The sequence below is a fragment of the Streptomyces sp. NPDC057950 genome (genome assembly GCF_042887295.1).
Lineage (GTDB): Bacteria > Actinomycetota > Actinomycetes > Streptomycetales > Streptomycetaceae > Streptomyces > Streptomyces kaempferi.
In genome coordinates this window covers 1-56,786 of sequence record NZ_JBHVPP010000022.1, presented here as the reverse complement: position 1 = coordinate 56,786, position 56,786 = coordinate 1, and the positions used below count along the sequence as shown (strand labels likewise).

At 71.1% G+C, this 56,786-nt stretch carries 53 protein-coding genes (1 of these 53 running past the window's edge); 40 read left to right on the top strand and 13 right to left on the bottom strand.

Features of this window, described 5'->3' with window-relative positions; all coding sequences use genetic code 11:
• Window positions 1-20 carry the 5' portion of an aconitate hydratase AcnA gene (acnA, locus tag ACFVTC_RS31740; RefSeq protein ID WP_390131902.1) on the bottom strand. The gene continues 2,695 nt to the left of window position 1, outside the view, so the window shows 20 of its 2,715 coding nt (coding positions 1-20); the start codon lies at window positions 18-20; its stop codon lies beyond the left edge, outside the window.
• Window positions 21-448: 428 nt separating this feature from the next.
• Between acnA and ACFVTC_RS31735 the strand changes: the two genes are divergently transcribed.
• Complete coding sequence (locus ACFVTC_RS31735) at window positions 449-1,060, top strand: hypothetical protein (protein WP_390131901.1); 612 nt, start codon at window positions 449-451, stop codon at window positions 1,058-1,060.
• The gene (locus tag ACFVTC_RS31730; protein ID WP_390131900.1) at window positions 1,053-1,505 is read left to right on the top strand and encodes a nuclear transport factor 2 family protein; all 453 of its coding nucleotides are present in this window, start codon (window positions 1,053-1,055) and stop codon (window positions 1,503-1,505) included. Before ACFVTC_RS31735 ends, ACFVTC_RS31730 begins: the two co-directional genes overlap by 8 nt.
• Before the next feature lie 63 nt (window positions 1,506-1,568).
• Here the strand turns inward: ACFVTC_RS31730 and ACFVTC_RS31725 are convergent, their stop codons facing one another.
• Window positions 1,569-2,276 carry an SDR family oxidoreductase gene (locus ACFVTC_RS31725; protein ID WP_390131898.1) on the bottom strand — a complete coding sequence of 236 codons (708 nt, stop codon included), beginning with the start codon at window positions 2,274-2,276 and terminating at the stop codon, window positions 1,569-1,571.
• Window positions 2,277-2,377: 101 nt separating this feature from the next.
• Here ACFVTC_RS31725 and ACFVTC_RS31720 point away from each other — a divergent pair, with 101 nt between their 5' ends.
• From ACFVTC_RS31720 to ACFVTC_RS31710, 3 genes are all read left to right on the top strand, one after another.
• Entirely contained in the window at window positions 2,378-3,214 is an 837-nt protein-coding gene (locus ACFVTC_RS31720; protein WP_390131897.1) for a helix-turn-helix transcriptional regulator, read from the top strand.
• Window positions 3,215-3,359: 145 nt separating this feature from the next.
• On the top strand, window positions 3,360-3,557 hold the full coding sequence (locus ACFVTC_RS31715) for a DUF4236 domain-containing protein (RefSeq protein ID WP_168530643.1): 198 nt from the start codon (window positions 3,360-3,362) through the stop codon (window positions 3,555-3,557).
• A 308-nt stretch (window positions 3,558-3,865) separates the two neighbouring features.
• The gene (locus ACFVTC_RS31710) at window positions 3,866-5,395 is read left to right on the top strand and encodes a UDP-N-acetylglucosamine 1-carboxyvinyltransferase (protein WP_168530642.1); all 1,530 of its coding nucleotides are present in this window, start codon (window positions 3,866-3,868) and stop codon (window positions 5,393-5,395) included.
• A 70-nt stretch (window positions 5,396-5,465) separates the two neighbouring features.
• On the opposite strand, the gene ACFVTC_RS31705 is transcribed toward ACFVTC_RS31710, so the two are convergent.
• Window positions 5,466-5,909 carry a DUF6299 family protein gene (locus tag ACFVTC_RS31705; protein ID WP_390131896.1) on the bottom strand — a complete coding sequence of 148 codons (444 nt, stop codon included), beginning with the start codon at window positions 5,907-5,909 and terminating at the stop codon, window positions 5,466-5,468.
• Between the two features lie 243 nt (window positions 5,910-6,152).
• Here ACFVTC_RS31705 and ACFVTC_RS31700 point away from each other — a divergent pair, with 243 nt between their 5' ends.
• The gene (locus tag ACFVTC_RS31700) at window positions 6,153-6,347 is read left to right on the top strand and encodes a DUF5999 family protein (protein ID WP_356281498.1); all 195 of its coding nucleotides are present in this window, start codon (window positions 6,153-6,155) and stop codon (window positions 6,345-6,347) included.
• A gap of 57 nt (window positions 6,348-6,404) precedes the next feature.
• On the opposite strand, the gene ACFVTC_RS31695 is transcribed toward ACFVTC_RS31700, so the two are convergent.
• Entirely contained in the window at window positions 6,405-6,803 is a 399-nt protein-coding gene (locus ACFVTC_RS31695) for a RidA family protein (protein WP_390132033.1), read from the bottom strand.
• Complete coding sequence (locus tag ACFVTC_RS31690) at window positions 6,800-7,972, bottom strand: acyl-CoA dehydrogenase family protein (RefSeq protein ID WP_390131895.1); 1,173 nt, start codon at window positions 7,970-7,972, stop codon at window positions 6,800-6,802. Before ACFVTC_RS31690 ends, ACFVTC_RS31695 begins: the two co-directional genes overlap by 4 nt.
• 222 nt (window positions 7,973-8,194) lie before the next feature.
• On the opposite strand from ACFVTC_RS31690, the gene ACFVTC_RS31685 reads away from it, so the two are divergent.
• Together ACFVTC_RS31685 and ACFVTC_RS31680 are read left to right on the top strand one after the other, a co-directional pair.
• On the top strand, window positions 8,195-9,931 hold the full coding sequence (locus ACFVTC_RS31685) for an AMP-binding protein (RefSeq protein ID WP_390131894.1): 1,737 nt from the start codon (window positions 8,195-8,197) through the stop codon (window positions 9,929-9,931).
• A gap of 15 nt (window positions 9,932-9,946) precedes the next feature.
• On the top strand, window positions 9,947-10,765 hold the full coding sequence (locus ACFVTC_RS31680) for a PaaX family transcriptional regulator C-terminal domain-containing protein (protein ID WP_390131893.1): 819 nt from the start codon (window positions 9,947-9,949) through the stop codon (window positions 10,763-10,765).
• 38 nt (window positions 10,766-10,803) lie between these two features.
• Here the strand turns inward: ACFVTC_RS31680 and ACFVTC_RS31675 are convergent, their stop codons facing one another.
• Both ACFVTC_RS31675 and ACFVTC_RS31670 read right to left on the bottom strand, forming a co-directional pair.
• Complete coding sequence (locus tag ACFVTC_RS31675) at window positions 10,804-13,113, bottom strand: bifunctional salicylyl-CoA 5-hydroxylase/oxidoreductase (RefSeq protein ID WP_390132032.1); 2,310 nt, start codon at window positions 13,111-13,113, stop codon at window positions 10,804-10,806.
• A 68-nt stretch (window positions 13,114-13,181) separates the two neighbouring features.
• Entirely contained in the window at window positions 13,182-14,009 is an 828-nt protein-coding gene (locus ACFVTC_RS31670; RefSeq protein WP_390131892.1) for an enoyl-CoA hydratase family protein, read from the bottom strand.
• Between the two features lie 351 nt (window positions 14,010-14,360).
• Between ACFVTC_RS31670 and ACFVTC_RS31665 the strand changes: the two genes are divergently transcribed.
• Window positions 14,361-14,816: an ATP-binding protein gene (locus ACFVTC_RS31665; protein WP_390131891.1), complete on the top strand. Its 456-nt coding sequence runs from the start codon at window positions 14,361-14,363 to the stop codon at window positions 14,814-14,816.
• On the opposite strand, the gene ACFVTC_RS31660 is transcribed toward ACFVTC_RS31665, so the two are convergent.
• The 3 genes from ACFVTC_RS31660 to ACFVTC_RS31650 form a co-directional block, all read right to left on the bottom strand.
• Window positions 14,773-16,347: an amino acid permease gene (locus tag ACFVTC_RS31660; protein ID WP_390131890.1), complete on the bottom strand. Its 1,575-nt coding sequence runs from the start codon at window positions 16,345-16,347 to the stop codon at window positions 14,773-14,775. The two genes, ACFVTC_RS31665 and ACFVTC_RS31660, sit on opposite strands and share 44 nt — an antisense overlap.
• A gap of 148 nt (window positions 16,348-16,495) precedes the next feature.
• Window positions 16,496-17,503 carry an ornithine carbamoyltransferase gene (gene argF / locus ACFVTC_RS31655; protein ID WP_390131889.1) on the bottom strand — a complete coding sequence of 336 codons (1,008 nt, stop codon included), beginning with the start codon at window positions 17,501-17,503 and terminating at the stop codon, window positions 16,496-16,498.
• Between the two features lie 285 nt (window positions 17,504-17,788).
• Window positions 17,789-19,012, bottom strand: coding sequence for an arginine deiminase (locus tag ACFVTC_RS31650; protein ID WP_390131888.1), 1,224 nt, complete (start codon window positions 19,010-19,012; stop codon window positions 17,789-17,791).
• 163 nt (window positions 19,013-19,175) lie between these two features.
• Here ACFVTC_RS31650 and ACFVTC_RS31645 point away from each other — a divergent pair, with 163 nt between their 5' ends.
• The 13 genes from ACFVTC_RS31645 to ACFVTC_RS31585 all read left to right on the top strand — a co-directional run bounded on the left by ACFVTC_RS31645 (window position 19,176) and on the right by ACFVTC_RS31585 (window position 33,371).
• Complete coding sequence (locus tag ACFVTC_RS31645; protein WP_390131887.1) at window positions 19,176-20,219, top strand: SPFH domain-containing protein; 1,044 nt, start codon at window positions 19,176-19,178, stop codon at window positions 20,217-20,219.
• The gene (locus ACFVTC_RS31640; RefSeq protein ID WP_390131886.1) at window positions 20,216-21,109 is read left to right on the top strand and encodes a hypothetical protein; all 894 of its coding nucleotides are present in this window, start codon (window positions 20,216-20,218) and stop codon (window positions 21,107-21,109) included. The genes ACFVTC_RS31645 and ACFVTC_RS31640 overlap by 4 nt, the downstream gene beginning before the upstream one ends.
• Before the next feature lie 368 nt (window positions 21,110-21,477).
• Window positions 21,478-22,401, top strand: coding sequence for a pyridoxal 5'-phosphate synthase lyase subunit PdxS (gene pdxS, locus ACFVTC_RS31635; protein ID WP_390131885.1), 924 nt, complete (start codon window positions 21,478-21,480; stop codon window positions 22,399-22,401).
• A 12-nt stretch (window positions 22,402-22,413) separates the two neighbouring features.
• The gene (pdxT, locus tag ACFVTC_RS31630) at window positions 22,414-23,016 is read left to right on the top strand and encodes a pyridoxal 5'-phosphate synthase glutaminase subunit PdxT (protein ID WP_390131884.1); all 603 of its coding nucleotides are present in this window, start codon (window positions 22,414-22,416) and stop codon (window positions 23,014-23,016) included.
• Window positions 23,017-23,093: 77 nt separating this feature from the next.
• Window positions 23,094-23,846 carry a YebC/PmpR family DNA-binding transcriptional regulator gene (locus ACFVTC_RS31625; RefSeq protein ID WP_390131883.1) on the top strand — a complete coding sequence of 251 codons (753 nt, stop codon included), beginning with the start codon at window positions 23,094-23,096 and terminating at the stop codon, window positions 23,844-23,846.
• A 129-nt stretch (window positions 23,847-23,975) separates the two neighbouring features.
• The gene (gene ruvC / locus ACFVTC_RS31620; RefSeq protein ID WP_390131882.1) at window positions 23,976-24,596 is read left to right on the top strand and encodes a crossover junction endodeoxyribonuclease RuvC; all 621 of its coding nucleotides are present in this window, start codon (window positions 23,976-23,978) and stop codon (window positions 24,594-24,596) included.
• Window positions 24,593-25,201 (top strand): Holliday junction branch migration protein RuvA, encoded by a 609-nt coding sequence (gene ruvA, locus ACFVTC_RS31615; RefSeq protein WP_390131881.1) that lies wholly within the window; start codon window positions 24,593-24,595, stop codon window positions 25,199-25,201. Before ruvC ends, ruvA begins: the two co-directional genes overlap by 4 nt.
• Window positions 25,202-25,280: 79 nt before the next feature.
• The gene (ruvB, locus tag ACFVTC_RS31610; protein WP_168527191.1) at window positions 25,281-26,351 is read left to right on the top strand and encodes a Holliday junction branch migration DNA helicase RuvB; all 1,071 of its coding nucleotides are present in this window, start codon (window positions 25,281-25,283) and stop codon (window positions 26,349-26,351) included.
• Between the two features lie 163 nt (window positions 26,352-26,514).
• Window positions 26,515-27,015, top strand: a complete 501-nt coding sequence (gene yajC, locus ACFVTC_RS31605) for a preprotein translocase subunit YajC (protein WP_168527190.1) — start codon at window positions 26,515-26,517, stop codon at window positions 27,013-27,015.
• A gap of 142 nt (window positions 27,016-27,157) precedes the next feature.
• Window positions 27,158-28,927: a protein translocase subunit SecD gene (gene secD / locus ACFVTC_RS31600; RefSeq protein WP_390131880.1), complete on the top strand. Its 1,770-nt coding sequence runs from the start codon at window positions 27,158-27,160 to the stop codon at window positions 28,925-28,927.
• A 1-nt stretch (window position 28,928) separates the two neighbouring features.
• Entirely contained in the window at window positions 28,929-30,053 is a 1,125-nt protein-coding gene (gene secF / locus ACFVTC_RS31595) for a protein translocase subunit SecF (RefSeq protein WP_390131879.1), read from the top strand.
• Window positions 30,050-30,598, top strand: coding sequence for an adenine phosphoribosyltransferase (locus ACFVTC_RS31590; RefSeq protein WP_390131878.1), 549 nt, complete (start codon window positions 30,050-30,052; stop codon window positions 30,596-30,598). The genes secF and ACFVTC_RS31590 overlap by 4 nt, the downstream gene beginning before the upstream one ends.
• Window positions 30,599-30,851: 253 nt before the next feature.
• Complete coding sequence (locus ACFVTC_RS31585) at window positions 30,852-33,371, top strand: RelA/SpoT family protein (RefSeq protein ID WP_390131877.1); 2,520 nt, start codon at window positions 30,852-30,854, stop codon at window positions 33,369-33,371.
• 84 nt (window positions 33,372-33,455) lie between these two features.
• Here ACFVTC_RS31585 and ACFVTC_RS31580 read toward each other — a convergent pair whose 3' ends face one another.
• Together ACFVTC_RS31580 and ACFVTC_RS31575 are read right to left on the bottom strand one after the other, a co-directional pair.
• Window positions 33,456-34,685: a DUF349 domain-containing protein gene (locus ACFVTC_RS31580; RefSeq protein ID WP_390131876.1), complete on the bottom strand. Its 1,230-nt coding sequence runs from the start codon at window positions 34,683-34,685 to the stop codon at window positions 33,456-33,458.
• 135 nt (window positions 34,686-34,820) lie between these two features.
• On the bottom strand, window positions 34,821-35,642 hold the full coding sequence (locus tag ACFVTC_RS31575) for a peptidylprolyl isomerase (protein WP_390131875.1): 822 nt from the start codon (window positions 35,640-35,642) through the stop codon (window positions 34,821-34,823).
• Window positions 35,643-35,822: 180 nt separating this feature from the next.
• Between ACFVTC_RS31575 and ACFVTC_RS31570 the strand changes: the two genes are divergently transcribed.
• The 5 genes from ACFVTC_RS31570 (at window position 35,823) to rpsD (ending at window position 41,218) form a co-directional block, all read left to right on the top strand.
• A complete protein-coding gene (locus ACFVTC_RS31570) occupies window positions 35,823-36,539 on the top strand; it encodes an MBL fold metallo-hydrolase (RefSeq protein WP_390131874.1) in 717 nt (238 codons plus the stop codon).
• A 12-nt stretch (window positions 36,540-36,551) separates the two neighbouring features.
• A complete protein-coding gene (gene hisS / locus ACFVTC_RS31565; protein WP_390131873.1) occupies window positions 36,552-37,814 on the top strand; it encodes a histidine--tRNA ligase in 1,263 nt (420 codons plus the stop codon).
• 414 nt (window positions 37,815-38,228) lie between these two features.
• Entirely contained in the window at window positions 38,229-38,864 is a 636-nt protein-coding gene (locus ACFVTC_RS31560) for a vitamin K epoxide reductase family protein (RefSeq protein ID WP_390131872.1), read from the top strand.
• A 43-nt stretch (window positions 38,865-38,907) separates the two neighbouring features.
• On the top strand, window positions 38,908-40,263 hold the full coding sequence (locus ACFVTC_RS31555; RefSeq protein ID WP_390131871.1) for a replication-associated recombination protein A: 1,356 nt from the start codon (window positions 38,908-38,910) through the stop codon (window positions 40,261-40,263).
• A gap of 340 nt (window positions 40,264-40,603) precedes the next feature.
• Window positions 40,604-41,218, top strand: coding sequence for a 30S ribosomal protein S4 (rpsD, locus tag ACFVTC_RS31550; RefSeq protein WP_153291663.1), 615 nt, complete (start codon window positions 40,604-40,606; stop codon window positions 41,216-41,218).
• A 33-nt stretch (window positions 41,219-41,251) separates the two neighbouring features.
• Here the strand turns inward: rpsD and ACFVTC_RS31545 are convergent, their stop codons facing one another.
• The gene (locus tag ACFVTC_RS31545) at window positions 41,252-43,420 is read right to left on the bottom strand and encodes an ATP-binding protein (RefSeq protein WP_390131870.1); all 2,169 of its coding nucleotides are present in this window, start codon (window positions 43,418-43,420) and stop codon (window positions 41,252-41,254) included.
• Between the two features lie 160 nt (window positions 43,421-43,580).
• Between ACFVTC_RS31545 and ACFVTC_RS31540 the strand changes: the two genes are divergently transcribed.
• The 13 genes from ACFVTC_RS31540 to nusB all read left to right on the top strand — a co-directional run bounded on the left by ACFVTC_RS31540 (window position 43,581) and on the right by nusB (window position 56,640).
• Window positions 43,581-44,015 carry a DUF948 domain-containing protein gene (locus ACFVTC_RS31540; protein WP_356282836.1) on the top strand — a complete coding sequence of 145 codons (435 nt, stop codon included), beginning with the start codon at window positions 43,581-43,583 and terminating at the stop codon, window positions 44,013-44,015.
• A 7-nt stretch (window positions 44,016-44,022) separates the two neighbouring features.
• Window positions 44,023-44,361, top strand: a complete 339-nt coding sequence (locus ACFVTC_RS31535) for a DUF6167 family protein (protein WP_390131869.1) — start codon at window positions 44,023-44,025, stop codon at window positions 44,359-44,361.
• Window positions 44,361-47,033 (top strand): alanine--tRNA ligase, encoded by a 2,673-nt coding sequence (gene alaS / locus ACFVTC_RS31530; protein ID WP_390131868.1) that lies wholly within the window; start codon window positions 44,361-44,363, stop codon window positions 47,031-47,033. Before ACFVTC_RS31535 ends, alaS begins: the two co-directional genes overlap by 1 nt.
• A 53-nt stretch (window positions 47,034-47,086) precedes the next feature.
• Window positions 47,087-47,551 (top strand): Holliday junction resolvase RuvX, encoded by a 465-nt coding sequence (ruvX, locus tag ACFVTC_RS31525; protein ID WP_390132031.1) that lies wholly within the window; start codon window positions 47,087-47,089, stop codon window positions 47,549-47,551.
• A 122-nt stretch (window positions 47,552-47,673) separates the two neighbouring features.
• The gene (gene mltG / locus ACFVTC_RS31520; protein WP_390131867.1) at window positions 47,674-49,479 is read left to right on the top strand and encodes an endolytic transglycosylase MltG; all 1,806 of its coding nucleotides are present in this window, start codon (window positions 47,674-47,676) and stop codon (window positions 49,477-49,479) included.
• Window positions 49,460-50,299 carry a shikimate dehydrogenase gene (locus ACFVTC_RS31515; protein WP_390131866.1) on the top strand — a complete coding sequence of 280 codons (840 nt, stop codon included), beginning with the start codon at window positions 49,460-49,462 and terminating at the stop codon, window positions 50,297-50,299. The genes mltG and ACFVTC_RS31515 overlap by 20 nt, the downstream gene beginning before the upstream one ends.
• A gap of 201 nt (window positions 50,300-50,500) precedes the next feature.
• Window positions 50,501-51,685, top strand: coding sequence for a chorismate synthase (gene aroC, locus ACFVTC_RS31510; protein WP_390131865.1), 1,185 nt, complete (start codon window positions 50,501-50,503; stop codon window positions 51,683-51,685).
• On the top strand, window positions 51,682-52,200 hold the full coding sequence (locus tag ACFVTC_RS31505) for a shikimate kinase (RefSeq protein ID WP_390131864.1): 519 nt from the start codon (window positions 51,682-51,684) through the stop codon (window positions 52,198-52,200). Before aroC ends, ACFVTC_RS31505 begins: the two co-directional genes overlap by 4 nt.
• On the top strand, window positions 52,197-53,288 hold the full coding sequence (gene aroB, locus ACFVTC_RS31500) for a 3-dehydroquinate synthase (RefSeq protein ID WP_168527174.1): 1,092 nt from the start codon (window positions 52,197-52,199) through the stop codon (window positions 53,286-53,288). The genes ACFVTC_RS31505 and aroB overlap by 4 nt, the downstream gene beginning before the upstream one ends.
• A gap of 203 nt (window positions 53,289-53,491) precedes the next feature.
• Window positions 53,492-54,370, top strand: coding sequence for a Pro-rich N-terminal domain-containing protein (locus ACFVTC_RS31495; protein WP_390131863.1), 879 nt, complete (start codon window positions 53,492-53,494; stop codon window positions 54,368-54,370).
• A gap of 101 nt (window positions 54,371-54,471) precedes the next feature.
• Window positions 54,472-55,578: a M24 family metallopeptidase gene (locus ACFVTC_RS31490; protein WP_390131862.1), complete on the top strand. Its 1,107-nt coding sequence runs from the start codon at window positions 54,472-54,474 to the stop codon at window positions 55,576-55,578.
• 58 nt (window positions 55,579-55,636) lie between these two features.
• A complete protein-coding gene (gene efp, locus ACFVTC_RS31485; protein WP_010988257.1) occupies window positions 55,637-56,203 on the top strand; it encodes an elongation factor P in 567 nt (188 codons plus the stop codon).
• 2 nt (window positions 56,204-56,205) lie between these two features.
• A complete protein-coding gene (gene nusB / locus ACFVTC_RS31480; RefSeq protein ID WP_390131861.1) occupies window positions 56,206-56,640 on the top strand; it encodes a transcription antitermination factor NusB in 435 nt (144 codons plus the stop codon).
• Window positions 56,641-56,786: the final 146 nt, after the last annotated feature.

The following is a 56,786-nucleotide window of genomic DNA, read 5'->3' as shown; positions in this document are numbered from 1 at the left end:
TCGAAGCTGTTCGCCGACACGACAGTCTCCTTCATTGATGTGCGCGTTCCCACCGCATCCTGCCGCCACGATGTCTTGGCCGATCCGCTAAGGTAAAGCTAAGTTAGGTAGCCCTTACCAAGATGGCGGCTGCGGTGCGCCTCGGCAGATATCTCGATGTCGAGATAACTCTAGTACATGGGGGCGGGCTGGTCATGCGCGGCCTGCCCGTCACGTCTCCGCCCGCCTGGCCGGATCTCGCGCACGCCGGCCACGTCCGGAAGAAGTCACGCCTGCCCGGCCGCCGTCCTCGGCGCCCGTAGCACGTCCGCGAGCGCCCGTCGCACGTCCGCGAGTGCCCGTGTCCCGGCCCGGTACCCATCGACTCCGGCCGGCAAGCCTCCCGTTTCGGACACCACCGCCGTGCGGCCTCGCCCGCATGGCGCGTCACGGGAGAAAGCCCCGCCGGATGGTCGCCGACGCACGCGTGTACCTGTGGACGATGCGCCACAGCCACCGCATGGACCCCGATGGGCGGTCCATGGACTGCCGCCAGATCCTCACCCTGTTCCCTCGGCCCGCGGGCACCGGCGGCCCGCTGCGGATCGTCTTCGCCGACGGGCCCGGCCGGTACGACCCGGGCGGGGCCCCCTTCGGCTCCGGAGACGTGGGCCTCGGTCGGGGCGCGGGCCTGAACCTGCACGAGCCGGGCGCCGTCCGGGCGCTGCTCGACGTGGCGCCGGCCCGCAGGTGGCGGCCCGATGAGCGGCGTGCGGTGGAGGTGGACGGCTGGCCCCTGCTGGAGGCGGCCGCCGCCGTGCGAGCCGGCGACGCCGACCCGGAGGCCCCGGAGGCCCCGGAGGCCCGTAGCGAGTGTCCTCCCGCCGTGCGGGCGGGCCGATGTCACATTCCGGAGCTCCCTCTCGTCGTACTGCCGAGACGAACGCATCCATCCGGCGAGCAGGAGACCGACGGCGCTCGGCGAGACCGCCGCATCACCGCCGTGAACGTTTCCATCGGCTGGAGCACGGAGTCGTTCGCACACCGGGTGCACGGCGACAGGGAGCCAATCGATGAGTGACTTTCGGGCCATCGCGGATCGCGTCGAGATCGAGGCGCTGCGCGGTGAGTTCACCGACGCGGTGATGATGCGCGACTACGACCGTATCGCTCTGCTGTTCACACCGGACGGCACGTGGCGGATGCCCGGCATCCCCGTCGAACTCGAAGGGCGGGAGCCGATCCGCGCCTGGGGCAGGCGGGTGCCGGATTTCGTGGACTTCCTTGTGCAGAACACGCACCCGGGTGTGATCCGGCTGGACGGCGACACCGCGTCCGGCCGCGCGTACATGTCGGAGGTCGGGCGTGGCCGCGACGGTCGCGGAGGGCTGAACTACGCCATTTACCACGACCGTTACCAGCGCACCGAGGAGGGCTGGCGGTTCGCCGAGCGCGTCTACGAGGTCCGGTACGAAGACTCCTCGCCGCTGACCGGGTCACCGTCCCGCCCGGCCGGGGAATCGTGAACAGCCCGCAATGAGACCCCGTCGCCCCCGCCGGCGAACCGGCGGGGGCGACGGGGCTCCCGGTCACCAGGGAAGGGAGCCCTCGAGATCGAAGTAGCCTCCGGTCGGACCCTCCGGGCCCAGCTGGGCCGTGCGGACGATGATCTCGGCGCCCTCCTCGACGGTCTGGATGCCCGTGTGCCCGTTCAGGTCCGTCGCGGTGTAGCCCGGCTCCACCGCGTTGACGCGGATCTCGGGGAAAGCCTTCGCGAACTGCACGGTGATCATGTTGACCGCGGTCTTCGACGCCGGATAGGCGACCCCGGGATACGCGTACGTGGGTGTGTCGGGGGTGCTGACCCGGCCCAGCGAAGCGAGTCCGCTGCTCACGTTCACCACGACCGGGGCCGCGGAGCGCCGCAGCAGGGGCAGGAACGCATGGGTGACGCGTACGACCCCGAAGACGTTCGTCTCGAAGATCGACCGCATCATGTCGGCGGTCAGGTCCGCGGCGCCGACGACACCCCCGTCCGGTGTCCGCCCCTCGATGCCGGCGTTGTTGATCAGTACGTCGAGCCCGCCGTCGGCCTCGACGGTCTTCGCCGCGGCGGCGACGGAGGCGTCGTCGGTGACGTCGAGGACGACCGCGCGCGCCCCCAGTTCCTCGGCGGCCCGGCGTCCGCGCTCCGGGTCCCGGCTGCCGATGTAGACGGTGTGGCCCGCGGCGACGAGGCGGCGGGCGGTCTCGAAGCCGAGACCCTTGTTCGCTCCGGTGATCAGTGTTGTCGTCATGGCTCCAGGTTGCGGCGGGGCGCCCGGGCCGGCCAGGAGCCCCGTCTTCCTGGGACTCCCAGTACCAGGCAGGTCCGGGCCGCGCGGGGCACAGTGGAAGCATGGCGAGCACGGAGTTCGGGCGAACGGTACGGCGCTGGCGTGACCGGGTCTCCCCGGAGGCCGCCGGGCTCCCCGTCGGCGGGCAGCGCAGGGCGGCCGGGCTGCGCCGCGAGGAACTCGCCCTGCTGGCCGGGATCTCGGTCGACTACGTCACCCGTCTCGAACAGGGACGGGCGGCCCACCCGTCGGAGCAGGTCGTCGAGGCGCTCGGCCGGGCCCTGCGGCTGTCCGCCATCGAGCGCGAACACCTCTTCCACGCCGCCGGGCTGGTCCCGCCGGGACGGGGCACGGTACCCGGCTACCTCACGCCGAGCGTGCAGCGGCTGCTGGACCGGCTGACCGGGACCCCCGTGGCGGCCTATGACGCGGCGTGGACGCTGCTGGTGGCCAACCCGCTGTACGCGGCCCTGCTGGGCGACCCGTCGGGGTGGCGCGACCAGGAGCGCAACGGGGTGTGGCGTGCCTTCCTCGGTCCGGCCGGCCGGGTGCGCCACACCCCGCAGTCCCGGCGGACGCTGGAGACCGCGCTCGTGAGCGACCTGCGGGCGGCGTCGAGCCGGTATCCGGCCGACCGGCGGGTGCAAGGGCTGGTCGCGGAACTGCGCACGGGCAGCGCCCGGTTCGCCGAGCTGTGGGACTCCGGGGCCGTGGGCCGCCAGGACGCCTCCCGCAAGACCGTCGACCACCCCCAGTTGGGCCCCCTCACACTGGACTGCGACATCCTCAGCGTCGCCGGGAGCGACCTGCGCATCATGGTCTACACGGCCGAGCCCGGCACGCAGGACGCCGAACGGGTCGCGCTGCTCGGTGTGCTCGGCACCCAGACGCTCGCCTGAACAGGGCCGACGCCCCTGGCAGTTCGCGTATGGAGACATTTCGCGGGTGTCGTAGATCCGCAGGCGGCCAAGGGCCGATTTCGGGGTACCCGGTGTCCGGGCCGGGACGCACCCGGTGTCGCGAACCACCTCTAGGGGGCCCTCGATGGCAATCACCTTCCGCAAGAGCTTCCGCATCCTTCCCGGGGTGCGGCTGAACATCAACCGGCACTCGTGGTCGATCACCACCGGCGGACGGCACGGACCGCGGCACACCCACAGCAGCACCGGGCGCAAGACCACCTCGATGGACCTGCCGGGCCCCTTCGGCTGGCGCCGCACCACACGGCGGCGGGACCACTGACCTCACCCGGCCCGCCGCCACCCATGTGAAGGGGTGAGCGGGCCGGTTGGCCGCCGTGACAGCGGTGTCGCGCACGGTGGGGGGACGGTCGAGCCGGCCCCCCACCGCGGCTCCCACCCGCGAGCGGGACGCATCGGCCAAAAGGAAGGAAAGACAGAAAAGGCGTGAACGGTGGGAAGCAACCCACACCCTCCCTTTCCTGTGCCGATCCCGCCCGAACTCCCCTGCGAGTCCGCCCCGCTGGCCACCGTCACTCGAATGGGCGCACTCCATTTCTCTTTATCTCACATGAGATATACGGTCGCGCCATGGCAGACGACTACCTCGTACGCATCGGCAAGCTCATCCGTGACGCCCGTCAGCACCGGGGCTGGACCCAGTCGCAGCTCGCCGAGGCTCTCGGCACCAGCCAGAGTGCCGTCAATCGCATCGAGCGCGGCAATCAGAACATCAGCCTTGAGATGATCGCCCGTATAGGCGAAGCCCTGGATAGCGAGATCGTGTCCCTCGGCTACGCGGGTCCGATGCATCTGCGCGTGGTCGGCGGACGACGGCTGTCCGGCTCGATCGATGTGAAGACCAGCAAGAACGCCTGTGTCGCCCTGCTGTGCGCGACGCTCCTGAACAAGGGCCGCACGGTGCTGCGCCGCGTGGCCCGGATCGAAGAGGTCTACCGCCTGCTGGAGGTGCTCGGTTCGATCGGCGTCCGCACCCGGTGGATCAACGACGGGGTCGACCTGGAGATCGTGCCCCCGGCCCAGCTGGACATGGAGGCCATCGACGCCGAGGCGGCCCGCCGTACGCGGTCCATCATCATGTTCCTCGGCCCGCTGCTGCACCGCATGGACCAGTTCAAGCTGCCGTACGCGGGCGGTTGCGACCTGGGCACCAGGACGATCGAGCCGCACATGATCGCGCTGCGCCGCTTCGGTCTCGACATCGCCGCCACCGAGGGGCTGTACCACGCCAGGGTGGACCGCGCGGTCTCCCCCGCCCGCCCGATCGTCCTGACCGAGCGCGGCGACACGGTGACCGAGAACGCGCTGCTCGCCGCGGCCCGCCACGACGGCGTGACCGTCATCCGCAACGCCTCCTCCAACTACATGGTCCAGGACCTGTGCTTCTTCCTGGAGGCCCTGGGCGTACGGGTGGAGGGCATCGGCACCACGACGCTCACCGTGCACGGTGTGCCCACCATCGACGTGGACGTGGACTACTCGCCCTCGGAGGACCCGGTCGAGGCGATGAGCCTGCTCGCCGCCGCGGTCGTCACCGAGTCGGAGCTGACGGTGCGCCGGGTGCCGATCGAGTTCCTGGAGATCGAGCTCGCGGTCCTGGAGGAGATGGGCCTCGACCACGACCGTTCGGCGGAGTACTTCGCCGACAACGGCCGTACGCGGCTGGTGGACCTCACGGTCAGGCCCTCCAAGCTGGAGGCGCCGATCGACAAGATCCACCCGATGCCGTTCCCGGGCCTGAACATCGACAACGTCCCGTTCTTCGCGGCCATCGCGGCCTCCGCGCAGGGCAAGACGCTGATCCACGACTGGGTGTACGACAACCGGGCGATCTATCTCACGGACCTCAACCGCCTCGGCGGGCGGCTCCAACTCCTCGACCCGCACCGGGTGCTGGTGGAGGGCCCGACCCGCTGGCGCGCCGCCGAGATGATGTGCCCGCCCGCGCTGCGCCCCGCCGTCGTCGTCCTGCTGGCGATGATGGCGGCCGACGGGACGTCCGTACTGCGCAACGTGTACGTCATCAACCGCGGCTACGAGGACCTGGCCGAACGCCTCAATTCACTCGGGGCACAGATCGAGACGTTCCGGGACATCTGAGCCCACCGCGCGGCCGTGGGGCCCGCCGGTCGACGCCAGAGCGTCCTCCGGCGGGCCCCCGCGTGCGCTCTCAGCCCTCCATGAACGTGATGTCCTGCTGCCGCACCGCGTGGAACTTCGGCAGCGGCAGGCCGCCCGCGCCGGGGCTCAGCTCCATCAGCGTGGCCTCGACGTGGGCGGCTCCCGGCCGGAGGGTACCGGGTTCGCGCTTCTCGGAGTTGGCCCAGCGGTGCGCCGCTCCGTCGCAGACGGCCGAGGTCCCGCCGATGCCGTGACGCACTCCGGAGTCGCCCTGCCACACCGACGAGGACACGAACACCGGGCCGGTACCCGTCAGGCACCGGTAGGTGCCGGAGAGCGTGATGGTGCCGTCCGCCGCGAGGTGACCGGTGCTGTCGACGGTCACCGTCTCGTACGGGTCCGACAGGCCGGCGGCGGACGCGGCCGCGGCGGACGGGACGAGCAGCAGGAGCGCGGCGCCGGCGGCCGCGCCGATGACCTGACGCAAGGACATGGAAGTACCTCCTGGAGCGTGGCAGGCTCCACAGGTACCGGCCCGGCGCGCCCGGGACGGTGATCGTCACCCCTTTGGTGGCGAGTCCGCCCCACGCGTCATGGGAACGTCCGAGAGTTGTCCGTGTGTTGTCACGCTTCTCGACCGGCTGTTCCGATGAGTTCGCCGCGGGAGCATGGTCTTGTACATGCGAGGCGGCGACAGCGCCGCAGGCACTCATCGCATCCGACGTGGAGGTGCGCCATGTGTTCCCACCAGGCTCTGTGCCCGTCCGCGGACTCCAGGCTTCCGCACGTGGTGTCGGCCCACCACGAGCAGGGGTGGAGCCTGCTGTGCAACGGGGCGATCGTCTTCGACGACAGCGGTGAGCTGCTCCCCGACGGCAGCGTGGTCGCTCCGCACCGGATGTTCGCCGAGCGGCTCACCGTCGCCGCCTGATCACCACCCCGCCACGCGTCGCGGCCTGATCACCACCCCCGCCACGCAGGCACCGCGCTACGCCAGTACCGCGAAGCCGTCGAGTTCGACCAGGGCGCGCTCGTCCCACAGGCGCGCCGCGCCGACGACGGCCATCGCGGGGTAGTCGCGCCCGGCCAACCGCCGCCACACGCGCCCGAGTTCGGCGGCGTGACGACGGTAGTCCGCGACATCGGTGGCGTAGACGGTGACCCGTGCGAGGTCGGACGGGGTTCCCCCCGCCGCCCGCAGCGCGGTGAGCAGGTTCGTCAGCGCCCGCTCGAACTGCTCCGGGAGGCTCTCGCCGACCACCTTCCCGTCCGTGTCGAGCGCGGTCTGGCCCGCCAGGAAGACGACGCGGGTACCGGTGGCGACGACAGCGTGCGAGAAGCCGGTGGGCGGGGAGAGTTCGGGCGGATTGACACGCTCGGTGCTCACAGTGCCTCCCATGCGGAGTACAACTCCTTGGCGATGACGGCTCGTTGGACCTCACTCGCGCCCTCGTAGATACGGGGAGCGCGCACCTCCCGGTAGAGGTGCTCGAGGAGATGACCGCGGCGCAGGGCGCGGGCGCCGTGCAGTTGGACCGCCGCGTCGACCACGTACTGGGCCGTCTCGGTCGCCAGCAGCTTCGCCATCGCCGCGCGCCGGGGCACGTCCGGGGCCCCTTCGTCGTACGCCGCGGCGGCCGCGTACACCATCAGGCGGGCCGCCTCCGTCCGCAGCGCCATCTCGGCGACCTGGTGGGCCACCGTCTGCAGGTCCTTCAGCCTCCCTCCGAACGCCTCTCGCCGTGAGGTGTGCGCGAGGGTCGCCTCCAGGGCCGCTGCCGCCATGCCGACCGCGAAGGCGCCCACGCTCGGGCGGAAGAGATTGAGGGTGCCCATCGCGACCCGGAAGCCGCGGTCGGGTTCGCCGAGCACGTCGTCGGCCGTGACCGGTACGGCGTCGAAGGCGAGGGCGCCGATCGGGTGCGGCGAGAGCATGTCGAGCGGGGTCCCGGTGAGACCGGGCCGGTCGGCGGGGACGAGGAACGCGGTGACACCTCGGGCACCGGCCCCCGGGGTGGTGCGCGCGAAGACGGTGTAGAAATCGGCCTCGGGCGCGTTGGAGATCCAGCACTTCTCGCCGGTGAGCCGCCAGCGCCCGGCGCCGTCGGCCTCGGCGACGGTCCCGGTGTCCCCCTCGTCGGCGGCCCGGACCCGGTCCGCGCTCAGGGTCAACGCCGCCGCGTCGGAGCCCGCGGCCGGCTCACTGAGGGCGAAGGCGGCCACCGCGGTGCCGTCCGAGACGCGCGGGAGCCAGTGCGCGCGCTGCGCCCGGGTGCCGTACGCGTGCACCGGATGCGCGCCGAGTCCCTGCAGGGCGAGCGCGGTCTCGGCCTCCGTACAGGCGTGCGCCAGGGACTCCCGCATCAGGCACAGGTCGAGGGCGCCGGAGGTGAACAGCCGGGCGAGCAGCCCGAGTCGACCCAGCTCGGCGACGAGTGGGCGGTTGACGTGACCCGGCTCGCCCTTCTCGGCCAGCGGGCTCAGCCGCTCGGCGGCGAGCGTACGCAGCTCGGCGCACCAGGCGCTCTGCGCCGTGTCGAGCGAGAAAACGGTCACGGCCGGTCCCCTCTCCCCTGCGAGCCCCAGGTTATCGCGGGACGTTGACTGTCGTCACCAACACGATACGCTCCTTGTGCGCAACCGAGATGCGGAGCAACAGACCACGCACGACGTGCCACGGATCACGCACCAGAGATCACGCACCATGCGCCACCAACCACGCGCCACAAGCCGCGAGTTGAGAGCCGCGAGCCCACCACGACAAGGGGGCGAACCTCCATGGACCCCGGCGACACCCTGGACCCGACGACCTCGGCCCACCTCGACACCTTCGCCCGCGACCACCTCCCGCCGCCGGAACAGTGGCCCCGACTTTCCTTCGACCTGCCCGAGTTGAACTACCCGGACCGGCTCAACTGCGCTGCCGAGCTCCTCGACGGCGGACATCCGCAGCGCCCCGCCTTCCGCACGCCGTCCGGCGACCTGTGGACGTACGGACAGCTCCTCTCCCGCGTCGACCGCATCGCCCATGTGCTGACCACCGAGCTGGGCGTGGTGCCCGGGAACCGGGTCATGCTGCGCGGGCCCACCACGCCCTGGCTGGCCGCGTGCTGGCTGGCGGTCCTGAAGGCGGGCGCGATCGCCGTCACCGTGCTCGCCCAGCAGCGCCCGCACGAGCTGACCACGATGGGCACCATCGCCCGGGTGACCCATGCCCTGTGCGACATACGGTCGGTCGACGACCTGGCCGGGGCGGACCTCCCGGGACTGCGGATCACGACGTACGGCGGTGACGCGCCCGACGACCTGCTGCTGCGGATCACGGGCGCGCCCGACGAACCCTTCACGGCCGTGGACACGGCCGCCGACGACATCGCGCTGATCGCGTTCACCTCGGGCACGACCGGCCGCCCCAAGGGCTGTGTGCACTTCCACCGCGATGTGCTGGCGACGGCGGACACCTTCTCCCGCCATGTGTTGAGGCCACGCGAGGACGACGTCTTCACCGGCAGTCCCCCGCTGGGATTCACCTTCGGACTCGGCGGACTCGTCATCTTCCCGATGCGCGCGGGTGCCTGCTCCCTGCTCCTCGAACAGGCGGGCCCCAAGCAGTTGTTGCCCGCCATCGCGGATCACCGTGTCTCCGTGCTGTTCACGGCGCCGACCGCGTACCGGGCGATGCTGACGGAACTGGACGGCTACGACACGACGTCGCTGCGGCGCTGTGTGTCGGCGGGCGAGAACCTGCCCGCCGCGACCTGGCAGGCCTGGCAGGCCCGTACCGGGCTGCGCGTCATCAACGGCATCGGCGCCACCGAGCTGCTGCACATCTTCATCTCCGCGGCCGACGAGCGGATCAGACCCGGCACGACGGGCCTGCCCGTCCCCGGATGGCAGGCCCGCGTGGTCGGCGCCGACGGCAATCCGGTACCCGACGGCGAACCCGGCCTGCTCGCCGTACGGGGCCCGGTGGGCTGCCGCTATCTCGCCGACCCGCGGCAGCGGGAGTACGTGCGCGACGGCTGGAACCTCACCGGTGACACCTATGTCCGCGACGCCGACGGCTACTTCCGCTATGTCGCCCGCGCCGACGACATGATCGTCTCGGCCGGGTACAACATCGCGGGGCCGGAGGTCGAGGACGCGCTGCTGCGCCACCCGGACGTCGTCGAGACCGCGGTCGTGGGCCGCCCCGACGAGGCCCGCGGCCAGGTCGTGGTGGCGTACGCGGTACTGCGGCCGGGCGCGCCACGGGACCCGGAGGCGCTGCGGGTCTTCCTCAAGTCCGAGCTCGCGCCCTACAAATGCCCCCGCGAGTTCGTCTTCCTGGACGTGCTGCCGCGCACGGCGACGGGGAAGCTGCAGCGGTTCCGGCTGCGTACGGCCGTCCCCGCCCAGGCGGCCCCCGGGCGCGAGTCGTCCACCGGGCGCGAGTCGTCCCCCGGGCGCGAGTCGTCCCCCGGGGGTGAGTCGTCCCCCGGAGGCGGGTTGCCCACCGGCGGCGGTGCCAAGTGATCTTCGAGCACTAGAGTGATCGATGTGTCAGAGCAGCGCGCCCCCCGGTCCCTCATCGTCACGTTCTACGGCGCGTACGGCCGTTACATGCCCGGCCCCGTGCCGGTGGCCGAGCTGATCCGGCTGCTCGCCGCGGTCGGCGTCGACGCGCCCTCCGTGCGCTCGTCGGTCTCCCGGCTCAAGCGCCGCGGACTGCTCGAACCGGCCCGCACCTCGGCGGGCGCGGCGGGCTACGGACTGTCGACGGACGCGCGCCAGCTGCTCGACGACGGCGACCGGCGGGTGTACGCGACGGCACCTCCCGAGGACGACGGCTGGGTGCTCGCCGTCTTCTCCGTGCCGGAGTCGGAGCGCCAGAAGCGGCACGTGCTGCGCTCGCGGCTGGCCGGTCTCGGCTTCGGGACGGCCGCACCCGGGGTGTGGCTCGCTCCGGCCCGGCTGTACGAGGAGACGCGGCACACCCTGGCGCGGCTGCGGCTCGATCCGTACGTGGAGCTGTTCCGTGGCGAGCACCTGGGCTTCGCGGCGACGGTGGACGCGGTCGCGCGGTGGTGGGACCTGAGCTCGATCGCCGAGGAGCACGAGGCTTTCCTCGACCGGCACGCGCCCGTGCTGCACGCCTGGGAGCGGCGTACGGACACCCCTCCGGAGGAGGCGTACCGGGACTACCTGCTGGCCCTGGACACCTGGCGCCACCTCCCGTACGCCGACCCGGGACTCCCCGTCGCGCTGCTGCCCCGGGACTGGCCCGGAGCCCGTTCGGCCGCCGTCTTCCGGGCCCTGCACGAGCGGTTGCGCGACGCGGGGGCGGACTTCACCGAGGTGCCCGCGTAGTTCACGCCGGCGTCCCGGGCGTCCCCTCGCAACTGCCCTCAAGTCTCCAGTGAGAGACGGGGTTTGGGGGCGTCGGTGCGTCCGGTCTGTGGGCGTCTGCTGCCCGCGCGGTAGGGCTTCGGCCAGGCGACGCCCGGACCCTCGTACCCCTGCTCGGCCGCCGCGTGAAGTGTCCAGTGCGGGTCGTAGAGGTGCGGCCGGGCGAGCGCGCACAGGTCCGTGCGCCCGGCCAGGATCAGCGAGTTGACGTCGTCCCAGGAGGAGATCGCGCCGACGGCGATCACCGGCAGGCCGGTCTCGTGGCGGATCCGGTCGGCGTACGGCGTCTGGTACGAGCGTCCGTACTCGGGCCGCTCGTCCGCCACCACCTGGCCCGTCGACACGTCCACCGCGTCCGCGCCGTGCGCCGCGAAGGCCCGTGCGATGGCGACCGCGTCGTCCCCGGTGGTGCCGCCCTCGGCCCAGTCGGTGGCGGAGATGCGGGCGGTCATGGGACGTTCCTCCGGCCACACCGCCCGTACGGCGTCGAAGACCTCCAGCGGGAAGCGCAGTCTGCGCTCCAGCGAGCCGCCATAGGCGTCGGTGCGCAGGTTCGTCAGCGGCGAGAGAAAGCCGGACAGCAGATAGCCGTGGGCGCAGTGCAGTTCGAGGAGGTCGAAGCCGCAGCGTGCGGCACGCCAGGCGGCGGCCGCGAACTGCTCGCGGATGTCGGTCAGTTGCGCGCGGGTGAGCTCGCGGGGTGACTGGCTGTCTGGTCCGTACGGGATCGGGGAGGCGGCCACGAGGGGCCAGTTGCCCTCCTCCAGCGGCTCGTCGATGCCCTCCCACATCAGCTTCGTGGAGCCCTTGCGGCCGGCGTGGCCGAGCTGGACACCGATGGCGGTGCCGGGTGCCTGGGCGCGCACGAAGCCGGTGATCCGCCGCCAGGAATCGGCCTGGCGGTGTGTGTAGAGCCCCGCGCAGCCCGGCGTGATACGGCCCTCGGCGCTCACGCACACCATCTCGGTCATCACCAGGCCGGCGCCGCCGAGCGCCCGCGCGCCCAGGTGCACGAGGTGGAGGTCGCCGGGTACGCCGTCCACGGCCGAGTACATGTCCATCGGGGAGACCACGACCCGGTTGCGCAGGGTCAGTCCGCGCAGCCGCAGCGGTGTGAACATCGGGGGCGTGCCGGGCGGGCAGCCGAACTCGCGCTCGACCGCGGTGGTGAAGTGCGCGTCGCGCAGCCGCAGGTTGTCGTGGGTGACCCGGCGGCTGCGGGTGAGGAGGTTGAAGGCGAACTGGCGCGGCGGCTGGTCGACGTACCGTCCCACGTTCTCGAACCACTCCAGACTCGCGCGGGCGGCGCGCTGGGTGGACGCGACCACCGGGCGCCGCTCCTCCTCGTACGCGGCGAGTGCCTCGGCGATCGTGGACCGCTCCCGAAGACTGGCGGCGAGGGCGAGGGCGTCCTCGACGGCGAGCTTCGTGCCCGAGCCGATGGAGAAGTGGGCGGTGTGCGCGGCGTCGCCGAGGAGCACCAGATTGCCGTGCGACCAGCGGTCGTTGACCACCGTGCGGAAGGTGGTCCACGCCGACTTGCCGGACCGCAGCGGCCGTCCGCCCAGGGCGTCGGCGAAGATCTTGGCGCACCGCTCGACGGACTCCCGCGGGTCCAGGTCGGCGAACCCGGCGGCCCGCCACACTTCCTCGCGCATCTCGACGATGACGGTGGAGGCGTCGGCCGCGTAGGGGTAGGCGTGCAGCTGCATCACCCCGTGCTCGGTGCCGGCGACCTCGAAGCGGAAGGCGTCCAGGGCGAAGTCGGCGGCCAGCCAGATGTAGCGGCACCGGTGTTCCTCCACGGACGGCCCGAACACGTCCGCGTACGCCTCCCGGGTCAGGCTGCGCACCCCGTCGGCGGCGACCACCAGGTCGTACGCCCTGCTCAGCTCGGCCGGCGCCGGGGCCTCGGCCCGGAAGCGCAGCTCGACGCCGAGCGAGCGGCACCGCTCGTGCAGGATCTCCAGCAGTCGGCGCCGGCCGAGCGCCGCGAAGCCGTGGCCCCCGGAGGTGTGGTGGACGCCCCGGTGCACGATGTCGATGTCGTCCCAGCGCACGAACTCGTCCTGGAGCGCCGCGTACACGACCGGGTCGGCGTGCTCGATGCCGCCGAGCGTCTCGTCGGACAGGACGACGCCGAAGCCGAAGGTGTCGTCGGGGGCGTTGCGCTCCCACACGGTGATCTCACGGCCGGGGTCGAGCCGTTTGAGCAGGGCGGCGGCGTACAGTCCGCCGGGACCGCCGCCGACGACGGCGACACGCAGTGGCGCGCCGGGCCGCCCGGTCCCGGCCGGCGCGGGCCGCACGGCGCCCGCGCGCGGCGGCACGGTGCCGGACGGTTCCGGGGCGCCCGGATCGCGCGAGGTGACCACGGCTACCGCCCCCGCCACTTCGGCGCGCGCTTCTCGGTGAAGGCGGCGTGGAACTCGGCGTAGTCCTCGCCGTTCATCAGCAGGGCCTGCGTCGAGGCGTCCAGTTCGACGGAGGCGGCGAGCGGCATGTCCAGTTCGGCGGTGAGCAGCGCCTTCGTCTGGGCGTACGCGAGGGCCGGTCCGGCCGCCAGACGGTGGGCCAGCGCCCGCGCGGCCTCGTCGGCGTGGCCTTCCTCGGTCAGCTCGCTGATCAGGCCGATCCGCTCGGCCTCGGGCGCGCGCACGGGGTCGCCGAGCATCAGCAGCCGGGTCGCGTGGCCGAGCCCGACGACGCGGGGCAGCAGATAGGCGGCGCCCATGTCGCCGCCGGAGAGTCCGACGCGGGTGAAGAGGAAGGCGAAGCGGGCGCTGGGGTCGGCCACCCGGAAGTCGGCGGCCAGCGCGAGCACGGCTCCGGCGCCCGCGGCCACGCCGTGCACGGCCGCGATCACCGGGAAGGGGCACTCCCGTACGGCGCGCACGACCTGTCCGGTCATGCGGTTGAAGTCCAGGAGCTGGGCGGTGTCCATGGAGAGGGTGGCGCCGATGATCTCGTCGACGTCGCCCCCCGAGCAGAACCCGCGGCCCTCGCCGGCCAGCACCAGGGCACGCACCGACCGTTCCCGGGTCAGCTCGGCGAGCAGGTCACGCAGGTCGGCGTAGGCACCGAAGGTGAGGGCGTTGAGTTTCTCGGGCCGGGCCAGGGTGACCGTGGCGACCCCGTCGGCGAACGCGCACCTCAGGTGCCGCCACTCGGAGGTGCGGGCGGCTGAGCCGGTGAAGGGACTCATGACGGACGGCCTCCTCGGGCGGGGCGGCGGTCTGCGCGGCGGGACCACCCGCGCTCCCTCACGAAGTTATCACCAGTCTGTGACTGTCGTCACGAGTGCGCGATAACCCTGGCGTGAAGCGACCGTCGCCCGACGCCCGCGCTCCTCGCCCGTCACGGAGTAACGGAACCGCGATAGGCCCGTAACGACAGGAGCGCCGCGCGGGAGGCGACCCGTTGACCTGGGTACGCACCCTGTTGCCCGCCGAACGTCCCGGGAGGACCTGCCGAACGTCCCGCGAAGCGCCCGTCGAGCGCCTCTGCCCGGCCGCGCCGTACCATTCGTAAAGTTGAAAGCAGGACAGCCTGCTCCATGAACGGACCCGCCTTGCACGACACCCCCGCCCCCGCCTCCTGGCGCATCGTGCTGCCGCACACCGCAGCGGCCGTGCCGGTGGCGCGCGCCCTGGTCCGCACCGCGATGGCCGAGCTGGAGCACTCGGCCGACAGCGACACCGCGGAGCTGCTCACCGCGGAGCTGGTGGCCAACGCCGTGAAACACACCGCCGGGGACGGTCCCATAGAACTGGTCGTGGAACTGATGGCGACCGGCTGCCGGGTCGAGGTGCACGACCCCGACCCGGCGCCGCCGGGCAATCTCACCGCCCCCGGGCCGGTCGAGGCACCCGACCCCTGGCAGGAGCACGGGCGCGGCCTCCTGCTGATCCGGACCCTCAGTTCCTCCTGCGGACACCGCCCGACCGACTCCGGCAAGGCGGTCTGGTTCAGGCTTCCCGTGGCGCCGGTTCAGCGGCGGCTGCCCGCGTAACCCCGGCCGGGCGGGCGAGCGCCGAGTGACGGCGCCCGTAGAGGACGTACACGAGGGCGCCGGCCAGCAGGAACCCGGCGAACTGGATCCAGGTCGTCCAGCCCGTCTCGTACATCAGATACAGACAGAAGCCGACGCCGAGCAGCGGTACGACGGGGTAGAGCGGCACCCGGAACGTCCGGGCGAGGCCCGGCTCCCGCCTGCGCAGCGCGATCACCGCGACATTGACGGCGGCCATGGTGGCCAGCGTGCCGATGGTCGTCAGGTCGACGACCGCGTCGAGGGAGGCGAACGCGGCCGGGACCGCGAAGACGAGCGCGACGATCAGGGTTCCGGCGACCGGCGTCGACGTTCTCGGCGAGATCCTCTCGAAGACGCGCGGGACGAGTCCGTCGCGGGACATGGACATCAGGATGCGGGTCTGTCCGTACATCACCGCGAGGACCACGGAGGCGATGGCGACGACCGCGCCGAACGCGACGACCGCGCCGCCGATCGTGGAGCCGGTGACCACGTCGACGACGTACGAGAGCGCGGCGGGCCTGCCGCCCACCGCGTCGCCGCCGACCGCGCCGATGGCCGCGAGGGCGACGGCGCAGTAGAGCAGGGTGACCAGGCCGATGCAGATCAGGATGGCGACGGGGATGTCTCGGCGGGGGTTCTTGGCCTCCTCGCCGGCGGTGGTGATCGCGTCGAAGCCGATGTAGGAGAAGAAGGCGGCCGTGGTGCCCGCGCCGACGCCGCCGAGGCCGGCCGGCGAGAACGGGGTGAGGTTGCCGTCCTTGAAGGCGCTGAACCCGATCGCACAGAAGGCGACGAGCACGACGAGCTTGAGCAGGGCCATGGCCGCGGTCGCGCGGGCGCTCTCGCGCACCCCGCGGACCAGGAGCACCGCGGCCAGCCCGATCACGATGACCGCGGGAAGGTTGACGACTCCGCCGTCGGAGGGCCCGGCGGAGAGCGCCGCCGGGAGCCGCGTGCCCGTGAGGCTGTGCAGCAGTTCGTTCACGTACTGGCTCCAGCCCACCGCGACGGCCGACACGGAGACGCCGTACTCCAGGAGCAGGCACCAGCCGACGAGGAAGGCCGTGCCCTCGCCGAGCCCCGCGTAGGCGAAGGAGTACGAGGATCCGGAGACCGGGATCGCGCCGCCCAGCTCGGCGAACGAGAACGCGGTGAGGACGCAGGTGATCGCCGCGAGGATGAACGAGACGACCACGGCGGGTCCGGCCTGCGCGACCGAGTCGGAGAGACCGACGAAGATCCCGGTGCCGACGATCGCGCCGACACCGAAGCAGATGAGCTGGAAGAGGCCCATGGTGCGCTTGAGGCCGTGGCCCTCGCGGTCGGCACCGGATTCGGCGACGAGGAGCGCGGGGGACTTGATCCGCAGAGCGCGGGGGGCGCGGGGGGCACCCGGGGTCCGGGGCGCGCCCGGAGCGCGGGACGCGGCGGGGATCTCGGTGGCGGTGCGGGACGCCGGGGACGCGTGGGGCGTTCCGGGCGCGCGGGTGGTGCGTGGAGCGGGCATGCGGGTGGTGCTCATTTCCGGTGGTGCGGGGTGCGACGGTGGGGTGTCCCCCGCTCGGACGGAGCCGAGGCACGGGGAGAGTCGCGTGGCGGCCGCGGAAGGGGTGGCTCCGGACCGCCGGTCAGGACAGGGTTCGCGGCGATGCCGGTCAGGCCAGGGTCGCGACCAGGACCGCCTTGATGGTGTGCAGCCGGTTCTCCGCCTCGTCGAAGACGACCGAGTGGGGCGACTCGAACACCTCGTCGGTCACTTCGAGCGAGTCGAGGCCGTGGGTGGCGTGGATCTCGCGGCCGACCTTGGTGCCGAGGTCGTGGAAGGCCGGCAGGCAGTGCAGGAACCGCACGTCCGGGTTGCCGGTGGCGCGCAGCACGTCCATGGTCACGGCGTACGCGGACAGGTCGGCGATGCGCTCGTCCCACACCTCCTTGGGCTCGCCCATGGACACCCAGACGTCGGTGGCGACGAAGTCGGCGCCCCGGACGCCCTCGCCCACGTCCTCGGTGAGGGTGACCCGGCCGCCGTTGGCCCCGGCCAGTTCACGGGCCCGCGCGATGATCCCGTCGGCCGGCCAGTAGGCCCGCGGGGCGACGATACGGACGTCCATGCCGAGGAGCGCGCCGGTGACCAGGTAGGAGTTGCCCATGTTGAAACGGGCGTCACCGAGATAGGCGAAAGCGATCCCGTCGAGGGGCTTGGCGCAGTGCTCGGTCATCGTGAGCACGTCCGCGAGCATCTGGGTGGGGTGCCAGTCGTCGGTCAGACCGTTGTAGACGGGCACGCCGGCATACGCGGCCAGCTCCTCGACCGATGCCTGGCTGTCGCCCCGGTACTCGATCGCGTCGAACATCCGGCCGAGGACGCGCGCGGTGTCCTTCACGGACTCCTTGTGGCCTATCTGCGAGCCGGACGGGTCCAGATACGTCGTCGAGGCGCCCTGGTCCGCGGCGGCGACCTCGAAGGCGCAGCGGGTACGGGTCGAGGTCTTCTCGAAGATCAGCGCGATGTTCCTGCCGCGCAGGTACGCGGTCTCGGTCCCGGCCTTCTTGGCCGCCTTCAGCTCGGCGGCCAGCTCGACCAGACCGCGGAACTCCTCGCCGGTGAGGTCCAGCTCCTTGAGGAAGTGGCGGCCGGCGAGGGCGGTCGGGACTGTCGCCATGGGGGCGCTCCTGGGAACTGGGGGACGGAAGGGGTCACACGGGCGGGGACTTTTGGAATTCTATACGATGCTCAACATTTCTATACGGAGCAGGTGCGGTCGGCACGCCCTCGGCGGTCATGACGGCGGAGCCGCTCGGCGCGGGCCGGGCGACCGGCACGCGGCGGAACCGGACCCGGCCGTCCGCGGTCCGGGCGGTGGGCCCGGTGGACACCGCGGGCGCGCGGCGGCCCGGAGGCACGGCGCGGCCGGGGTACCGCCCTGGGAGCCGAGCGGTACCGGAGCCTATACGGGTGCCCGTTCGACCGGGCAGCTCATGCAGCGGGGGCCGCCCCGGCCGCGGCCGAGCTCACTGCCCGGGATCTCTATGACCTCGATGCCCTGCTTGCGCAGATGCGTGTTGGTGGTCGCGTTCCGCTCGTAGGCGACCACGACACCGGGCTCGACGGCGAGGACGTTGCACCCGTCGTCCCACTGTTCGCGCTCGGCCGCGTGCACGTCCTGCGTGGCGGTCAGGACGCGGATCTCGGTGAGCCCGAGCGCCGCGGCGATCGCGCGGTGCATGTGCTCCGGGGGATGGTCGGTGACCTTCAGCTCCTTCTCCCCCACACCCGGCTCGATGGTGTACGAGCGCAGCATGCCGAGCCCCGCGTACTGCGTGAAGGTGTCACCGTCCACCATCGTCATCACGGTGTCGAGGTGCATGAAGGCCCGTCGCTTGGGCATGTCGAGCGCCACGATGGTGCGGGCCGAACCGGCGGCGAACAGCTTGTGCGCGAGCATCTCGACGGCCTGGGGAGTGGTCCGCTCGCTCATGCCGATGAGGACCGCGCCGTTGCCGATGACCAGTACGTCACCGCCCTCGATGGTCGACGGGTAGTCCGCCTGGCCCTCCGACCAGAGATGGAAGGTCTCGTCCCGGAAGAGCGGGTGGTGCCGGTAGATCGCCTCGAAGTGCACGGTCTCGCGCTGCCGGGCCGGCCACCGCATGGCGTTGATGGAGACCCCGTCGTAGATCCAGGCGGAGGTGTCCCGGGTGAAGAGGTGGTTCGGCAGCGGACCGAGCAGGAAGTCGTCGAGGTCCATGACGTGGAAGCGCACGGACGTGGGTTCCGGATGCGCGTCCAGGAACTCCCGCTTGGTCATGCCGCCGACGAGCGCGGCGGCCAACTCGCCGGCGGGCAGCGTCTCGAAGGAGGCCCGCAGGTGGTCGGTCGCCAGCGGCCCGTACTCCTTCTCGTCGAAGACCCGGTCCAGGACGAGCGATCTGGCGGCCGGGATCTCCAGCGTCTTGGCGAGCAGGTCGCCGAAGAGGTGGACGGTGACCCCCCGGTCGCGCAGCACGTCCGCGAACCCGTCGTGCTCCGCACGGGCCCGGCGCACCCACAGCACGTCGTCGAAGAGCAGCGCGTCCTTGTTGCTGGGGGTGAGCCTCTTGAGCTCCAGATCAGGCCTGTGCAGGATGACGCGGCGCAGCCGCCCGGCCTCGGAGTCGACATGGAATCCCATGTCTCCATCCTGACCATCCGGACGCCCGTTCACCCGCGGATCGGGCCGACCCGGGCCACTTGATTTCGTCCTCTTGACGATAACCGGAACCCCGATTATCGTCTCACTGACGACAACAAGGAACGAAGGGCCGCCGGGACCGCCCGGCGGCAAGGGGGTACCCATGGCCGACATCACCCGGCGTCTCGGCTGGCGCCATCTGCGCGGGGCGCCGACCGCCCACGTCCGCCACCACCGGTCGGGCCAACTCGTGCACGACGGCCCCGGGCTCAGCTTCTGGTACCGCTCCCTGTCCGCCGCGCTCTCCGAAGTACCGGTGGACGACCGTGAGTTGGCGATGACCTTCCACGCCCGTACGTCCGACTTCCAGGACGTCGCGGTGCAGGCGACCGTCACCTACCGCATCAGCGACCCGGGGGTCGCGGCAGCGCGCCTGGACTTCTCCATCGACCCGGACACAGGCGTATGGCGCGGCGCGCCCCTCGAACAGCTGGGGACGCTGCTGACCGAGACGGCCCAGCAGCACGCCCTGGACGTGCTCGCCCGTACGCCCCTGGCGGCGGCCCTGATGGACGGCGTCGCCTCGGTGCGCGAACGGATCGCGGGCGGCCTGGCCGCCGAGCCCCGGCTTCCCTCCACGGGCATCGAGGTCGTGGCCGTACGTGTCGTGGCGCTGCGCCCCGAGCCCGAGGTGGAGCGGGCCCTGCGCACCCCCGCCCGCGAGCAGATCCAGCAGGAGGCCGACCGGGCGACGTACGAACGGCGGGCCGTCGCGGTCGAGCGGGAGCGGGCGATCGCCGAGAACGAGCTCGCCAGCCAGATCGAACTCGCCCGCCGCGAGGAGCAGTTGGTCGACCAGCGTGGAACGAACGCGCGGCGTGAGGCGGAGGAGCACGCGGCGGCGGACGCGGTACGCGCCGGCGCGGAGGCCGCGCGGACGGTCCGCCTGGCGGACGCCGAGGGCACCCGCGTGGTGCGGCTGGCCCAGGCCGAGGCGCAGGCCGCGCGCGAGGTCGGCGAGGCGCGGGCCGTGGCCCAGGCCGCCTGGCTGCGGGTCCACTCGGACGTGGACGTGGCCACGCTGCACGCGCTGACGGGCACGCGGCTCGCCGAGAACCTGCCGCGTATCGACAGCGTCACCGTGTCGCCCGACGTCCTGACCGGCCTGCTCTCGCGGCTCGGCGGGACCTCCGGAGAACCGGCGTGAGTCTCGCCCCGCGGGTCGTGCTCGTCCATCGCACCACGGAGTACGAGGAGTTGGTGGCCCGGCACGGGACGCACGGGCAGGCGGCGTTCTTCCTCACCTCCCGGGGCCGGGACATCCAGGAGGTCGCGGAGCGGAGCCGCCGGAACCGGCGGGCGCTGGCCGAGGTCGCGTCGGCGGTGCCGCTGACGTGGCGTCAGGCCAGGGTCGAGCGCGGTGACCTGGACCGGTTCCTGTTCGGCCCCGAGGACGTCGTGGTCGTGGTGGGGCAGGACGGGCTGGTCGCCAACGTCGCCAAGTACCTGTCCGGGCAGCCCGTGATCGGGATCGACACCGATCCCGGGCGCAATCCGGGCGTACTGGTGCGGCACCGGCCCCGGGACACGGGCGCTCTGCTCGCGTCGGCGCACGGGGGTCCGGCCGACGAGCTGACCATGGTCGAGGCGGTCGCGGACGACACGCAGCGACTGCTGGCGCTCAACGAGATCTATCTGGGAGCCGCGGACCATCAGACGGCCCGCTATCGGCTGGGGCTCGACGAGTACGGGGGTGCCGTCGAGCCCCAGGCCTCGTCCGGGGTGCTGGTGGGCACCGGGACGGGGGCGAGCGGGTGGCTCCGCTCGGTGTGGCAGGGGCGGGGCGGCGAGTTGCCGCTGCCCCGCCCCACGGACGAACGGCTGATCTGGTTCGTCCGCGAGGCCTGGCCGTCGCCGGTCACGGGGACGTCGCTCGTGGCCGGCGAGCTCGGGGGGGCCGGGCGGTTGTCGCTCACCGTCGAGTCCGATCGGCTGATCGCGTTCGGGGACGGGATGGAGGGGGACGCGGTGGAGTTGGTGTGGGGGCAGACGGTGCGGGTGGGGGTGGCGGGGGTCAGGTTGCGACTGCTGACCTGAGGGTTGCCGCCCCCGCCGCCCCCGCCGCCCCTGTCCGTCCCCGTCCCTGGGAGCTGCACCCCCAGACTCCGCCAAGGGGCTGCGCCCCCTGGACCCCCGCGTCGCCCGAAGGGCTCGTCCTCGAACGCCGGACGGGCTGGGTAGTTCAGCCCGTCCGGCGTTCGAGGACGAGCCCTTCGGGCGATGTGGGGGTCCAGGGGGCGGCAGCGCCTTGGCGGGGTCCGGGGCGGAGCCCCGAGGGATGGGACGGGTAGGGGCGGCGGGGCGGAAAACGAGCCACCGGGTCCCCATTGGCCCTTGCAGTGGCCTGGTCCCCTCCCGTTTCCTCGGTACTGCTGAAACCCTCTTTCACCGAGTGAGGTCAACCCGTGTCCAGCACGCTCCCCACCCCCGCCCGCCCCGAAGACAACGCGGCGACCGGCACCGCCCGAGTGAAGCGCGGCATGGCCGAGCAGCTCAAGGGCGGCGTGATCATGGACGTCGTCACCCCCGAACAGGCGAAGATCGCCGAGGACGCGGGCGCCGTCGCCGTCATGGCCCTGGAGCGGGTCCCGGCCGACATCCGCAAGGACGGCGGCGTGGCCCGGATGTCCGACCCGGACATGATCGAGGGCATCATCGACGCCGTCTCGATCCCGGTGATGGCCAAGTCCCGTATCGGCCACTTCGTCGAGGCCCAGGTCCTGCAGTCCCTCGGCGTCGACTACATCGACGAGTCCGAGGTCCTCACCCCGGCCGACGAGGTCAACCACTCCGACAAGTGGGCGTTCACCACCCCCTTCGTCTGCGGTGCCACCAACCTGGGCGAGGCCGTGCGCCGCATCGCCGAGGGCGCCGCGATGATCCGCTCCAAGGGCGAGGCCGGCACCGGCAACGTCGTCGAGGCCGTCCGTCACCTGCGTCAGATCAAGAACGAGATCGCCAGGCTGCGCGGCTACGACAACAACGAGCTGTACGCCGCTGCCAAGGAGCTGCGCGCCCCCTACGAGATCGTCAAGGAGGTCGCCGAGCTCGGCAAGCTCCCGGTGGTGCTGTTCTCCGCGGGCGGCGTCGCCACTCCCGCCGACGCGGCGCTGATGCGCCAGCTCGGCGCCGAGGGCGTCTTCGTCGGCTCCGGCATCTTCAAGTCCGGCGACCCGGCCAAGCGCGCCGCCGCCATCGTGAAGGCCACCACCTTCTACGACGACCCGAAGATCATCGCGGACGCGTCCCGCAACCTCGGCGAGGCCATGGTCGGCATCAACTGCGACACCCTCCCCGAGGCCGAGCGCTACGCCAACCGCGGCTGGTAGGACACACCACTCATGAGCACCCCCGTCATAGGCGTCCTGGCCCTCCAGGGTGACGTACGGGAGCACCTCATCGCCCTGGCCGCGGCGGACGCCGTGGCCAGGGCGGTACGGCGCCCCGAGGAACTCGCCGAGGTGGATGGCCTGGTCATCCCCGGCGGTGAGTCCACCACCATCTCCAAGCTGGCCCACCTCTTCGGCATGATGGAGCCCCTCCGCGCGCGCGTGCGCGAGGGGATGCCCGTGTACGGCACCTGCGCCGGCATGATCATGCTCGCCGACAAGATCCTCGACCCGCGCTCGGGGCAGGAGACGATCGGTGGCATCGACATGATCGTGCGCCGCAATGCCTTCGGACGCCAGAACGAGTCCTTCGAAGCGGCGGTCGCCGTCCAGGGCGTCGAGGGCGATCCCGTGGAGGGCGTCTTCATCCGCGCGCCGTGGGTGGAGTCCGTGGGGGCGGAGGCCGAAGTGCTGGCCACCCACGAGGGCCACATCGTCGCCGTGCGCCAGGGCAACGCGCTCGCCACCTCGTTCCACCCCGAACTGACCGGAGACCACCGCGTGCACGGCCTGTTCGTCGACATGGTGCGCGCGAACCGGACACCCGGCTCCTAGTAGGATCTGGGGGTCCCCCAGGCTCTTAGAGTGTGGGGGAGTTCGTACAGGATGGGTTACGCGAAGGAGACAGGCAGATGTCCGGCCACTCTAAATGGGCTACGACGAAGCACAAGAAGGCCGTGATCGACGCCAAGCGCGGCAAGCTCTTCGCGAAGATGATCAAGAACATCGAGGTGGCGGCCCGCACGGGCGGCGCCGACGTGTCCGGTAACCCGACGCTCTTCGACGCCATCCAGAAGGCCAAGAAGAGCTCGGTCCCGAACAAGAACATCGACTCGGCGGTCAAGCGCGGCGCCGGCCTCGAAGCCGGTGGCGCCGACTACGAGACGATCATGTACGAGGGTTACGGCCCGAACGGCGTCGCGGTGCTCATCGAGTGCCTCACCGACAACCGTAACCGCGCCGCCTCGGACGTCCGCGTCGCCATGACCCGCAACGGCGGCAACATGGCAGACCCGGGTTCGGTCTCGTACCTCTTCAACCGCAAGGGCGTCGTCATCGTCCCCAAGGGTGAGCTGACCGAGGACGACGTCCTGGGCGCCGTGCTCGACGCGGGCGCCGAGGAGGTCAACGACCTCGGTGAGTCCTACGAGGTCATCTCCGAGGCGACCGACCTGGTCGCCGTGCGCACCGCGCTGCAGGGCGCCGGGATCGACTACGACTCCGCCGACGCCAACTTCGTCCCGACCATGCAGGTCGAGCTCGACGAGGAGGGCGCCCGGAAGATCTTCAAGCTGATCGACGCGCTCGAGGACAGCGACGACGTGCAGAACGTCTTCGCCAACTTCGACGTCAGCGACGAGGTCATGGAGAAGGTCGACGCCTGAGCGCCGACAGCCGGACGGGCCGACGGGACACACCCCGTCGGCCCGTCGCTTTGTCAGTGGCACCCGATAGCCTGCACGAACAGCTGTCACCGGTGGGTGACCGGGGGAGATCGACGAAGGGGGACCGGGGTGCGGGTACTGGGTGTCGACCCCGGGCTGACCCGATGCGGTGTCGGCGTGGTCGAGGGAGTCGCGGGCCGGCCCCTGACCATGCGCGGGGTCGGTGTCGTACGCACCCCGGCGGACGCCGAGTTGGGCCTGCGCCTCGTCGCCGTCGAGCAGGGCATCGAGCGGTGGCTCGACGAGTACGCGCCCGAATACGTCGCGGTGGAGCGGGTGTTCAGCCAGCACAACGTCCGTACGGTGATGGGCACCGCCCAGGCCAGCGCCGTCGCCATGCTCTGTGCCGCCCGGCGCGGCATCCCCGTCGCCCTGCACACCCCGAGCGAGGTCAAGGCCGCCGTCACCGGCAGCGGACGCGCGGACAAGGCCCAGGTCGGCGCGATGGTCACCCGGCTGCTCAGGCTGGACGCGCCGCCCAAGCCCGCCGACGCCGCCGACGCCCTCGCGCTGGCGATCTGCCACATCTGGCGCGCACCCGCCCAGAACCGGCTCCAGCAGGCCGTCGCGCAGAACCGCCCGCAGCAGGGCGTCGCGCAGAACCGACTCCAGCAGGCGGCCGCCCTGCACGCGGCGCAAGCGGCGTCGCAGGCCGCACCGCACCACGCATCGAAAGGCCGTACCGCATGATCGCCTTCGTCAGCGGCCCGGTCGCCGCTCTCGCCCCCGACTCAGCGGTGGTGGAGGTCGGCGGCATCGGCATCGCCGTCCAGTGCACGCCGGGCACCCTCGCCACGCTCCGCATGGGACAGCCGGCCAGGCTCGCCACCTCCCTGGTCGTCCGCGAGGACTCCCTGACCCTGTACGGCTTCGCGGACGACGACGAGCGCGGGACCTTCGTGCTGCTGCAGACCGCGAGCGGTGTCGGCCCGCGCCTCGCCCAGGCCATGCTCGCCGTGCACACCCCCGACGCCCTGCGCCGGGCGATCGCCACGGGTGACGAGAAGGCCCTCACCGCCGTACCCGGCATCGGCAAGCGGGGAGCCCAGAAACTCCTGCTGGAGCTCAAGGACCGGCTCGGCGAGCCGCTCGGCACGGGCGCAGGGATCGGCACCCCGGTCAGCACCGGTTGGCGCGAGCAGCTGCACGCCGCGCTGATCGGCCTCGGGTACGCCACCCGCGAGGCCGACGAGGCGGTCTCCGCGGTCGCCCCGCAGGCCGAGGCGGAGGAGGGCGCACCCCAGGTGGGCCGGCTCCTGAAGGCCGCCCTGCAGACCCTCAACCGCGCCCGCTGACCCGGCGGCCCGCCGCCCGACCCGACCGGCGCCCGCCGACCCACCGGCCGCCCCACCACCACACCGCGAGGCACACGCAATGAACTGGGACGACACGACCGACGAGACCGCCGCCGACCGGCTCGTCGGTGCGTCCGCCGACCGTGAGGACCAGGCCGTCGAGGCGGCCCTGCGCCCCAAGGACCTGGACGAGTTCATCGGCCAGGAGAAGGTCCGCGAACAGCTCGACCTCGTGCTGCGCGCCGCCCGCGCCCGCGGCGCCACCGCCGACCACGTGCTGCTCTCCGGCGCCCCCGGCCTGGGCAAGACCACCCTCTCGATGATCATCGCGGCCGAGATGGGCGCCCCCATCCGCATCACCAGCGGCCCCGCGATCCAGCACGCGGGCGACCTCGCCGCGATCCTCTCCTCGCTCCAGGAGGGCGAGGTGCTCTTCCTGGACGAGATCCACCGCATGTCCCGGCCCGCCGAAGAGATGCTCTACATGGCGATGGAGGACTTCAGGGTCGACGTGATCGTCGGCAAGGGCCCGGGAGCCACCGCGATCCCCCTGGAGCTGCCGCCGTTCACCCTGGTCGGCGCCACCACCCGGGCAGGACTGCTGCCGCCCCCGCTGCGCGACCGCTTCGGCTTCACCGCGCACATGGAGTTCTACGAGCCTGCGGAGCTGCAGCGCGTCATCCACCGCTCCGCGAACCTCCTCGACGTCGAGATCGGCACGGAGGGCGCCGCCGAGATCGCCGGCCGCTCCCGCGGCACACCCCGTATCGCGAACCGTCTGCTGCGCCGGGTCCGGGACTACGCGCAGGTCAAGGCCGACGGCATCATCACCCGCGAGATCGCCGCCGCCGCGCTGAAGGTCTACGAGGTCGACGCCCGCGGCCTCGACCGCCTCGACCGAGGAGTCCTGGAAGCCCTGCTCAAGCTCTTCGGCGGCGGCCCGGTGGGCCTGTCCACGCTCGCGGTCGCGGTGGGGGAGGAGCGGGAGACCGTGGAGGAGGTCGCCGAGCCCTTCCTGGTGCGCGAGGGACTGCTCGCCCGTACGCCCCGTGGTCGCGTCGCGACTCCGGCGGCATGGGCACATCTCGGTCTCACCCCGCCCCAGCGGGCCATGGGGGGAAACGGACAAGGGGACCTGTTCGGGGCGTGACGGCGCGCGCGCTCGCGGGGTCAGGAACCCCGGTGCCATGCTGAGCGTTGTTCACTGAGCGCGGACTCGCTTAGACTCCGCCGATGCCGCCCTTGTAGGCGACATACATACCCCCATCCAGCAGGCCGCTCACCATCGCGGTCGAAGAAGGAAGTTCCGACCCGTGAGTCTCGTGACCCTCCTCCCGTTCATCGTGCTCATCGGGGCCATGTTCCTGATGACCCGGTCTGCCAAGAAGAAGCAGCAGCAGGCTGCTTCCATGCGCAACGACATGCAGCCCGGCTCCGGCGTGCGCACGATCGGTGGCATGTACGCCACCGTCAAGGAGGTCAACGAGGACTCGGTCCTTCTTGACGCGGGTCCCGGCGTGGACCTGCTCTTCGCGAAGAACTCGATCGGCGCCGTCCTCACCGACGACGAGTACAACCGCATCGTGCACGGCATCGAGCACGACCTCGAGGCCGACGGCCCGGTTGTCCCGGACGACGCCTCCTCCCTCACCGAGACCGACGAGCCCGCCGCCGACGCCTCTTCCGACGCCTCCGACGACAAGCCCATCGACCTCGGCAAGAAGGACGCCGCGGACGAGCCCGCCGACGCGAAGGCGGCCGAGGGCGACGAAGCAGAGCCGAAGAAGACCGACGGCGAGTCCGGCGCGAAGTAGCATCCCCCGGGGAACACGGCGCGATCCGCTCGCGCCCCGTGAACCCCAGGGATGTGCCTCTGTCGCACGGAGTCCCGACACCATGTCATGGCCGCCCACGCGCTGACCCCGCGCGAGGCGGCCCGAGAGGGAGTACGAGAAGGTGGCAGCACCGAAGAAGGGCCGGAGCGCGAGTGCCCAGAGCAGGCCGGGGCGCTCGCTCGCCCTCATCCTGATCGCCATCGTGGCGCTCACCGGGGGGATGTTCCTCTCCGGGCATTCCACCCCGCGTCTCGGCATCGACCTCGCCGGCGGCACCAGCATCACGCTGGAGGCGAAGAACGAGCCGGGCCAGCCGAACGCGATCAACAAGACCAACATGAACACCGCGGTCGACATCATGAACCGCCGTGTCAATGGTCTTGGTGTCTCCGAGGCAGAGGTCCAGACCCAGGGCGATCGCAACATCATCGTCAACATCCCCAAGGGCACGAACTCCAAGCAGGCCCGCGAGCAGGTCGGCACCACCGCCAAGCTCTACTTCCGCCCGGTGCTGGCCACCGAGGTCTCCGGGAACGCCGCGACGGCCAGTCCCTCGCCGAGCGCCTCCAGCAGCGACTCCTCGAAGGACAAGGCGAGCGACAAGGCGACCGACAAGGCGACGTCGTCGAGCTCCGCGACTCCGTCGGCCACGGCCACCTCCCAGGGCCGTGCGGTCACCGACGCCCTGAAGGCCGACACCACGCCGTCCGCGAACGCCTCGGCGAAGTCGTCGGCCTCCACCGCCGCCACGCCGGCGCCGAGCGGCAGCGCCGACCCCGCGACCGCCAAGCTCCAGGCCCAGTACGCCGCGCTCGACTGCACCGACAAGAAGGACCGTGCCAAGGCCGGTGACGGCGTCCTGCCCACCGCCCCCACGGTCGCCTGCGGCAAGAACTCCTCGGGCCAGTGGCAGAAGTACGTGCTCGGCGCCGCCGAGGTCTCCGGCACGGACATCAAGAGCGCCGCGGCCGTCTTCGACACCCAGAGCGCCGCAGGCTGGAAGGTCACCATGGACTTCACGTCCGGTGGCTCCAAGAAGTTCGCCGACATCACCGGCAAGCTCGCGAAGAACCAGTCCCCGCAGAACCAGTTCGCCATCGTCCTCGACGGTGAGGTCGTCTCCGACCCGTACGTCAGCCAGGCGCTGACCGGCGGCAACGCGGAGATCTCCGGCAGCTTCACGCAGACCGAGGCGCAGGACCTGGCCAACATGCTGAAGTACGGCGCGCTGCCGCTCGCGTTCAAGGAGCAGAGCGTCACCACCGTGACGGCGGCCCTCGGCGGCGAGCAGCTGCACGCCGGTCTGATCGCGGGCGCGATCGGCCTGGGCCTGGTCATCATCTACCTGGTGGTCTACTACCGGGGCCTGTCGGTCATCGCCATCGCCTCCCTGATGGTCTCCGCCGTCCTCACGTACGTGATCATGGCGTTGCTCGGCCCCGCCATCGGGTTCGCGCTGAACCTGCCGGCGGTCTGCGGCGCGATCGTCGCGATCGGCATCACGGCGGACTCGTTCATCGTGTTCTTCGAACGCATCCGGGACGAGATCCGCGAGGGCCGCAGCCTGCGCCCGGCCGTCGAGCGTGCCTGGCCGCGCGCCCGGCGCACCATCCTGGTCTCCGACTTCGTGTCGTTCCTCGCCGCCGCGGTGCTCTTCATCGTCACGGTCGGCAAGGTCCAGGGCTTCGCGTTCACCCTCGGTCTGACCACCCTGCTCGACGTGGTCGTCGTCTTCCTCTTCACCAAGCCGCTGATGACGCTCCTCGCCCGCAAGAAGTTCTTCGCGAGCGGTCACAGCTGGTCCGGACTGGACCCGAAGCGACTGGGCGCCCAGCCGCCGCTGCGCCGCACCCGTCGCGCGTCCGCCCCCGTCGACACGAAGGAGGCGTGAGATGTCGAAACTCGGCACCCTCGGCGCCCGGCTCCACCGCGGTGAGATCGGCTACGACTTCGTCGGCAAGCGCAAGATCTGGTACGCCATCTCGATCCTGATCACCATCACGGCCATCCTCGGTCTGACGGTGCGCGGCCTGAACATGGGCATCGAGTTCCAGGGCGGAGCCGTCTTCACGACGCCGAAGCACATGACGGCCTCGGTGAACCAGACCGAGACGTACGCGCAGGACGCCTCCGGTCACGACGCCATCGTCCAGAAGCTGGGCGACGGCACACTGCGCATCCAGATCGCGGGCATCGACACCGGCAAGTCGGACCAGATCAAGGACCAGCTCTCCAAGGACCTGAAGGTCGACTCGGAGCAGATCAACGCCGACCTGGTGGGTCCCAGCTGGGGTGACCAGATCGCCAACAAGGCCTGGGAGGGCCTGGCGATCTTCATGGTCCTCGTGGTGATCTACCTGGCCATCGCGTTCGAGTGGCGCATGGCCATCGCCGCGCTGGTCGCCCTGATCCACGACATCACCATCACGGTCGGCATCTACGCCCTGGTCGGCTTCGAGGTCACCCCGGGCACCGTGATCGGTCTGCTGACGATCCTCGGTTACTCGCTCTACGACACGGTGGTCGTCTTCGACAGCCTCAAGGAGCAGACGAAGGACATCACCAAGCAGACCCGGTACACGTACAGCGAGGTCGCCGACCGTTCGATCAACGGCACCCTGGTCCGTTCGATCAACACCACGGTGGTCGCGCTGCTGCCCGTCGCCGGCCTGCTGTTCATCGGGGGCGGTGTGCTCGGCGCGGGCATGCTCAACGACATCTCGCTCTCGCTGTTCGTCGGCCTCGCCGCCGGTGCGTACTCCTCCATCTTCATCGCCACGCCGCTCGTCGCCGACCTCAAGGAGCGCGAGCCGCAGATGAAGGCGCTCAGGAAGCGCGTCCTCGCCAAGCGCGCCCAGGCGGCCGCGAAGGGCGAACCCCTGGACGCGCCGGTCTCGGCCGTCCCGTTCGACGACGATGACGAGCCGGACGACGCCACACCGGCGGTCGTCGGCCCGCGCAACCAACCCGCGGCCCGCAACCGGGGCCGCGGCCGACCTTCGGGGAAGCGCCGATGACCGAGCTGACGGACGTCTCCACGCTGCTGCTCAGCCGTATCCGCGACGTGGCCGACTATCCGGAGCCGGGCGTGATGTTCAAGGACATCACGCCGCTGCTGGCCGACCCGGTGGCCTTCGAGGCGCTCACCGGCGTGCTCGCGGAGATCGCCGTCCGTACCGGGGCGACGAAGATCGTCGGCCTGGAGGCCCGCGGCTTCATCCTCGGTGCCCCGGTCGCGGTCCGCGCCGGGCTCGGCTTCATCCCCGTACGCAAGGCGGGCAAGCTCCCCGGAGCGACCCTGTCGCAGACGTACGACCTGGAGTACGGCTCCGCCGAGATCGAGGTGCACGCCGAGGACCTGGACGCGGGCGACCGCATACTGGTCGTCGACGACGTCCTCGCCACCGGCGGCACCGCCGAGGCCTCGCTCCAGCTCGTCCGCAGGGCGGGCGCCGAGGTCGCGGGCGTCGCCGTGCTGATGGAGCTCGGCTTCCTCGGCGGCCGGGGCCGCCTGGAGCCCGCTCTCGCGGGCGCTCCGCTGGAGGCACTCCTCCAGATCTGAGCAACCCCGACGGCTCGGAGCGGTTCGGAACAGCGCGGAACAGCTCGGGAAAGACCCAGGCAAGCTTGAGGAAAGGCCTGGGACACCCGTGGGACACCGTCGGAGGCGGGCCCGGAGGAATCCGGTGCCCGCCTCTCGCGTTCCCCCTGTACGGGCCGTCCCCACGGCCCGGAGCGAGCCCGGCGCCCAGGATCGCTACCATGGGGTCTCCGGAGCCTGACCGGGGGACCCGGAACGCGCACGAGGAGCCCTCTTGCCAGACGAGGCCCAGCCACTCACCGCCGCCAAGCCCGAGCCCGCCCCGGGCGGCACGGACACGCCCGCGAAGAGCGCCGCTCCCGGGCCGGTCGAGCACGCCCAGTCCGCGCCCGACGACAAGGCGGCCGAGCAGCCCCGCCCCAAGCCGGCCCCCGCCGAGCGTGTGGCGAGCACCCCGGCGGTCCGTTCGGCCCCGAGCCAGCCCGCGCGCACCGGTGGCTCCTCCAACCGCGTCCGGGCCCGCCTGGCCCGGCTCGGCGTGCAGCGCTCGAACCCGTACAACCCGGTCCTGGAGCCCCTGCTGCGGATAGTGCGCAGCAACGACCCCAAGATCGAGACGGCCACGCTCCGCCAGGTCGAGAAGGCATACCAGGTCGCCGAGCGCTGGCACCGGGGCCAGAAGCGCAAGAGCGGCGACCCGTACATCACGCACCCGCTCGCCGTCACCACCATCCTGGCCGAGCTGGGCATGGACCCGGCCACCCTGATGGCGGGCCTGCTGCACGACACCGTCGAGGACACCGAGTACGGCCTGGACACCCTCAAGCGCGACTTCGGCGACCAGGTCGCCCTGCTCGTCGACGGCGTCACCAAGCTGGACAAGGTCAAGTTCGGTGAGGCCGCGCAGGCCGAGACCGTGCGCAAGATGGTCGTCGCCATGGCCAAGGACCCGCGCGTCCTGGTCATCAAGCTCGCCGACCGGCTGCACAACATGCGCACGATGCGCTACCTCAAGCGCGAGAAGCAGGAGAAGAAGGCGCGCGAGACCCTGGAGATCTACGCGCCGCTCGCCCACCGCCTGGGCATGAACACCATCAAGTGGGAGCTGGAGGACCTCGCCTTCGCGATCCTCTACCCCAAGATGTACGACGAGATCGTCCGCCTGGTCGCCGAGCGCGCCCCCAAGCGCGACGAATACCTCGCCATAGTGACCGACGAGGTCCAGTCCGACCTGCGCGCGGCCCGGATCAAGGCGACCGTCACCGGCCGCCCGAAGCACTACTACAGCGTCTACCAGAAGATGATCGTCCGCGGCCGCGACTTTGCGGAGATCTACGACCTGGTGGGCATCCGTGTCCTCGTGGACACCGTCAGGGACTGCTACGCGGCCCTCGGCACCGTGCACGCGCGATGGAACCCGGTACCCGGCCGGTTCAAGGACTACATCGCGATGCCCAAGTTCAACATGTACCAGTCGCTGCACACGACGGTCATCGGGCCGAACGGCAAGCCGGTCGAACTCCAGATCCGCACGTTCGACATGCACCGCCGTGCCGAGTACGGCATCGCCGCGCACTGGAAGTACAAGCAGGAGCCCTCCGCCGGCGCCTCCAAGGTGCGTACCGACGCCCCGAAGAGCGTCAGCAAGGACAAGGACGCGGTCAACGACATGGCGTGGCTGCGCCAGTTGCTCGACTGGCAGAAGGAGACCGAGGACCCCAGCGAGTTCCTGGAGTCGCTGCGCTTCGACCTGTCCCGCAACGAGGTCTTCGTCTTCACGCCCAAGGGCGACGTCATAGCGCTCCCGGCGGGCGCGACCCCCGTGGACTTCGCGTACGCGGTCCACACGGAGGTCGGCCACCGCACGATAGGCGCCCGGGTCAACGGACGCCTCGTCCCCCTCGAATCGACCCTGGACAACGGCGACTTGGTGGAGGTCTTCACCTCCAAGGCGGCCGGCGCCGGACCCTCCCGCGACTGGCTCGGGTTCGTCAAGTCCCCGCGCGCCCGCAACAAGATCCGAGCCTGGTTCTCCAAGGAGCGCCGCGACGAGGCGATCGAGCAGGGCAAGGACGCCATCGCCCGCGCGATGCGCAAGCAGAACCTGCCGATCCAGCGCATCCTGACCGGCGACTCGCTGGTGACGCTCGCGCACGAGATGCGCTACCCCGACATCTCCTCGCTGTACGCGGCCATCGGTGAGGGCCATGTCGCCGCGCAGAGCGTCGTGCAGAAGCTGGTGCAGGCCCTCGGTGGCGAGGAGGCGGCCACCGAGGAGATCGACGAGAGCGTCCCGCCCGCCCGCGGCCGCGGCCGCAAGCGGCGCTCCAACGCCGACCCGGGTGTGGTCGTCAAGGGCGTCGACGACGTGTGGGTCAAACTCGCGCGCTGCTGCACCCCGGTTCCCGGCGACCCCATCATCGGCTTCGTCACCCGCGGCAGCGGTGTCTCGGTCCACCGCAACGACTGCGTCAACGTGGAGTCCCTGTCGCGCGAGCCGGAGCGCATCCTCGACGTGGAGTGGGCGCCCACCCAGTCCTCGGTCTTCCTGGTCGCCATCCAGGTGGAGGCCCTGGACCGCTCCCGGCTGCTCTCCGACGTCACGCGCGTCCTGTCCGACCAGCACGTCAACATCCTGTCCGCGGCCGTCCAGACCTCCCGCGACCGTGTGGCGACCTCCCGCTTCACCTTCGAGATGGGCGACCCCAAGCACCTGGGGCACGTCCTGAAGGCGGTACGGGGCGTGGAGGGCGTGTACGACGTGTACCGGGTGACATCGGCACGCAGGCCCTGACCCGCTCGCGGCATACGAGAGGGGCTCCCGTACCGATGTACGGGAGCCCCTCTCGTATGCCCTGGCGCGGAGGGCGACGGCTGCTCAGCCGCCGAACTCCTGCAGCCCCTTCAGCGCCTGCTCGAGCAGCGCCTGACGGCCGTCGAGCTCCCGCTGGAGCTTGTCGGCCTTCGAGGTGTTGCCCGCGGAGCGCGCGGCCTCGATCTGGCCCTGGAGCTTGTCCACGGCGGCCTGCAGCTGACCGGTCAGCCCCTCGGCACGCGCACGCGCCTCCGGGTTGGTCCGGCGCCACTCGGCCTCCTCGGACTCCTGCAGGGCCCGCTCCACCGCGTGCATCCGGCCCTCGACCTTCGGCCGGGCGTCACGCGGCACATGGCCGATGGCCTCCCAGCGCTCGTTGATCGAGCGGAAGGCGGCCCGGGCGGCCTTCAGTTCCTGCACCGGGACGAGCTTCTCGGCCTCCTCGGCCAGCTCCTCCTTGAGCTTCAGGTTCTCCGTCTGCTCCGCGTCACGCTCGGCGAAGACCGAACCGCGCGCCGCGAAGAACACGTCCTGGGCACCGCGGAAACGGTTCCACAGGTCGTCCTCGTGCTCGCGCTGAGCGCGGCCCGCGGCCTTCCAGTCCGCCATCAGCTCGCGGTAGCGCGCCGCCGTCGGACCCCAGTCCGACGAGGCGGACAGCGACTCGGCCTCCGCGACCAGCTTCTCCTTGGTCTTGCGGGCGTCCTCGCGCTGCGCGTCCAGCGAGGCGAAGTGCGCCTTGCGGCGCTTGGAGAACGCCGAGCGCGCGTGCGAGAAGCGGTGCCACAGCTCGTCGTCCGACTTGCGGTCGAGCCGCGGCAGCCCCTTCCACGTGTCCACCAGGGAGCGCAGCCGTTCACCGGCCGCCCGCCACTGATCGCTCTGCGCCAGCTCCTCCGCCTCGACGACCAGCGCCTCCTTGGAGTGCCGCGCCTCGTCGGACTGCTTCGCCCGCTGGACCTTGCGCTCCTCACGGCGCGCGTCCACCGTCTCGACGAGCTTGTCCAGCCGTACCTTCAACGCCGCCAGATCGCCGACCGCGTGGTGGGCGTCCACCTGCGAGCGGATGTGGTCGATGGCGGTCTGGGCGTCCTTCGCCGACAGGTCGGTGGTCTTCACTCGCTTCTCGAGGAGGCCGATCTCCACAACCAGGCCTTCGTACTTGCGCTCGAAGTAGGCCAGCGCCTCGTCAGGGGAGCCGGCCTGCCAGGAACCGACGACCTGCTCGCCGTCGGCCGTACGCACGTACACGGTCCCCGTCTCGTCGACGCGGCCCCACGGGTCGCTGCTCACAGCGCCTCCTCCACATGATGCCTGCGAGGGCCTTCAGCGCCCCCGGGCATCGTCCACAGTTTCGTCACGGCCAACATAGGCGACCAGCACGGCGGCTGTCCGCATCCAGCGCGACCGAAATTTCGCAGTTGACGGTCAGGATTTCGTCACGGTCATCTTGTTGACCACGACCGTCGCGTTCGGCGCCCCGTCGCCCTGGCCTGTGCTCTCGCCGGCCGCGGCGATCTTCTTGAGTACCGTCAGACCGGACTTGGAAATGGTTCCGAACGGTGTGTAACTGGGCGGCAGCTGACTGTCCTGGTAGACGAGGAAGAACTGGCTGCCGCCGGTGTGCTTCTGGCCGGTGTTGGCCATGGCGACCGTGCCCGCCGGGTAGACGCCGCCCTTGAGGGATTTGTCCTTCAGGTTCTCGTCCGGGATCGTGTACCCGGGACCGCCGCTGCCGGTGCCCTTGGGGTCACCGCACTGCAGCACGTAGATGCCGTTCGTGGTGAGCCGGTGGCACTTCGTGTGGTCGAAGAAGCCCTTGTCCGCGAGGAAGCCGAACGAGTTCACGGTGTGCGGAGCCGCCGCCGCGTTGAGCGCGATGTCCACGTCTCCGCAGGTCGTGGCCATCTTCATGGTGTAGTCCGCGGACTTGTCGATGGTCATCGCCGGCTCCTTCTTCCAGCTCAGCGACTTCACCGCGCCCTCGGCCGGCTTGTTGCACGGATCCGGCGCCTTGCTGGTCGGGGAGGCGCTCGGCGTGACCTCCGCGCCGGCGTTGGCCTTCTTGTCGTCGTTCTTGAAGACCCCGGTCGCGTACGACACCACACCGACGACGACGACCACGCCGAGGACCGACGCGACCACCGTGTTGCGCATGTGTGACTTGCGCCGAGCGGCCGTGCGCCGCTGCTGCTGCCGCAAGAACTTCTCCCGGGCGAGCTGACGCCGCCGCTGTTCCTGGGTGACCACCGGGTTATCTCCTCGTGCGTCTCGTACGTCAGGTGTGACGCGTGCGTCTGGTGAGCCGATCGCCTGCGTGTGCCCCGTACCGTATATGGGTTGGCTGAGGAATCGGCAGCGCCGGTAGGCTCTGAGCCACAGCCGCCCGCCCCGTACGACACATCGCGTACGCCATCCCGAAGGACGATCGTGCTCATTGCCGGGTTCCCCGCCGGGGCCTGGGGGACCAACTGTTACCTGGTCGCCCCCGCCGCGGGTGAGGAGTGCGTGATCATCGACCCGGGCCACCAGGCCACCCAGGGAGTCGAGGAAGCACTCGAGAAGCATCGGCTCAAGCCCGTCGCGGTCATCCTCACGCACGGCCACATCGACCATGTCGCCTCGGTCGTCCCGGTGTGCGGAGCGCACGGGGTACCGGCGTGGATCCACCCCGAGGACCGGTACATGATGAGCGACCCCGAGAAGGCGCTCGGCCGGTCCATCGGCATGCCGCTGATGGGCGAGCTGACGGTGGGTGAGCCGGACGACGTCAAGGAGCTGGCCGACGGTGCCGGACTCGAACTGGCCGGTCTGGAGCTGTCCGTCGCGCACGCGCCCGGTCATACCAAGGGGTCGGTGACCTTCCGGATGCCCGAGAGCGCGGACGTCCCGTCCGTGTTCTTCTCCGGGGATCTGCTGTTCGCCGGCTCCATCGGACGCACCGACCTGCCCGGCGGTGACATGGACGAGATGCTCGGCTCGCTGGCCCGCGTGTGCCTGCCGCTCGACGACTCGACCGTGGTGCTGTCGGGGCACGGTCCCCAGACCAGCATCGGCCAGGAGCGCGCCACCAACCCGTACCTGCGGCAGGTGGCGGCAGACCGTCAAGAGCCCGGCCCGCGGCCGGCTCCCCGACGAGGAATGTGACGAGAGACCTTCGTGAGCACCTTCAAGGCCCCCAAGGGCACCTACGACCTGATCCCGCCGGACAGCGCGAAGTACCTCGCGGTCCGCGAGGCCATCGCGGCGCCGCTGCGCAACTCCGGCTACGGCTACATCGAGACGCCCGGCTTCGAGAGCGTCGAACTCTTCGCGCGCGGGGTCGGTGAGTCCACCGACATCGTGACCAAGGAGATGTACGCCTTCGAGACCAAGGGCGGCGACCGACTGGCGCTGCGTCCCGAGGGCACCGCGTCCGTGCTGCGCGCCGCGCTCGAGGCGAACCTGCACAAGCTCGGCAACCTGCCCGTGAAGCTCTGGTACTCCGGCTCGTACTACCGCTACGAGCGCCCCCAGAAGGGCCGGTACCGCCACTTCTCGCAGGTCGGTGCCGAGGCCATCGGCGCGGAGGACCCGGCGCTCGACGCCGAGCTGATCATCCTGGCGGACCAGGCGTACCGGTCGCTGGGACTGAGGAACTTCCGGATCCTCCTGAACTCGCTCGGCGACAAGGAGTGCCGTCCCGTGTACCGGGCCGCGCTCCAGGACTTCCTGCGCGGTCTCGAACTCGACGAGGACACCCTCCGCCGGGCCGAGATCAACCCCCTGCGGGTCCTCGACGACAAGCGTGACGACGTGCAGAAGCAGCTGGTCGGCGCGCCCCTCCTGCGCGACTTCCTGTGCGACGCGTGCAAGGCGTACCACGAGGAGGTGCGCGAGCTGCTCACGGCCGCGGGAGTGGCCTTCGAGGACGACGGCAAGCTGGTGCGCGGTCTGGACTACTACACCCGCACCACCTTCGAGTTCGTCCACGACGGTCTCGGCTCGCAGTCCGCGGTGGGCGGCGGCGGCCGCTACGACGGTCTCTCCGAGATGATCGGCGGCCCCGAACTGCCGTCGGTCGGCTGGGCGCTGGGCGTCGACCGTACGGTGCTGGCGCTGGAGGCGGAGGGCGTGGAGCTCGAACTCCCCGCGTCCACCAGCGTGTTCGCGGTGCCGCTGGGGGAGGAGGCCCGCCGGGTGCTCTTCGCCAAGGTCACGGAGCTGCGCAAGCTGGGGATCGCCGCCGACTTCTCGTACGGCGGCAAGGGGCTCAAGGGCGCGATGAAGAACGCGAACCGCTCCGGGGCGCGCTACACGATCGTCGCCGGTGAGCGGGATCTCGCCGAGGGCGTGGTGCAGCTCAAGGACATGGAGTCCGGCGAGCAGACCGCCGTCGGCGTCAACGAGATCGTGGCGGAACTCGAGGTCCGGCTCGGCTGAGCCCGCGGTGCTCCGCCCCGTCCGTCCTGCCCGGAGATGATTCCCGGGGCACGGGCGGCGGGGCGGTGCGTCAACCCGGCAGGCGCGGATTCCTCCTGCCGGACGATGTCCGTCCGAGAGCGCCACGCGCGTGCTCCCGTCGCCGGGTCCGACAGCGCCGGACACGACGCCCCGGCTCATTGCGGGATCGACGCCCGTCGGCGGCGCACCCGTCCCCGTACCGGCCGCGCGGCCCTCGCGCACGTCCACCGCGAGCCCTCCCACCCGCGTCGCCATGGCCCCGGGCCTCCCGCCGAACCGAACGCTCCGGGACGACCGCACGTACCTCCTTATGTCCATCGAACGGTGGACACACCCGCGGGTGCGGCACAATGTCGGTGCCCGCAGGCCCTTCGAAGCTACGGAAACGGCGTGATGAGCAAGACGACAGTCAAGGACGTCTCCACCGACCCGGAACGCGTCGACGGTCCCCGGACGGTCGGCGGCAGCCGTGCGCTCGCCCTGTTGCTGGTGATCACCGGTGCGGCCGGTCTGCTCGCCGCGTGGGTCATCACGATCGACAAGTTCAAGCTGCTGGAGAACCCGAACTTCGTGCCGGGGTGCAGCCTGAACCCGGTCGTCTCCTGCGGCAACATCATGAAGAGCGAGCAGGCCTCGGCCTTCGGGTTCCCCAACCCGATGCTGGGCCTGGTGGCGTACGGCATCGTGATCTGCGTCGGGGTGAGCCTGCTGGCGCGGGCCGCCTTCCCGCGCTGGTACTGGCTGACCTTCAACGCCGGCACCCTCTTCGGCGTCGGTTTCTGCACCTGGCTGCAGTTCCAGTCGCTGTACCGCATCAACTCGCTGTGCCTGTGGTGCTCACTCGCCTGGGTCGCCACGATCCTCATGTTCTGGTACGTGACGTCGTTCAACGTACGCAACAGCTTCCTGCCCGCCCCGCGGTGGCTGAGGAGCTTCTTCGGCGAGTTCACCTGGGTCCTGCCGGTCGTGCACATCGGCATCATCGGCATGCTGATCCTGACCCGCTGGTGGGACTTCTGGACCAGCTGACAGCCCGGGGGGATTGTCAGTGGGGTGACATAGGGTTTCCTGCGTGGAGCCCGACCTGTTCACCGCCGCAGCCGAAGAACGCCAGGAGAAGGACCCCTCCGGGAGCCCCCTGGCCGTCCGGATGCGCCCGCGCACCCTCGACGAGGTCGTGGGCCAGCAGCATCTGCTGAAGCCGGGCTCACCCCTGCGCAGACTGGTCGGCGAGAGCGGCGGCGGCCCCGCCGGACCGTCCTCCGTGATCCTCTGGGGCCCGCCCGGCACCGGTAAGACGACCCTGGCGTACGTGGTCTCCAAGGCCACCGACAAGCGCTTCGTGGAGCTCTCCGCGATCACCGCGGGCGTCAAGGAAGTGCGCGCGGTCATCGAGAGCGCCCGTCGCGCCACCGGCGGCTTCGGCAAGGAGACCGTCCTCTTCCTGGACGAGATCCACCGCTTCAGCAAGGCCCAGCAGGACTCCCTGCTCCCGGCCGTCGAGAACCGCTGGGTGACCCTCATCGCGGCGACCACCGAGAACCCCTACTTCTCGGTGATCTCCCCCCTGCTCTCCCGCTCCCTCCTGCTGACCCTCGAACCGCTCACCGACGACGACCTGCGCGGACTGCTGCGCCGGGCGCTCAGCGACGAGCGCGGCCTCAAGGAATCCGTCACCCTCCCCGAGGACACCGAGCAGCACCTGATGCGGATCGCCGGCGGCGACGCCCGCCGCGCCCTGACCGCCCTGGAGGCGGCGGCGGGCTCCGCGCTGGACAAGGGTGAGGCGGAGATCACCCTCCAGACCCTGGAGGAGACGGTCGACCGCGCCGCGGTGAAGTACGACCGCGACGGCGACCAGCACTACGACGTGGCGAGCGCCCTCATCAAGTCCATCCGCGGCTCGGACGTGGACGCCGCGCTCCACTACCTGGCCCGGATGATCGAGGCCGGCGAGGATCCGCGCTTCATCGCCCGCCGGCTGATGATCTCCGCCAGCGAGGACATCGGACTGGCCGATCCGCACGCGCTGCCGACAGCGGTCGCGGCCGCCCAGGCCGTCGCCATGATCGGCTTCCCCGAGGCGGCGCTCACCCTCAGCCACGCCACGATCGCCCTGGCCCTGGCGCCGAAGTCCAACGCCGCGACGACGGCGATCGGCGCCGCCATGGAGGACGTACGCAAGGGCCACGCGGGCCCGGTGCCGATGCACCTGCGCGACGGGCACTACAAGGGCGCGGCCAAGCTCGGGCACGCCCAGGGGTACGTGTACCCGCACGACCTGCCCGAGGGCATCGCCGCCCAGCAGTACGCCCCGGAGGAGCTCAGGGACCGGGAGTACTACACGCCGACCCGGCACGGCACGGAGGCGCGCTACGCGGACGCGGTGGAGTGGACCCGCAAGCACCTCGGTCGAGGACGCCCCTGACCACCCTGTAGGATGACGCGAAGCGCTGCGTCCCGTGTCCGGCTCCGGTCGGCACCACCAGAACGGGACATCCAGCCGGAGCCCCCGCCTCCACGGGGGGATTCCAGGAGCGTCGCGCACCGTCGAAGGTGTCGCGGGCAGCCCACCACCACCCGGACCTCCGGGACAGGTCGGTGGGCCACTCGCGTGCTGCACGTATGTGCCCAGACCCAGGAGCGGCTGCCCGCCCCGCCCATGTGGATCCCCACAGCGGCGAGGAGGGTTTCCCGGGCTGCGGATTGCGACCTCCCCTAACCCTGGTGAAGCCGTATTCGCATCGAAAACATGAGGTGTTTGGTTCATGGCGAACCAGTCCCGCCCCAAGGTCAAGAAGTCGCGTGCCCTCGGCATCGCGCTGACCCCGAAGGCCGTCAAGTACTTCGAGGCCCGCCCCTACCCGCCGGGTGAGCACGGCCGCGGCCGCAAGCAGAACTCGGACTACAAGGTCCGTCTGCTCGAGAAGCAGCGTCTGCGCGCGCAGTACGACGTGTCCGAGCGCCAGCTCGTTCGCGCCTACGAGCGTGCCTCCAAGGTCCAGGGCAAGACCGGTGAGGCCCTGATCATCGAGCTCGAGCGCCGTCTCGACGCGCTGGTCCTGCGTTCGGGCATCGCCCGCACGATCTACCAGGCCCGCCAGATGGTCGTCCACGGCCACATCGAGGTCAACGGCCAGAAGGTCGACAAGCCCTCGTTCCGCGTCCGTCCCGACGACGTCGTGATGGTCCGCGAGCGCAGCCGCAGCAAGACGCTGTTCGAGGTCTCCCGCGCCGGTGGCTTCGCCCCCGACGGCGAGACCCCGCGCTACCTCCAGGTGAACCTCGGCGCCCTGGCGTTCCGCCTGGACCGCGAGCCGAACCGCAAGGAGATCCCGGTGATCTGCGACGAGCAGCTCGTCGTCGAGTACTACGCCCGCTGATCCTCATCCCGCGGACGTAGCACCACCTGCGCGTCAGCCCGTCGTCCCGCCGCCCTTCGAGGTGCGCGAGACGGCGGGCTCCTGCGTGTCCGGGGCCGGCCTGCGCGGCGCGGGCACCGCGCCCGGCGGTCGCTGTCCGGGCCGCCGCAGCGCCCGCTCCACCGCCGCCTCCCGCCCGAGCCGCTCCCCGGCCCGTACGCACTCCTCGTAGCGCTCGTCGCCCAGCCGCTCCCGGGCGCCCGCCTCGCACCGCTCGTGCGGCACGTTGTAGTACGCCGAGCCGAACAGTGGCAGCCCCACCGACGGCCACAGCCGGGCCGCCGCGCCCTGCAGCACCGCGGCCTCCGCCGGATCACCCTGCACCGTCGTGACCAGGGCGAGCAGCTCCAGCGCGAGGACCGTGCCGAGCAGGTCGTGAAAGGTGTGCGCGATGTCCAGGCACCGGACCAGGAGCTCCCGGGCCCGTGCCGGATCGCCGGCGGCGAGGGCCTCGTACGCCAGCACGTACAGCGCGTACGCCAGCGCCCAGCGCTCCCCGTGGTCCTCGCACACCCTGCGGACGTCCTCGCACAGCTTCACCGCGGCGGGCAGATCGCCCTGGAACGCCAGCGCCATCGCCAGCTCGACCTGCCCCATCAGCACGTTGCTGTTGAGCTCACCGATCTCGTGGTAGCGGTCGAGCGCCGAGCGCAACAGGGTCTCCGCGCGCCGCATGTCGTCGCCGACCAGCGCGAGACAGCCGGCGCGGTGCTCGGCGTAGGCGAGGGCGGTGGGGTTACCGGTGCGCAGCGCCTCCTCGCGGCACTCCTGGAGCGCGGTCAGCGCGGACACCGTGTCGCCCTGCAGGATCGCCACGTAGCCGAGCACCCACAGGGCCTTGAGCCGCGACTGGTCACGGTCGCTGTCGAGTTCCACGCCGCGTTCCAGCCAGTGCCGGCCCTCCGCCAGCCGCCCGCAGCCCACCCAGTAGAACCAGAGGCTGCCCGCGAGGTACTGGCCCAGATGCGTCTCACCCGGCTCGGTCAGGCAGTACTCCAGGGCGCGGCGCAGATTCGGCAGCTCCGCCTCGATCCGCGCTGCCACCTCGGCCTGCCGCGGCGAGAACCAGTCCAGCTCGCACCAGGTCGCCAGACCCATGTACCAGTCGCGGTGGCGGCGGCGCAGCCGGTCCGCGTCCCCCGACGCGGCCAGCCAGTCCGCGCCGTAAGCCCGGACCGAGTCCAGCATCCGGTAGCGCGGACCCGCGGGCGTCTCCTCGCGGGCCAGTACGGACTGCGCGAGCAACGCACCGAGCACGTCGAGGACATGGTCGGCGTGCAGTCCGTCGCCGCCGCACACGTACTCGGCGGCCTCCAGATCGAACCGGCCGGCGAACACCGAGAGCCGCGACCACAGCAGCCGCTCCTCGGACGTGCACAGTTCATGGCTCCAGCCGATCGCCGTACGCAGGGTCCGGTGCCGCGGCAGAGCGTCCCGTCCGCCGCCCGTCAGCAGCCGGAAGCGGTCCTCGAGACGGGAGAGCAACTGGGCGGGGGACAGGGCGCTGAGCCGGCCCGCGGCCAGCTCGACGGCGAGCGGGATGCCGTCGAGACGGCGGCACAGCTCCTGTACGTCCGACCGGTTGCCGTCGTCCAGCGCGAACCCGGGGACCCGGGCCGCCGCCCGCTCCTCGAACAGTTCCACGGCCTCCGCGTCGCCCAGCGGCGCCAGCGGGAACAGCCGTTCGCCCTCGATCTCCAGCGGTCTGCGTCCGACCGCGAGCACCCGCAGCCCCGGTGTGTGCCGCAGCAGCTCGCCCACCAGTGCGGCACACGCGTCCACCAGATGCTCGAACCCGTCGACGACGAGCAGGAGTTGACGCCCGGCGAGACGGTCGAGCAGGAGCTCGCGCGGCGCCCGTGACGTCTGGTCCGTCAGGCCGAGGGCCTCCACGACCGCGTACGCGACGAGGTCCGGATCCCGTACGGCGGCCAGCTCCGCCCGCCAAGCGCCGTCCCGCGCGTCCGAGCGCGCCGCCGTCCGCGCGGCGAGGCGCGACTTGCCGACGCCGCCCACGCCGGTCACCGTGACCAGCCGGGACCCCTCCAGCGCCTCGGTGAGCCGCGCGAGTTCGGCCGAGCGGCCGACGAACGCGTCGAGTTCCAGGGGCAGATTGCCGCGCGGCGTGCCGTCGGTGGGCCGGGGCCGGTCAAAATACTGCATGGGACACGGAGAGTACTGACCTGTATGCGTTCCGTACAATCGCTTCGCACAACTCCGGCCCCCTCGGCCGTTAATGCGGTACGGGGCGACGGCCCCGGCGCGATAGGCTCGGGGGACGACTTTTCGATGTCCAGGCACGTACTAGGGAGCGGGTGCGACAGTGTCCGGTGGTGAGGTGGCCGGGATCCTGGTGGCCGTTTTCTGGGCGATCCTGGTCTCGTTCCTCGCCGTCGCGCTGGCGAGACTGGCCCAGACGCTCAGGGCGACCACCAAGCTCGTGGCCGACGTGACGGACCAGGCCGTCCCGCTGCTGGCCGACGCCTCGGAGGCGGTGCGCTCCGCACAGACCCAGATCGACCGGGTCGACGCCATCGCGTCGGACGTCCAGGAGGTCACGTCGAACGCGTCGGCGCTCTCCACGACCGTCGCCTCCACCTTCGGCGGCCCGCTGGTCAAGGTCGCGGCGTTCGGCTACGGCGTCCGCCGCGCCATCGGCGGCCGCAAGGACAATGTGCCCCCCAAGGCCTCCCGTCGTACCGTGATCGTGGGCCGCACCGTCCCGTCCGCGCGACGGGGAAAGCGGAAGAAGGACTGACGCAGCGATGTTCCGCCGTACCTTCTGGTTCACCGCCGGCGCAGCCGCTGGTGTGTGGGCCACCACCAAGGTCAACCGCAAGCTCAAGCAGCTGACTCCCGAGAGCCTCGCCGCCCAGGCCGCGAACAAGGCGGTCGAGGCGGGACACCGGCTCAAGGAGTTCGCGCTCGACGTCCGCGAGGGCATGGCCCAGCGGGAGGCCGAACTCGACGAGGCGCTCGGGCTGGGCGCGTCCGTCGACCACGAACTCCCCGCACCCCGGCGGTACGCCGCCATCGAGAACCGCAATGATCCGAGGTATGTCGAGAGGTCGACGTACTCGCACAATCGGAATGAGGACCACTGATGGAGTCGGCCGAGATTCGCCGCCGCTGGTTGAGCTTCTACGAGGAGCGCGGTCACACCGTCGTTCCCTCGGCGTCGCTCATCGCGGACGACCCGACTCTGCTCCTGGTCCCCGCGGGCATGGTCCCCTTCAAGCCGTACTTCCTCGGCGAGGTCAAGCCGCCGTGGTCGCGCGCCACCAGCGTGCAGAAGTGCGTGCGCACACCCGACATCGAAGAGGTCGGCAAGACCACCCGCCACGGCACGTTCTTCCAGATGTGCGGCAACTTCTCCTTCGGCGACTACTTCAAGGAAGGCGCCATCACCTACGCCTGGGAGCTGCTCACCTCGCCCCAGGACAAGGGTGGATACGGGCTCGACCCCGAGCGGCTGTGGATCACGGTCTACCTCGACGACGACGAGGCCGAGTCGATCTGGCGCGACAAGATCGGTGTCCCCGTCGAGCGCATCCAGCGCCTCGGCAAGAAGGACAACTACTGGTCCATGGGCGTCCCGGGTCCCTGCGGCCCGTGCTCCGAGATCAACTACGACCGTGGTCCCGAGTTCGGGGTCGAGGGCGGCCCGGCCGTCAACGACGAGCGGTACGTGGAGATCTGGAACCTGGTCTTCATGCAGTACGAGCGCGGCGAGGGCACCTCGAAGGAGGACTTCGAGATCCTCGGCGAGCTGCCCAGCAAGAACATCGACACCGGCCTCGGCCTGGAACGCCTCGCCATGATTCTGCAGGACGTGCAGAACATGTACGAGATCGACACCTCCATGGCCGTCATCAGGAAGGCCACCGAGCTGACGGGCGTCGAGTACGGCGTCGCCCACGAATCCGACGTCTCGCTGCGCGTGGTCACCGACCACATGCGGACGTCCGTGATGCTCATCGGCGACGGTGTGAGCCCCGGCAACGAGGGTCGCGGATACGTGCTGCGCCGCATCATGCGCCGCGCCATCCGCAACATGCGCCTGCTCGGTGCCACGGGTCCGGTCGTCAAGGACCTCATCGACGTCGTGATCGCGATGATGGGCCGGCAGTACCCGGAGCTGGTCAGCGACCGCAGGCGGATCGAGACCGTGGCCCTCGCCGAGGAGGCCGCCTTCCTCAAGACGCTCAAGGCCGGCACGAACATCCTCGACACGGCCATCACGGACACCAAGGACTCCGGCGGCACGGTCCTCGCCGGCGACAAGGCCTTCCTGCTCCACGACACCTGGGGCTTCCCGATCGACCTCACCCTGGAGATGGCCGCCGAACAGGGCCTCTCCGTGGACGAGGACGGCTTCCGCCGCCTGATGAAGGAACAGCGGGACAAGGCCAAGGCCGACGCCCGTGCCAAGAAGACCGGTCACGCCGACCTCGGCGCCTACCGGCAGATCGCCGACGCCGCCGGTTCGACCGACTTCATCGGATACGACCGGACCGAGGGAGAGTCGACGATCGTCGGCATCCTGGTCGACGGTGTGTCGTCGCCCGCTGCCACCGAGGGCGACGAGGTCGAGATCGTCCTCGACCGCACCCCGTTCTACGCCGAGGGCGGTGGGCAGATCGGCGACACCGGGCGCATCCGGGTGGACAGCGGCGCGATCGTCGAGGTCCGCGACTGCCAGAAGCCCGTCCCGGGCGTGTACGTCCACAAGGGCGTCGTCCAGGTCGGCGAGGTCACCGTCGGCGCCCAGGCCCAGGCCACCATCGACACGCGTCGGCGGACGGCCATCGCCCGCGCCCACTCGGCCACGCACCTCACCCACCAGGCCCTGCGCGACGCCCTCGGCCCGACGGCCGCCCAGGCCGGTTCCGAGAACCAGCCGGGCCGCTTCCGCTTCGACTTCGGTTCGCCGTCGGCCGTTCCCACGGCCGTCATGACCGACGTCGAGCAGAAGATCAACGAGGTGCTCGCCCGGGACCTGGACGTGCACGCCGAGATCCTGAGTCTCGACGAGGCCAAGAAGCAGGGCGCCATCGCCGAGTTCGGCGAGAAGTACGGCGAGCGCGTACGCGTGGTGACCATCGGCGACTTCTCCAAGGAGCTGTGCGGCGGCACGCACGTCCACAACACCGCCCAGCTCGGCCTGGTCAAGCTGCTCGGGGAGTCCTCGATCGGCTCCGGTGTGCGCCGTATCGAGGCCCTGGTGGGCGTCGACGCCTACAACTTCCTCGCCAAGGAGCACACGGTCGTCGCTCAGCTCCAGGAGCTGATCAAGGGCCGCTCGGAGGAGCTCCCGGAGAAGGTCTCCGCCATGCTCGGCAAGCTGAAGGACGCCGAGAAGGAGATCGAGAAGTTCCGCGCGGAGAAGGTCCTGCAGGCCGCCGCCGGTCTCGCCGGGTCCGCCAAGGACGTCCATGGTGTCGCCCTGGTCACCGGCCAGGTTCCGGACGGGACGGGCGCGGACGACCTGCGCAAGCTGGTCCTCGACGTACGCGGCCGCATCCAGGGCGGCCGGGCCGTCGTCGTGGCCCTGTTCACCACCTCGGGCGGCAAGCCGCTCACGGTCATCGCCACCAACGAGGCGGCCCGCGAGCGCGGTCTCAAGGCCGGCGACCTGGTCCGTACCGCCGCCAAGACCCTCGGCGGCGGCGGTGGCGGCAAGCCGGACGTCGCGCAGGGCGGCGGCCAGAACCCGGCCGCCATCGGTGAGGCCATGGACGCCGTCGAACGCCTGGTCGGCGAGACCGCCAAGTGAGCGTGGACGGGCCCGTGGGCACGGACGGTCCGGGCGGCGAGGGGGGCCGGGGCATGCGCCGCGGCCGCCGGCTCGCGATCGACGTCGGGGACGCGCGGATCGGGGTCGCCTCGTGCGACCCCGACGGGATCCTCGCGACTCCGGTCGAGACCGTGCCGGGACGGGACGTGCCCGCCGCCCAGCGCCGGCTGCGGCAGTTGGTCGAGGAGTACGAGCCCATCGAGGTCGTCGTAGGACTGCCTCGCTCCCTCAAGGGGGGCGAGGGCCCGGCCGCCGCGAAGGTCCGTGGTTTCGCCCAGGAGCTCGCCCGGTCGATCGCACCGGTCGCGGTGAGACTCATCGACGAGAGAATGACCACCGTGTCGGCCACTCACGGACTGCGCGCCTCGGGCGTGAAGTCCAAGAAGGGCAGGTCGGTCATCGATCAGGCGGCCGCTGTGATCATCCTTCAACAGGCCTTGGAATCCGAACGGGTGTCAGGTAATCCACCTGGCGAGGGCGTCGAAGTGGTCATCTGATCGCGATACGGTAACGTTCCGCGCGATGTGGTGGTGTTCGAACAACCACCGCACAGCAAATGAGGCGAACGGGAGCCGAGCCACCACGCCAGCGGCCACCGCCTCGCGGCTCTAGGGGATCGATGACTGAGTATGGCCGGGGCCCAGGCTCCGAACCGTGGCATCCGGAGGACCCGTTGTACGGGGACGGCGGATGGGGAGGGCAGGCCGCCGACGGCCAGCCCCCCTACGGCGGCCAGCCGCAGCACTATCCGCAGCAGCCGCAACAGCAGCAGCCGCAGTACGGCGACTGGAGCGACGGTCAGCAGGGCGGCTACGGCCAGCTGCAGTTCGATGCCGCGGGCCCGCAGAACCCGGGGCAGCAGTACCACGACCAGGGGCAGCAGCACCACGGCGGTCAGGGGCCGCAGCAGCACTACGGCGGTCAGGGGCAGCAGCAGTACGGGGGGCAGTACCCCGGCCACGACCAGCAGCAGTACACCGACCCCGGGCAGCAGCAATACCAGGGTCAGGACCAGCAGCAGTACCACGACGGCGGCTGGGACAACGGGACACAGCACCAGGTCGCCTACGCGGCCGACCCGACGGACCCGTACGCGAACCAGGCCGCCGCGTACGGCGGTCAGCAGCCCGACTTCTACAACACCCCCGACGCGTACCCGCCGCCACAACCGCCCGCGCGCCGCCGCGCCGAGCCCGAACCGGCCCCGACCGACTGGGACCCGGGTCCGGACCAGGGCGAGCACGCCTTCTTCGCGGAGGGCGACGATGACGACGACTCCGAGGACGACGATCCGAAAGGCGGCCGCGGCGACCGGAAGGGCCGGGGCGGCAAGGGCGGCACGACCAAGAAGCGCCGCAGCGGCTGCGCCTGCCTGGTGGTCGTACTCGTCCTCGGCGGCGGTGTCGGCGGTGTCGGTTACTTCGGGTACCAGTTCTACCAAAAACGTTTCGGCCCGGCTCCGGACTATGTGGGTAACGGCACCGGAGAGGTGACGGTCAACATCCCCAAGGGCGCGGGCGGTTTCGCGATCGCGCAGGCGCTGAAGCAGGCCGGCGTCATCAAGAGCGTCGACGCCTTCGTGTCCGCGCAGCAGACCAATCCCGACGGGACGAAGATCCAGGCCGGGGCCTATCTGCTGAAGAAAGAGATGTCGGCCGCCAACGCCGTCAAGCTCATGCTCGACCCCAAGAGCCAGAACAACGTGGTCGTCGTTCCGGGCGAGCGCAACATCCTCGTCTACAAGAAGATCGACGAGAAGCTCTCACTTCCCGACGGCACCACCGCCAAGGTCGCCAAGAAGGAATACAAGACCTTCGGACTGCCCAGCTGGGCGAACAACAACAAGGACATCAAGGAACCGCTGGAAGGATTCCTCTACCCGGCGACCTATCCCGCCGCCAAGGGGATGAAGCCGGAAGTCGTCCTGAAGCAGATGGTCACGCAGGCGGTGGAGAACTACAAGAAGCTGAACGTCGAGGCGAAGGCCAAGGAATTCGACCTCGCCGATCCGCTGCAGCTCGTCACGGTCGCCAGCATGGTCCAGGCCGAGGGCAAGACCCACGACGACTTCCGCAAGATGGCAGAGGTGATCTACAACCGCCTCAAGTCCACGAACACGCAGACCAACCGGCTGCTCCAGTTCGACTCGACCTTCAATTACCTGAAGGGCCAGAGCAACATCCACATCAGCGAGTCCGAGATCAACAGCAACAAGGACCCGTACAACACCTATACGAACAGCGGTCTGCCGCCCGGTCCCATCGGAAACCCCGGTGACGACGCGTTCAATGCGGCGCTGAACCCGACCGACGACGGCTGGCTCTACTTCGTGGCGACCGACGGCCAGAACAACACCGAATTCGCCAAGACCTACGCCGAATTCCAGAGGCTCAAGGACAAGTTCAATGAGAGTTCGGGCCACTGACGCCCGGCGGGCGGCGGTCCTCGGTTCGCCGATCGCCCATTCCCTCTCGCCGGTGCTGCACCGCGCCGCGTACCGGGAACTGGGACTCGACGACTGGTCCTACGACCGCTTCGAGGTCGACGAGGAGGCGCTGCCGGGATTCCTGGAGGAACTCGGCAGCGAGTGGGCGGGCCTCTCGCTGACCATGCCCCTCAAGCGGGCCGTCATCCCGCTGCTCGACGGGATCAGCGGGACGGCGGCCTCCGTCGAGGCGGTCAACACCGTCGTCCTCACCGACGACGGTCGTCGCGTCGGCGACAACACCGACATCCCCGGGATGGTCGCCGCGCTGCGCGAGCACGGCATCGAGCAGGTGGAGTCCGCCGCCGTCCTGGGCGCCGGGGCCACCGCCTCGTCCGCGCTCGCCGCCCTGGCCCGCGTCTGCACCGGAGAAGTCGTCGCCTACGTGCGCAGCGCCGAGCGCGCCGCCGAGATGCGGCAGTGGGGCGAACGGCTCGACGTGAGCGTCCGTACCGCCGACTGGGCGGACGCCGAGCGGGCCCTGCGCGCCCCGCTGGTGATCGCCACGACCCCGGCGGGCGCCACGGACGCGCTGGCCGCCGCGGTCCCGGAACGGCCGGCGACCCTCTTCGACGTGCTCTACGACCCGTGGCCCACCGAGCTGGCCGCCCGCTGGTCGGCGTACGGCGGCGCCGTCGTCGGCGGCCTCGACCTGCTCGTGCACCAGGCCGTGCTGCAGGTCGAGAAGATGACCGGACGCTCCCCGGCCCCCCTGGGCGCCATGCGTACGGCGGGCGAGCACGCGCTCGCCGGACGCTGAAGCACCCTCCGGCCGGTCCCGTCGGACATCTTCCGGCCCGACCGGACACGTCCGCCTGATGGACCTGGGGCCGGACGGGAGGTCCGGCCGTGGGAGGATCGGGGGTGGCGGACCCGGGCCGCGCACCCGGTCGCGCCGTCGCCGTACGCGAGAACGCGTGTACGCAGCAGCAGTACCAGGGCGCGAGCATGAGGAGCACCGTTGAGCAGGTTGCGCTGGCTGACCGCGGGGGAGTCCCACGGTCCCGCACTCGTCGCGACGCTGGAGGGTCTTCCCGCCGGCGTTCCGATCACCACGGACATGGTGGCGGACCACCTCGCCCGGCGGCGCCTGGGCTATGGACGCGGTGCCCGGATGAAGTTCGAGCGTGACGAGGTCACCTTCCTGGGCGGAGTCCGGCACGGCCTCACCCTCGGCTCGCCGGTGGCCGTCATGGTCGGCAACACCGAGTGGCCCAAGTGGGAGCAGGTCATGGCGGCCGACCCGGTCGCCCCGGAGATCCTCGCCGAACTCGCCCGCAACGCCCCGCTGACCCGGCCCCGGCCCGGCCACGCAGACCTCGCGGGCATGCAGAAGTACGGCTTCGACGAGGCCCGGCCGATCCTGGAGCGCGCCTCCGCCCGTGAGACCGCCGCCCGCGTGGCCCTGGGCGCGGTGGCCCGCTCGTACCTCAAGGAGACGGCCGGGATCGAGATCGTCTCGCACGTCGTCGAGCTCGCCGCGGCGAAGGCACCGTACGGCGTCCACCCCAGGCCCTCGGACGTCGAGAAGCTCGACGCCGACCCGGTGCGCTGCCTCGACAGCGACGCGTCGAAGGCGATGGTCGCGGAGATCGACCAGGCCCACAAGGACGGCGACACGCTCGGCGGGGTCGTCGAGGTGCTCGCGTACGGCGTGCCCGTGGGCCTCGGCTCGCACGTCCACTGGGACCGGCGGCTCGACGCCCGGCTCGCCGCCGCGCTCATGGGCATCCAGGCCATCAAGGGCGTCGAGGTCGGAGACGGCTTCGAACTGGCCCGGGTACCCGGCTCCCAGGCCCACGACGAGATCGTCCACAGCGAGGACGGCATCCGCCGCACCACCGGCCGCTCCGGCGGCACCGAGGGCGGTCTGACCACCGGCGAGCTGCTGCGGGTCCGCGCCGCGATGAAGCCGATCGCGACCGTGCCGCGCGCGCTGGCCACCATCGACGTGGCCACCGGAGAGGCCGCCCAGGCCCACCACCAGCGCTCCGACGTGTGCGCGGTCCCGGCCGCGGGCATCGTCGCCGAGGCCATGGTCGCCCTGGTCCTCGCGGACGCGGTGGCGGAGAAGTTCGGCGGCGACAGCGTCCCCGAGACGCGGCGCAACGTCGAGTCGTACCTCGAGAACCTGGTCGTACGGTGACCGCGGGACCGCTGGTCGTGCTGGTCGGCCCGATGGGTGTCGGCAAGACCACGGTGGGCGCGCTGCTCGCCGAGCGGCTCGGCTGCGCCTACCGGGACACCGACGACGACATCGTGGCCGAACAGGGCCGCACCATCGCCGACATCTTCGTCGACGACGGCGAGCCGGTCTTCCGCGCCGTCGAGAAGCGCGCGGTCGGCCGCGCGCTGGCCGGCCACGACGGCGTACTGGCGCTCGGCGGCGGCTCGATCCTCGACGAGGACACCCGCACGCTGCTCACCGGGCACCGGGTCGTCTACCTCTCGATGGAGGTCGACGAGGCGGTCCAGCGCACCGGCCTGAACGTGGCCCGGCCGCTGCTCGCCGTCAACCCGAGACGGCAGTGGCGCGAGCTGATGGAGGCACGGCGCCACCTGTACACCGAAGTCGCCAGCGCGGTCGTGCCCACCGACGGCCGCACCCCCGAAGAGGTCGCCCAAGCCGTCCTCGACGCACTGGAGTTGAAGGAAGCATGAGCGAGGCAGTGACGCGTATCCAGGTCGGCGGCACCGCGGGCACCGACCCCTACGAGGTCCTGGTCGGCCGTCAGCTCCTCGGTGAGCTCGGCGGGCTGATCGGCGACCGGGCCAAGCGCGTCGCGGTCGTCCACCCCGAGGCGCTCGCCGAGACCGGCGAGGCACTGCGCGCCGACCTGGCCGGGCAGGGCTTCGAGGCCGTCGCCATCCAGGTGCCGAACGCGGAGGAGGCCAAGACCGCCGAGGTCGCCGCCTACTGCTGGAAGGCGCTGGGCCAGTCCGGCTTCACCCGCACCGACGTGATCGTCGGCGTGGGCGGCGGAGCCACCACCGACCTGGCCGGTTTCGTGGCGGCGACCTGGCTGCGCGGGGTGCGCTGGATCGCCGTCCCCACCACCGTGCTCGGCATGGTGGACGCGGCGGTCGGCGGCAAGACCGGTATCAACACCGCCGAGGGCAAGAACCTCGTCGGCGCCTTCCACCCGCCGGCGGGGGTGCTCTGCGACCTGGCCGCGCTCGACTCGCTGCCGGTCAACGACTTCGTCTCCGGCCTGGCCGAGATCATCAAGGCCGGCTTCATCGCCGACCCCGCGATCCTGGAGCTCATCGAGTCCGACCCGCAGGCGGCCCGCACACCCGCGGGCCCGCACACCGCCGAGCTGATCGAGCGCTCCATCAAGGTCAAGGCCGAGGTCGTCTCCGGCGACCTCAAGGAGTCGGGGCTGCGCGAGATCCTCAACTACGGGCACACCCTCGCGCACGCCATCGAGAAGAACGAGCGCTACAAGTGGCGGCACGGTGCCGCCGTCGCCGTCGGCATGCACTTCGCCGCCGAACTCGGCCGGCTCGCGGGCCGGCTGGACGACGCCACCGCCGACCGGCACCGCACGATCCTCGAATCCGTGGGCCTCCCGCTGAGCTACCGCCACGACCAGTGGCCGAAGCTCCTGGAGAACATGAAGGTCGACAAGAAGTCGCGCGGCGACCTGCTGCGCTTCATCGTCCTCGACGGGCTGGCCAAGCCGACCGTCCTGGAGGGCCCCGACCCGGCCGTGCTCCTCGCCGCGTACGGCGAAGTGGGGGAGTAACACCCAACGGGCCCCCACTTGCGTGGATTTACCCTCGCCGCACGGGCACTTACCGCCTTCCCGGGCCGTTCACACAACGGCGGCCGGGGAAGGTACCGTTCGGTAGGGGCGCCTCCCGCGCCCTCTAGGGTGGGGGAGAGCGGGTCGGGACCGAGGCTCCGCTCGCCAGCGCCCATCGCCTGTACGAGACGGAGTGGCACCGGATGCAGCACGCAGTGGGGGCTCCGCTGCCGCCGCCCCACCAGCCGGGGCACGGACCGGGCGCCGGCTGGTCGCCGGCCGCGCACCATCCGGGGCACCCCGGCGGACACCCCGGTCCGGCACCCACGAGCGCACCCGCTCCCGGTTTCGCGGGTCCGCCCCCGGGACCCCCGGCGCCGCCTTCGCATCTGCCGCACCCCGCGCCCCCGCGGCACGCCCCCGTACCGCCCGTGCCCGACACCACGGGACATGTGCAGCTGCCCCCGGGCGGCCCGGTCGGCATGCCGAGCGCACCCCCCGCCACGGGCGCCCTCGATCCCACGGCGACCACGCTCGCCGTGCTGCTCATCGGCCCCGCGGGCGCGGGCAAGACCAGCGTCGCCAAGTACTGGGCGGACCACCGCCGCGTGCCGACGGCCCACATCAGCCTCGACGACGTACGGGAATGGGTGCGCTCCGGGTTCGCCGACCCGCAGTCGGGGTGGAACGACCACTCGGAGGCGCAGTACCGCCTGGCCCGCCGCACCTGCGGCTTCGCCGCGCGGAACTTCCTGGCGAACGGCATCTCCTGCATCCTCGACGACGCCGTCTTCCCGGACCGCCCGGTCGTCGGACTCGGCGGCTGGAAGCGGCACGTCGGGCCGGGCCTGCTGCCCGTCGTCCTGCTGCCGGGCCTGGAGATAGTCCTGGAGCGCAACGCGGAGCGCTCCGGAAACCGCCGCCTCACCGACGAGGAAGTCGCCCGCATCCACGGCCGGATGGCCGGCTGGTACGGCTCGGGGCTGCCCATCATCGACAACTCGCAGCTCGACGTACCGGCCACGGCCCGGGTCCTGGACGACGTACTGGCCCGTTCGATCGCCAGCCCCCCGCAGTGGTAGCCCGGCCCTGACGGTCCCGCACCGTGGGGCCCCGTACCCCCACCCGCCCGTCCGGCCCCGCTGAACCGGCGGTATCCGGTCGGCGCTCGTAGGCTCGATTCATGTCAGAGGTGTACGCGGCTCGCCGCGAGCGGCTGAGGGAGCGCTGTACGGCGGGTGGCAGCGCGACCGCGCTCGTCACGCGCCCCGCCAACGTGAGGTATCTCGCGGGGGCGGCCCCGCGCGGTGCCGTCCTCCTGCTGGGCAGGGGAGAGGACCTGTTGCTCTGCGCGGGTCCGCCGGCCGACGAGGCCGGCGCGGGACGTCCGGACGAGGCGCTGCGCGTACAGGCGCTGTCCGGTCCGGGCGGTGACCCGGCCGTCGCCGCGGCCGATGTCGCCACCGCGCAGGGAGCCGACTCGCTGGCCGTGGAGGAACACCACCTGACCGTGACCCGGCACCGGGCCATGGGGTCGGTGGCGCCGCGACTGCGCCTGAGCGACCTGGGCGCCGCGGTCGAACAACTGCGGGTGATCAAGGACGAGGAGGAGATCTCCTGTCTGCGGGTCGGCGCCGAGATCGCCGACCAGGCACTCGGGGAACTCCTCGAGTCCATTCTCGTCGGCCGGACGGAGCGTCATCTCGCCCTCGAGCTGGAGCGCCGGCTGGTCGACCACGGTGCCGACGGACCGGCCTTCGCGACCTCGGTGGGCACCGGGCCGAACTCCGGGAGATGCGGGCACCGGCCCACGGACCGGCGGGTCGAGGAGGGCGATTTCCTGTCCGTCTGCCTCGGCGCGACCTATCGCGGGTACCGCTGCGAGGTCGGCCGTACCTTCGTGATCGGCACCTCGCCCGCGGACTGGCAGATCGCCCTCTACGACCTCGTCTTCGCCGCCCAGCGGGCCGGACGCGAGGCGCTGGTGCCCGGCGCCGCCTACCGTGACGTGGACCGCGCGGCCCGTCAGGTGCTCGACTCCGCGGGGTACGCGGAGGCCCTTCCCACCCTGACGGGACACGGCGTCGGGCTCGAAATCGACGAGGACCCGCAGTTGGCCCCCGCGGCCATGGGTAAACTGGACGCTTGCGTGCCGGTCACCGTCGAACCGGGGGTCCACCTCCCGGGCCGGGGCGGTGTCCGGATCGATGACACGCTCGTCGTACGCCCCGAGGCGGACGGCGGACCCGAGCTACTCACCATCACGACCAAGGAACTGCTCGCGCTCTAGCCCCCGGCTGTGCGCGTGTCCCGGGGTCGTCCACGTCAGTCCAGGAGATTCCGCAACCGTGGCTTCCACGAACGACCTCAAGAACGGCCTGGTGCTCAAGCTCGACGGAGGCCAGCTCTGGTCCGTCGTCGAGTTCCAGCACGTCAAGCCCGGCAAGGGCCCGGCCTTCGTGCGCACCAAGCTGAAGAACGTGCTCTCCGGCAAGGTCGTCGACAAGACGTTCAACGCCGGCGTCAAGGTCGAGACGGCCACGATCGACAAGCGCGACATGCAGTTCTCGTACATGGACGGCGAGTACTTCGTCTTCATGGACATGGACACGTACGACCAGCTCATGGTCGACCGCAAGTCCGTCGGCGACGCCGCCAACTTCCTGATCGAGGGCTTCACGGCCACCGTGGCGCAGCACGAGGGCGAAGTGCTCTTCGTCGAGCTGCCCGCCGCCGTCGAGCTCGTCATCCAGGAGACCGAGCCGGGTGTCCAGGGCGACCGCTCCACCGGTGGCACCAAGCCCGCCACCCTGGAGACCGGCCACCAGATCCAGGTCCCGCTCTTCATCACCACCGGTGAGAAGATCAAGGTCGACACCCGCACGAGCGACTACCTCGGCCGGGTGAACAGCTAACCGTGGCTGCCCGCAACACGGCCCGCAAGCGCGCCTTCCAGATCCTCTTCGAGGGCGACCAGCGCGGCGTGGACGTCCTGACGGTCCTCGCGGACTGGATCCGGCACTCCCGGAACGACACCCGGCAGCCACCGGTCAGCGAGTACACGATGGAGCTGGTCGAGGGCTACGCCACCAAGGCGAAGCGGATCGACGAGCTCATCGCGACGTACGCCGTCGACTGGACGCTGGACAGGATGCCGGTCGTCGACCGCAACATCCTGCGCCTTGGCGCCTACGAGCTGATCTGGGTCGACGGGACCCCCGACGCGGTGGTGCTCGACGAGGCGGTGCAGCTCGCCAAGGAGTTCTCGACGGACGAGTCGCCCTCGTTCGTCAACGGACTGCTGGGCCGGCTCAAGAACCTCAAGCCGTCGCTCCGCCGGGACGAGACCTGACCGAGGCTCGTCCGTACAGCCTGGACACAGGTGGGAAATCGCCGGAGGGCCCGCAGCGCGTTCGCTGCGGGCCCTCCGGCGTTCCTGTGCCCGCGTGGGTCCCGAGGCCCGCAGAAAGCCGCCGGGGTGGCCGGAACCTCCTGGTC

Bases quoted from the DNA above. Each gene is read 5' to 3' on its own strand.
- ACFVTC_RS31735 (WP_390131901.1), top strand. From the start codon at position 449: ATGGTCGCCGACGCACGCGTGTACCTGTGGACGATGCGCCACAGCCAC.
- ACFVTC_RS31730 (WP_390131900.1), top strand. From the start codon at position 1,053: ATGAGTGACTTTCGGGCCATCGCGGATCGCGTCGAGATCGAGGCGCTG.
- ACFVTC_RS31725 (WP_390131898.1), bottom strand. From the start codon at position 2,276: ATGACGACAACACTGATCACCGGAGCGAACAAGGGTCTCGGCTTCGAG.
- ACFVTC_RS31720 (WP_390131897.1), top strand. From the start codon at position 2,378: ATGGCGAGCACGGAGTTCGGGCGAACGGTACGGCGCTGGCGTGACCGG.
- ACFVTC_RS31715 (WP_168530643.1), top strand. From the start codon at position 3,360: ATGGCAATCACCTTCCGCAAGAGCTTCCGCATCCTTCCCGGGGTGCGG.
- ACFVTC_RS31710 (WP_168530642.1), top strand. From the start codon at position 3,866: ATGGCAGACGACTACCTCGTACGCATCGGCAAGCTCATCCGTGACGCC.
- ACFVTC_RS31705 (WP_390131896.1), bottom strand. From the start codon at position 5,909: ATGTCCTTGCGTCAGGTCATCGGCGCGGCCGCCGGCGCCGCGCTCCTG.
- ACFVTC_RS31700 (WP_356281498.1), top strand. From the start codon at position 6,153: ATGTGTTCCCACCAGGCTCTGTGCCCGTCCGCGGACTCCAGGCTTCCG.
- ACFVTC_RS31685 (WP_390131894.1), top strand. From the start codon at position 8,195: ATGGACCCCGGCGACACCCTGGACCCGACGACCTCGGCCCACCTCGAC.
- ACFVTC_RS31670 (WP_390131892.1), bottom strand. From the start codon at position 14,009: ATGAGTCCCTTCACCGGCTCAGCCGCCCGCACCTCCGAGTGGCGGCAC.
- ACFVTC_RS31665 (WP_390131891.1), top strand. From the start codon at position 14,361: ATGAACGGACCCGCCTTGCACGACACCCCCGCCCCCGCCTCCTGGCGC.
- ACFVTC_RS31660 (WP_390131890.1), bottom strand. From the start codon at position 16,347: ATGCCCGCTCCACGCACCACCCGCGCGCCCGGAACGCCCCACGCGTCC.
- argF (WP_390131889.1), bottom strand. From the start codon at position 17,503: ATGGCGACAGTCCCGACCGCCCTCGCCGGCCGCCACTTCCTCAAGGAG.
- ACFVTC_RS31650 (WP_390131888.1), bottom strand. From the start codon at position 19,012: ATGGGATTCCATGTCGACTCCGAGGCCGGGCGGCTGCGCCGCGTCATC.
- ACFVTC_RS31645 (WP_390131887.1), top strand. From the start codon at position 19,176: ATGGCCGACATCACCCGGCGTCTCGGCTGGCGCCATCTGCGCGGGGCG.
- pdxT (WP_390131884.1), top strand. From the start codon at position 22,414: ATGAGCACCCCCGTCATAGGCGTCCTGGCCCTCCAGGGTGACGTACGG.
- ACFVTC_RS31625 (WP_390131883.1), top strand. From the start codon at position 23,094: ATGTCCGGCCACTCTAAATGGGCTACGACGAAGCACAAGAAGGCCGTG.
- ruvA (WP_390131881.1), top strand. From the start codon at position 24,593: ATGATCGCCTTCGTCAGCGGCCCGGTCGCCGCTCTCGCCCCCGACTCA.
- ruvB (WP_168527191.1), top strand. From the start codon at position 25,281: ATGAACTGGGACGACACGACCGACGAGACCGCCGCCGACCGGCTCGTC.
- secF (WP_390131879.1), top strand. From the start codon at position 28,929: ATGTCGAAACTCGGCACCCTCGGCGCCCGGCTCCACCGCGGTGAGATC.
- ACFVTC_RS31590 (WP_390131878.1), top strand. From the start codon at position 30,050: ATGACCGAGCTGACGGACGTCTCCACGCTGCTGCTCAGCCGTATCCGC.
- ACFVTC_RS31560 (WP_390131872.1), top strand. From the start codon at position 38,229: ATGAGCAAGACGACAGTCAAGGACGTCTCCACCGACCCGGAACGCGTC.
- rpsD (WP_153291663.1), top strand. From the start codon at position 40,604: ATGGCGAACCAGTCCCGCCCCAAGGTCAAGAAGTCGCGTGCCCTCGGC.
- ACFVTC_RS31545 (WP_390131870.1), bottom strand. From the start codon at position 43,420: ATGCAGTATTTTGACCGGCCCCGGCCCACCGACGGCACGCCGCGCGGC.
- ACFVTC_RS31535 (WP_390131869.1), top strand. From the start codon at position 44,023: ATGTTCCGCCGTACCTTCTGGTTCACCGCCGGCGCAGCCGCTGGTGTG.
- alaS (WP_390131868.1), top strand. From the start codon at position 44,361: ATGGAGTCGGCCGAGATTCGCCGCCGCTGGTTGAGCTTCTACGAGGAG.
- ruvX (WP_390132031.1), top strand. From the start codon at position 47,087: ATGCGCCGCGGCCGCCGGCTCGCGATCGACGTCGGGGACGCGCGGATC.
- mltG (WP_390131867.1), top strand. From the start codon at position 47,674: ATGACTGAGTATGGCCGGGGCCCAGGCTCCGAACCGTGGCATCCGGAG.
- ACFVTC_RS31515 (WP_390131866.1), top strand. From the start codon at position 49,460: ATGAGAGTTCGGGCCACTGACGCCCGGCGGGCGGCGGTCCTCGGTTCG.
- aroB (WP_168527174.1), top strand. From the start codon at position 52,197: ATGAGCGAGGCAGTGACGCGTATCCAGGTCGGCGGCACCGCGGGCACC.
- ACFVTC_RS31495 (WP_390131863.1), top strand. From the start codon at position 53,492: ATGCAGCACGCAGTGGGGGCTCCGCTGCCGCCGCCCCACCAGCCGGGG.
- ACFVTC_RS31490 (WP_390131862.1), top strand. From the start codon at position 54,472: ATGTCAGAGGTGTACGCGGCTCGCCGCGAGCGGCTGAGGGAGCGCTGT.